The organism is Actinomadura mexicana, assembly GCF_900188105.1.
GTDB lineage: Bacteria > Actinomycetota > Actinomycetes > Streptosporangiales > Streptosporangiaceae > Spirillospora > Spirillospora mexicana.
This window is the reverse complement of record NZ_FZNP01000007.1, coordinates 54951-110627: the sequence shown is the minus strand read 5'-3', so window position 1 is coordinate 110627 and position 55677 is coordinate 54951. Positions and strand designations below refer to the sequence as shown.

Annotated in this window: 57 protein-coding genes (2 of these 57 running past the window's edge); 35 read left to right on the top strand and 22 right to left on the bottom strand. The window is 74.8% G+C overall.

Annotated features, from left to right (window positions below; translation table 11 throughout):
* From CHC11_RS19275 to CHC11_RS19240, 8 genes are all read left to right on the top strand, one after another.
* Positions 1–902: the 3' portion of an aminotransferase class V-fold PLP-dependent enzyme gene (locus CHC11_RS19275; RefSeq protein ID WP_089313150.1), read on the top strand. 157 nt of this gene lie to the left of the window's left edge; 902 of the gene's 1059 nt are visible here — the last part of the coding sequence; its start codon lies beyond the left edge, outside the window; it ends in the stop codon at positions 900–902.
* Between the two features lie 83 nt (positions 903–985).
* Positions 986–2038 carry an NAD-dependent epimerase/dehydratase family protein gene (locus CHC11_RS19270; protein ID WP_089313149.1) on the top strand — a complete coding sequence of 351 codons (1053 nt, stop codon included), beginning with the start codon at positions 986–988 and terminating at the stop codon, positions 2036–2038.
* 10 nt (positions 2039–2048) lie between these two features.
* A complete protein-coding gene (locus CHC11_RS19265; RefSeq protein WP_218826160.1) occupies positions 2049–2747 on the top strand; it encodes a glycosyltransferase family 2 protein in 699 nt (232 codons plus the stop codon).
* Positions 2744–3388 carry a TIGR04282 family arsenosugar biosynthesis glycosyltransferase gene (locus tag CHC11_RS19260; protein WP_089313148.1) on the top strand — a complete coding sequence of 215 codons (645 nt, stop codon included), beginning with the start codon at positions 2744–2746 and terminating at the stop codon, positions 3386–3388. The genes CHC11_RS19265 and CHC11_RS19260 overlap by 4 nt, the downstream gene beginning before the upstream one ends.
* Positions 3385–4017: a class I SAM-dependent methyltransferase gene (locus tag CHC11_RS19255; protein ID WP_089313147.1), complete on the top strand. Its 633-nt coding sequence runs from the start codon at positions 3385–3387 to the stop codon at positions 4015–4017. Before CHC11_RS19260 ends, CHC11_RS19255 begins: the two co-directional genes overlap by 4 nt.
* Positions 4014–5168 carry a molybdopterin-dependent oxidoreductase gene (locus tag CHC11_RS19250; protein ID WP_089313146.1) on the top strand — a complete coding sequence of 385 codons (1155 nt, stop codon included), beginning with the start codon at positions 4014–4016 and terminating at the stop codon, positions 5166–5168. Before CHC11_RS19255 ends, CHC11_RS19250 begins: the two co-directional genes overlap by 4 nt.
* Positions 5165–5644 (top strand): hypothetical protein, encoded by a 480-nt coding sequence (locus CHC11_RS19245; RefSeq protein ID WP_089313145.1) that lies wholly within the window; start codon positions 5165–5167, stop codon positions 5642–5644. The genes CHC11_RS19250 and CHC11_RS19245 overlap by 4 nt, the downstream gene beginning before the upstream one ends.
* Positions 5641–7044, top strand: a complete 1404-nt coding sequence (locus CHC11_RS19240; protein WP_089313144.1) for a hypothetical protein — start codon at positions 5641–5643, stop codon at positions 7042–7044. The genes CHC11_RS19245 and CHC11_RS19240 overlap by 4 nt, the downstream gene beginning before the upstream one ends.
* Positions 7045–7285: 241 nt before the next feature.
* On the opposite strand, the gene CHC11_RS19235 is transcribed toward CHC11_RS19240, so the two are convergent.
* The gene (locus CHC11_RS19235) at positions 7286–8338 is read right to left on the bottom strand and encodes a 3-oxoacyl-ACP synthase III family protein (RefSeq protein ID WP_089313143.1); all 1053 of its coding nucleotides are present in this window, start codon (positions 8336–8338) and stop codon (positions 7286–7288) included.
* A gap of 151 nt (positions 8339–8489) precedes the next feature.
* Between CHC11_RS19235 and CHC11_RS19230 the strand changes: the two genes are divergently transcribed.
* The 3 genes from CHC11_RS19230 (at position 8490) to CHC11_RS19220 (ending at position 12038) form a co-directional block, all read left to right on the top strand.
* Positions 8490–9521 (top strand): ACP S-malonyltransferase, encoded by a 1032-nt coding sequence (locus CHC11_RS19230; protein ID WP_089313142.1) that lies wholly within the window; start codon positions 8490–8492, stop codon positions 9519–9521.
* Positions 9518–11320 carry an acyl-CoA dehydrogenase family protein gene (locus CHC11_RS19225; RefSeq protein WP_089313141.1) on the top strand — a complete coding sequence of 601 codons (1803 nt, stop codon included), beginning with the start codon at positions 9518–9520 and terminating at the stop codon, positions 11318–11320. Before CHC11_RS19230 ends, CHC11_RS19225 begins: the two co-directional genes overlap by 4 nt.
* A gap of 142 nt (positions 11321–11462) precedes the next feature.
* Positions 11463–12038 (top strand): TerD family protein, encoded by a 576-nt coding sequence (locus tag CHC11_RS19220; RefSeq protein ID WP_089313140.1) that lies wholly within the window; start codon positions 11463–11465, stop codon positions 12036–12038.
* 77 nt (positions 12039–12115) lie between these two features.
* Here CHC11_RS19220 and CHC11_RS19215 read toward each other — a convergent pair whose 3' ends face one another.
* On the bottom strand, positions 12116–12538 hold the full coding sequence (locus tag CHC11_RS19215; protein ID WP_089313139.1) for a RidA family protein: 423 nt from the start codon (positions 12536–12538) through the stop codon (positions 12116–12118).
* 4 nt (positions 12539–12542) lie between these two features.
* Entirely contained in the window at positions 12543–14303 is a 1761-nt protein-coding gene (locus CHC11_RS19210) for a class I adenylate-forming enzyme family protein (protein ID WP_245919444.1), read from the bottom strand.
* A 187-nt stretch (positions 14304–14490) separates the two neighbouring features.
* Between CHC11_RS19210 and CHC11_RS19205 the strand changes: the two genes are divergently transcribed.
* A complete protein-coding gene (locus CHC11_RS19205) occupies positions 14491–15270 on the top strand; it encodes an HAD-IIA family hydrolase (protein ID WP_089313137.1) in 780 nt (259 codons plus the stop codon).
* Between the two features lie 36 nt (positions 15271–15306).
* Entirely contained in the window at positions 15307–15930 is a 624-nt protein-coding gene (locus tag CHC11_RS19200) for an IMPACT family protein (RefSeq protein WP_089313136.1), read from the top strand.
* A 22-nt stretch (positions 15931–15952) separates the two neighbouring features.
* Here the strand turns inward: CHC11_RS19200 and CHC11_RS19195 are convergent, their stop codons facing one another.
* A complete protein-coding gene (locus CHC11_RS19195) occupies positions 15953–16744 on the bottom strand; it encodes an alpha/beta fold hydrolase (protein ID WP_089313135.1) in 792 nt (263 codons plus the stop codon).
* A gap of 358 nt (positions 16745–17102) precedes the next feature.
* Here CHC11_RS19195 and CHC11_RS19190 point away from each other — a divergent pair, with 358 nt between their 5' ends.
* Positions 17103–17888, top strand: a complete 786-nt coding sequence (locus tag CHC11_RS19190; protein WP_218826159.1) for a sulfite exporter TauE/SafE family protein — start codon at positions 17103–17105, stop codon at positions 17886–17888.
* 58 nt (positions 17889–17946) lie between these two features.
* Here the strand turns inward: CHC11_RS19190 and CHC11_RS19185 are convergent, their stop codons facing one another.
* Entirely contained in the window at positions 17947–18918 is a 972-nt protein-coding gene (locus CHC11_RS19185; RefSeq protein WP_089313134.1) for a GlxA family transcriptional regulator, read from the bottom strand.
* A 7-nt stretch (positions 18919–18925) separates the two neighbouring features.
* Positions 18926–19519 carry a cysteine hydrolase family protein gene (locus tag CHC11_RS19180; RefSeq protein ID WP_089313133.1) on the bottom strand — a complete coding sequence of 198 codons (594 nt, stop codon included), beginning with the start codon at positions 19517–19519 and terminating at the stop codon, positions 18926–18928.
* A gap of 181 nt (positions 19520–19700) precedes the next feature.
* Here CHC11_RS19180 and CHC11_RS19175 point away from each other — a divergent pair, with 181 nt between their 5' ends.
* The 4 genes from CHC11_RS19175 (at position 19701) to CHC11_RS43900 (ending at position 23241) form a co-directional block, all read left to right on the top strand.
* The gene (locus tag CHC11_RS19175) at positions 19701–20999 is read left to right on the top strand and encodes a carboxylate-amine ligase (RefSeq protein ID WP_089313132.1); all 1299 of its coding nucleotides are present in this window, start codon (positions 19701–19703) and stop codon (positions 20997–20999) included.
* 13 nt (positions 21000–21012) lie between these two features.
* Complete coding sequence (locus tag CHC11_RS19170; protein ID WP_089313131.1) at positions 21013–22269, top strand: iron-containing redox enzyme family protein; 1257 nt, start codon at positions 21013–21015, stop codon at positions 22267–22269.
* 17 nt (positions 22270–22286) lie between these two features.
* The gene (locus CHC11_RS19165; RefSeq protein ID WP_089313130.1) at positions 22287–22988 is read left to right on the top strand and encodes a HemK2/MTQ2 family protein methyltransferase; all 702 of its coding nucleotides are present in this window, start codon (positions 22287–22289) and stop codon (positions 22986–22988) included.
* Between the two features lie 88 nt (positions 22989–23076).
* Positions 23077–23241 carry a CDGSH iron-sulfur domain-containing protein gene (locus CHC11_RS43900; protein ID WP_221493748.1) on the top strand — a complete coding sequence of 55 codons (165 nt, stop codon included), beginning with the start codon at positions 23077–23079 and terminating at the stop codon, positions 23239–23241.
* A 53-nt stretch (positions 23242–23294) separates the two neighbouring features.
* Here the strand turns inward: CHC11_RS43900 and CHC11_RS19155 are convergent, their stop codons facing one another.
* From CHC11_RS19155 to CHC11_RS19130, 6 genes are all read right to left on the bottom strand, one after another.
* Complete coding sequence (locus tag CHC11_RS19155; RefSeq protein WP_089313128.1) at positions 23295–23543, bottom strand: hypothetical protein; 249 nt, start codon at positions 23541–23543, stop codon at positions 23295–23297.
* Between the two features lie 97 nt (positions 23544–23640).
* Entirely contained in the window at positions 23641–24912 is a 1272-nt protein-coding gene (locus tag CHC11_RS19150) for an NAD-dependent epimerase/dehydratase family protein (RefSeq protein WP_245919442.1), read from the bottom strand.
* Positions 24873–25652 (bottom strand): methylated-DNA--[protein]-cysteine S-methyltransferase, encoded by a 780-nt coding sequence (locus CHC11_RS19145; RefSeq protein ID WP_089313126.1) that lies wholly within the window; start codon positions 25650–25652, stop codon positions 24873–24875. Before CHC11_RS19145 ends, CHC11_RS19150 begins: the two co-directional genes overlap by 40 nt.
* Complete coding sequence (locus CHC11_RS19140) at positions 25649–26323, bottom strand: RNA polymerase sigma factor (protein WP_089313125.1); 675 nt, start codon at positions 26321–26323, stop codon at positions 25649–25651. Before CHC11_RS19140 ends, CHC11_RS19145 begins: the two co-directional genes overlap by 4 nt.
* Before the next feature lie 76 nt (positions 26324–26399).
* A complete protein-coding gene (locus CHC11_RS19135) occupies positions 26400–27065 on the bottom strand; it encodes a response regulator (protein WP_089313124.1) in 666 nt (221 codons plus the stop codon).
* Positions 27062–28528 (bottom strand): sensor histidine kinase, encoded by a 1467-nt coding sequence (locus tag CHC11_RS19130; RefSeq protein ID WP_245919440.1) that lies wholly within the window; start codon positions 28526–28528, stop codon positions 27062–27064. The genes CHC11_RS19135 and CHC11_RS19130 overlap by 4 nt, the downstream gene beginning before the upstream one ends.
* A gap of 129 nt (positions 28529–28657) precedes the next feature.
* On the opposite strand from CHC11_RS19130, the gene CHC11_RS19125 reads away from it, so the two are divergent.
* Both CHC11_RS19125 and CHC11_RS19120 read left to right on the top strand, forming a co-directional pair.
* The gene (locus tag CHC11_RS19125; RefSeq protein WP_089313123.1) at positions 28658–30424 is read left to right on the top strand and encodes a sensor histidine kinase; all 1767 of its coding nucleotides are present in this window, start codon (positions 28658–28660) and stop codon (positions 30422–30424) included.
* A complete protein-coding gene (locus CHC11_RS19120; RefSeq protein ID WP_089313122.1) occupies positions 30421–31089 on the top strand; it encodes a response regulator in 669 nt (222 codons plus the stop codon). Before CHC11_RS19125 ends, CHC11_RS19120 begins: the two co-directional genes overlap by 4 nt.
* Positions 31090–31109: 20 nt before the next feature.
* Here the strand turns inward: CHC11_RS19120 and CHC11_RS19115 are convergent, their stop codons facing one another.
* The 4 genes from CHC11_RS19115 to CHC11_RS19100 all read right to left on the bottom strand — a co-directional run bounded on the left by CHC11_RS19115 (position 31110) and on the right by CHC11_RS19100 (position 34624).
* Entirely contained in the window at positions 31110–31943 is an 834-nt protein-coding gene (locus tag CHC11_RS19115) for a hypothetical protein (RefSeq protein WP_089313121.1), read from the bottom strand.
* 3 nt (positions 31944–31946) lie between these two features.
* Positions 31947–32864 (bottom strand): ATP-binding cassette domain-containing protein, encoded by a 918-nt coding sequence (locus CHC11_RS19110; RefSeq protein ID WP_089313436.1) that lies wholly within the window; start codon positions 32862–32864, stop codon positions 31947–31949.
* A 209-nt stretch (positions 32865–33073) separates the two neighbouring features.
* Positions 33074–33835: a phosphatase PAP2 family protein gene (locus tag CHC11_RS43465; protein ID WP_089313120.1), complete on the bottom strand. Its 762-nt coding sequence runs from the start codon at positions 33833–33835 to the stop codon at positions 33074–33076.
* A 111-nt stretch (positions 33836–33946) separates the two neighbouring features.
* Positions 33947–34624 (bottom strand): DedA family protein, encoded by a 678-nt coding sequence (locus CHC11_RS19100; RefSeq protein WP_245919439.1) that lies wholly within the window; start codon positions 34622–34624, stop codon positions 33947–33949.
* 234 nt (positions 34625–34858) lie between these two features.
* Between CHC11_RS19100 and CHC11_RS19095 the strand changes: the two genes are divergently transcribed.
* The 3 genes from CHC11_RS19095 to CHC11_RS19085 all read left to right on the top strand — a co-directional run bounded on the left by CHC11_RS19095 (position 34859) and on the right by CHC11_RS19085 (position 38537).
* A complete protein-coding gene (locus tag CHC11_RS19095; protein ID WP_089313119.1) occupies positions 34859–35497 on the top strand; it encodes an HAD family hydrolase in 639 nt (212 codons plus the stop codon).
* Positions 35498–35589: 92 nt separating this feature from the next.
* On the top strand, positions 35590–36066 hold the full coding sequence (locus CHC11_RS19090; RefSeq protein WP_089313118.1) for a helix-turn-helix transcriptional regulator: 477 nt from the start codon (positions 35590–35592) through the stop codon (positions 36064–36066).
* A gap of 80 nt (positions 36067–36146) precedes the next feature.
* Positions 36147–38537, top strand: coding sequence for an ATP-binding cassette domain-containing protein (locus CHC11_RS19085; RefSeq protein WP_089313117.1), 2391 nt, complete (start codon positions 36147–36149; stop codon positions 38535–38537).
* Between the two features lie 73 nt (positions 38538–38610).
* Here the strand turns inward: CHC11_RS19085 and CHC11_RS19080 are convergent, their stop codons facing one another.
* Positions 38611–39651, bottom strand: a complete 1041-nt coding sequence (locus tag CHC11_RS19080; RefSeq protein WP_245919437.1) for a tyrosine-type recombinase/integrase — start codon at positions 39649–39651, stop codon at positions 38611–38613.
* Between the two features lie 81 nt (positions 39652–39732).
* Here CHC11_RS19080 and CHC11_RS19075 point away from each other — a divergent pair, with 81 nt between their 5' ends.
* Complete coding sequence (locus tag CHC11_RS19075) at positions 39733–40191, top strand: hypothetical protein (protein ID WP_089313115.1); 459 nt, start codon at positions 39733–39735, stop codon at positions 40189–40191.
* 36 nt (positions 40192–40227) lie between these two features.
* A complete protein-coding gene (locus CHC11_RS19070; RefSeq protein ID WP_089313114.1) occupies positions 40228–40932 on the top strand; it encodes a DUF72 domain-containing protein in 705 nt (234 codons plus the stop codon).
* Here the strand turns inward: CHC11_RS19070 and CHC11_RS19065 are convergent.
* The 3 genes from CHC11_RS19065 to CHC11_RS19055 form a co-directional block, all read right to left on the bottom strand.
* On the bottom strand, positions 40922–42025 hold the full coding sequence (locus CHC11_RS19065; protein WP_245919435.1) for a serine hydrolase domain-containing protein: 1104 nt from the start codon (positions 42023–42025) through the stop codon (positions 40922–40924). The genes CHC11_RS19070 and CHC11_RS19065 overlap by 11 nt on opposite strands.
* Entirely contained in the window at positions 42010–42531 is a 522-nt protein-coding gene (locus tag CHC11_RS19060) for a pyridoxamine 5'-phosphate oxidase family protein (protein WP_089313113.1), read from the bottom strand. Before CHC11_RS19060 ends, CHC11_RS19065 begins: the two co-directional genes overlap by 16 nt.
* Before the next feature lie 190 nt (positions 42532–42721).
* Positions 42722–43645: a phytanoyl-CoA dioxygenase family protein gene (locus tag CHC11_RS19055; protein ID WP_089313112.1), complete on the bottom strand. Its 924-nt coding sequence runs from the start codon at positions 43643–43645 to the stop codon at positions 42722–42724.
* Positions 43646–43871: 226 nt separating this feature from the next.
* Here CHC11_RS19055 and CHC11_RS19050 point away from each other — a divergent pair, with 226 nt between their 5' ends.
* From CHC11_RS19050 to cydC, 7 genes are all read left to right on the top strand, one after another.
* Positions 43872–44309 (top strand): nuclear transport factor 2 family protein, encoded by a 438-nt coding sequence (locus CHC11_RS19050; RefSeq protein WP_089313111.1) that lies wholly within the window; start codon positions 43872–43874, stop codon positions 44307–44309.
* A 50-nt stretch (positions 44310–44359) separates the two neighbouring features.
* A complete protein-coding gene (locus tag CHC11_RS19045) occupies positions 44360–44884 on the top strand; it encodes a GNAT family N-acetyltransferase (RefSeq protein WP_089313110.1) in 525 nt (174 codons plus the stop codon).
* Positions 44885–45388: 504 nt separating this feature from the next.
* Positions 45389–46525 (top strand): MFS transporter, encoded by a 1137-nt coding sequence (locus tag CHC11_RS19040; RefSeq protein ID WP_342749998.1) that lies wholly within the window; start codon positions 45389–45391, stop codon positions 46523–46525.
* Between the two features lie 116 nt (positions 46526–46641).
* Positions 46642–47898 (top strand): cytochrome ubiquinol oxidase subunit I, encoded by a 1257-nt coding sequence (locus CHC11_RS19035; protein WP_342749997.1) that lies wholly within the window; start codon positions 46642–46644, stop codon positions 47896–47898.
* Positions 47899–47911: 13 nt separating this feature from the next.
* Complete coding sequence (locus CHC11_RS19030) at positions 47912–48655, top strand: cytochrome d ubiquinol oxidase subunit II (protein WP_089313108.1); 744 nt, start codon at positions 47912–47914, stop codon at positions 48653–48655.
* 57 nt (positions 48656–48712) lie between these two features.
* Positions 48713–50290: a thiol reductant ABC exporter subunit CydD gene (gene cydD / locus CHC11_RS19025; protein WP_089313431.1), complete on the top strand. Its 1578-nt coding sequence runs from the start codon at positions 48713–48715 to the stop codon at positions 50288–50290.
* Positions 50287–52008: a thiol reductant ABC exporter subunit CydC gene (gene cydC / locus CHC11_RS19020; RefSeq protein ID WP_245919431.1), complete on the top strand. Its 1722-nt coding sequence runs from the start codon at positions 50287–50289 to the stop codon at positions 52006–52008. The genes cydD and cydC overlap by 4 nt, the downstream gene beginning before the upstream one ends.
* Here the strand turns inward: cydC and pdxR are convergent.
* Positions 51954–53540 (bottom strand): MocR-like pyridoxine biosynthesis transcription factor PdxR, encoded by a 1587-nt coding sequence (gene pdxR / locus CHC11_RS19015; RefSeq protein ID WP_245919429.1) that lies wholly within the window; start codon positions 53538–53540, stop codon positions 51954–51956. The genes cydC and pdxR overlap by 55 nt on opposite strands.
* A gap of 28 nt (positions 53541–53568) precedes the next feature.
* On the opposite strand from pdxR, the gene CHC11_RS19010 reads away from it, so the two are divergent.
* Complete coding sequence (locus CHC11_RS19010) at positions 53569–53949, top strand: SAM-dependent methyltransferase (protein ID WP_218826158.1); 381 nt, start codon at positions 53569–53571, stop codon at positions 53947–53949.
* A 3-nt stretch (positions 53950–53952) separates the two neighbouring features.
* Here CHC11_RS19010 and CHC11_RS19005 read toward each other — a convergent pair whose 3' ends face one another.
* A complete protein-coding gene (locus tag CHC11_RS19005; protein ID WP_245919427.1) occupies positions 53953–54366 on the bottom strand; it encodes a recombinase family protein in 414 nt (137 codons plus the stop codon).
* Here CHC11_RS19005 and CHC11_RS42120 point away from each other — a divergent pair.
* Positions 54344–54595: a hypothetical protein gene (locus CHC11_RS42120; protein ID WP_218826157.1), complete on the top strand. Its 252-nt coding sequence runs from the start codon at positions 54344–54346 to the stop codon at positions 54593–54595. The genes CHC11_RS19005 and CHC11_RS42120 overlap by 23 nt on opposite strands.
* Before the next feature lie 334 nt (positions 54596–54929).
* Positions 54930–55677 carry the 5' portion of an FAD-binding oxidoreductase gene (locus tag CHC11_RS19000; RefSeq protein WP_089313106.1) on the top strand. 596 nt of this gene lie beyond the right edge of the window, so only the first 748 of its 1344 coding nucleotides appear in the window; the start codon lies at positions 54930–54932; its stop codon lies off the right edge, out of view.

Below are 55677 nucleotides of genomic sequence, written 5' to 3'. Positions count from 1 at the left end.
ACGCGGCGGTCACCCGGTCCCGGGAGGCGTTCGCGCGGCTGCTCGGCGTCACGGCGGGTCGGGTCGCGTGCGGCCCGCAGGTGTCCTACTTCACCGGGCTGGTCGCGGCGTCCCTGCCCGCCGGTACCGAGGTGCTCGTCGCCGACGGCGACTTCACCTCGCTGCTGTTCCCGTTCGCCGCCCGCCCGGACCTGAGCGTCCGGTCGGTCCCGCTGGAGCGGCTCGCCGAGCACGTCGGCGCGGGCACCGGGCTGGTCGCGGTGTCGGCGGTGCAGTCCGCCGACGGCCGCATCGCCCCCATGGACGAGCTCATCGAGGCCGCCCGAGCGCACGGCGCCCGCGTCCTGCTGGACGCCACCCAGGCCGCCGGATGGCTTGCGCTGCCCGCCGACCGCGTCGACTGGCTGGTCGCCGGCGGCTACAAGTGGCTGCTCGGCCCGCGCGGGACCTGCTTCCTGACCGGCACCCGCGAGGCCCTGGACGCCCTGCCCGCCATCGGCGCCGGCTGGTACGCCGGCGCCGACATCTGGGACTCCATCTACGGGCTGCCGCTGCGCCTGGCCGACGGCGCCCGCCGCCTGGACCTGTCCCCGGCGTGGCAGTGCTGGGTCGCCCAGGCCCCCGCACTGGAGCTGCTGGAACAGGTCGGGATCCCCGCGATCCACGACCACGACGTCGCGCTGGCGCGCCGGTTCGCCGCCGGGCTCGGCCTCCCGCCGGGCGACTCGGCGATCGTGTCGGTGCCCGTGCCGGACGGCGCCGCCGACCTGCTGCGCCGCAACGGCGTCATCGCCACCGTGCGCGCCGGGCGGCTGCGCTGCGCGTTCCACCTCAGCACCACCGAGGCCGACGTCGACAAGGCCGTCGGCCTGCTCGCCCCGCTCGTCCCCGCCGCCGGGTGAAGTTCTTACAAGGTTCGAACAAGGTGCCTTGACCGGCCCGTCCAGGCGGTTGCGGCCGCGCCCCGCGCCCTACGTTCGTGCGCATGAACGTACTGCTCACCGGGTCGGCCGGGTTCATCGGCTCGCACATCGCCGAGGCCCTCACCGCCGCCGGCCACCACGTCCGCGGGCTCGACACGCGCACGGGCGGGCTCGGCGACCCGCCCGCCGACGTCCGCGACGCCGCCGCGGTCGCGCGGCGGCTGGAGGGCGTCGACGCCGTCTGCCACCAGGCCGCCAAGGTCGGCCTCGGCGTGGACGTGTCCGACCTGCCCGACTACGCCTCCGTCAACGTGCAGGGCACCGCCGTGCTGCTGGCCGAGATGGCGCGCGCCGGCGTCGGCGTCCTGGTCCTGGCCTCCTCCATGGTCGTCTACGGGGAGGGCGCCTACACCTGCGACGTGCACGGCCTCGTCCGCCCCGGGCCCCGCCCGGAGGGCGCGCTGCGCGCCGGGCGGTTCGAACCGCCGTGCCCGGCGTGCGGGGAGCCGCTCGCCCCCGGCGCCGTCGGCGAGGAGGCCCCGCCCGGCCCCCGCAACGCCTACGCCGACACCAAGCTCGCCCAGGAGCACCTGGCCGCGTCCTGGGCGCGCGCGACCGGCGGGTCCGTCGCCGCGCTTCGCTACCACAACGTCTACGGGCCGCGGATGCCGCGCGACACACCCTACGCCGGAGTCGCGGCGATCTTCCGGTCCCGGCTGATGGACGGGCGGGCGCCGCTGGTGTTCGAGGACGGCGCGCAGCGCCGCGACTTCGTCCACGTCCGCGACGTCGCCCGCGCCAACGTGCTGGCGCTGGAGCGGGCCGCGGACGGGCCGCCCGAGCCCGGCGGCGTGCGCGCCTACAACATCGCCAGCGGCGACCCCCGCACCATCGGCGGCATGGCCGGCGCGCTCGCCGACGCGTTCGGCGGCCCCCGGCCCCGCGTCACCGGGGAGTACCGGCTCGGGGACGTCCGCCACATCGTCGCCCGGCCCGACCGCGCCCGCCGCGAACTCGGCTTCCGCCCGGCGGTGCCGTTCGCCGAGGGCATGGCCGAGTTCGCCCGGCCGCACGTCACCAGTTCGCAAGGGTCGCCGCCCCGTCACCGAAAGTAGCGTCCGAGCTGTGATCGATGTGGTTCTTCCCTGCCTGAACGAGGCCGAGGCGTTGCCCTGGGTGCTGGACCGGATGCCCGAGGGGTTCCGCGCCCTGGTGGTCGACAACGCCTCCACCGACGGCTCCGCGCGCGTGGCCGCCGACCACGGCGCCCGCGTCGTCGCGGCGCCGCAGCGCGGCTTCGGCGCCGCCTGCCACGCCGGGCTGCGGGCCGCCCGGACCGAGGTGGTGTGCGTGATGGACGCCGACGCCTCGCTTGACCCCGCCGACCTGCCCCGCCTGGTCGCCGCCCTCGGCGACCTGGAATCCGGCGGCGGCCGCGCCCCGGCGCCGCCGGGCCTGTCGCCGCCGGGCCTGGTGCTGGGGCGGCGGCGGCCGACCGGGCCGGGCGCGTGGCCGCCGCACGCCCGCCTGGGCAACGCCGTGCTGGCCCGGTCGCTGAACCGGCGCGCCGGGACCCGGCTGCGCGACCTCGGGCCGATGCGCGCCGCCCGCCGCGACGCCCTGCTCGGCCTCGGCCTGCGGGACCGCCGGTTCGGCTACCCCCTGGAGATGGTGCTGCACGCCGCCCGCGCCGGGTGGCGGATCGGAGAGATCGACGTGCCCTACCGGCCCCGCACCGGCGCCTCGAAGGTGACCGGGACGCTCGGCGGGACGGTCCGCGCCGTCCGCGACATGCGCCGCGTCCTGGCGGAGGTCGCCCGATGACCGCCGACGCCGACCTCCTCGTCATCGCCAAGCAGCCCGTCCCCGGCCGGGTCAAGACCCGCCTGACGCCCGCCTACACCCCCGCCGAGGCCGCCGCGCTCGCCGAGGCGTCCCTGCGCGACACCCTCGCCGCCGTCGCCGCCGCACCGGCCGGCCGCCGGATCATCGCGCTCGCCGGCGCTCCCGGGCCGTGGCTGCCGGACGGCTTCACCGTCATCGCCCAGCGCGGCGGCGGCCTGGACGAACGCCTCGCGCACGCCTTCGCCGACGCCTACGCGGGCCGCCCGCTGGTCCTGATCGGCATGGACACCCCGCAGGTCACCCCCGCGCTGCTCGACCGCGCCCGGCGCGCGCTCGGCCGCCGCGACGCGGTGTTCGGGCCCGCCCGCGACGGCGGGTTCTGGCTGCTCGGGCTGCGCCGCCCCGCCGCGGCGCTGCTGCGCGGCGTCCCGATGTCGCGCCCCGACACCGGCGCGGTCCAGCTCGCGCGGCTGCGCGCCGCCGGGCTGCGGATCGCGACGCTGCCCGAGCTCACCGACGTCGACACCCCCACCGACGCCGCGGCCGTCGCCGCGGCCGCGCCGGGCGGTCTGTTCGCCGCCGCCGTGCGGGCCCTCGGCCACCGGACCGTCCCGGCATGATCGGCGAACTGTACGAGGAGGCGCTGCGGGGCCGCGCCCCGGTGGAGATCGAGCACGCCGACGGGCGCCGCCGGCCGCTGCCGGTGCACGACTGGCTGGCGGTGCGGCCCGGCGACGGCGGGCTGCTGGCCCGCTGCGAGGGCGCCACCCTGGACGTCGGCTCGGGACCGGGCCGGCTGACGGTGGCGCTGGCCCGCCGCGGCCTGCCGGTGCTGGGCATCGACCTGGCCCCCTCCGCGGTCGCGCTGACCGTCGCGGCGGGCGGCCCGGCCCTGTGCCGCGACGTTTTCGGCCGCGTGCCCGGCGCCGGGCGGTGGCGCACCGTGCTGCTCGCCGACGGCAACATCGGCATCGGCGGCGACCCCGCCGTGCTGCTGCGCCGCGTCCTGGCGCTGCTGGCGCCCGGCGGGCGGGTGCTGGCGGAGGTCGGGCCGCCCGGCTCGGCCTCCCGGGTCGAGCCGCTGCGGCTGCGCTCGGACCGGTCGGTCGGCGAATGGTTCCCCTGGGCGCACGTGTCCGCCGACGCCGTCGCCGGGCTGGCCGCCACGTGCGCCGCGACCGTCGCCGAGTCCTGGGAGGACGCGGACCGGTGGTTCGTCGCCCTGCGCTCCGGGGACGTGCGCCCATGAGACCCGCACCCGGACGGTACAGGCCGCCCGCGCCCGCCGCCGTGCTGCGCGGGATCCCGGGGCGGTTCACCAGCCGCCTGCACGACGAGCGGGTCGCCGCCTGGCTCGGCATCGCCCTGGGCGTCAGCGTCCTGGTCTCCTTCGGGACCGGGCTGGTCAGCCACTTCATGCAGCAGCCCGCCGGGTGGATGCTGTGGCCGTCGCGGCCGGTGAACCTGTACCGGGTCACCCAGGGCGTGCACGTCATCGGCGGGCTGGCGACCGTCCCGCTGCTGCTGGCCAAGCTGTGGACGGTCTACCCGCGGCTGTGGCAGTGGCCCCCCGTCCGCTCGCTCGTCCACGGCGCGCAGCGGCTGCTGGTGTTCGTCCTGGTCGGCGCGGCGCTGTTCCAGTTCGTCACCGGGGTGCTGAACATCGCCTACTGGTACGCGTTCCGGTTCTACTTCACCACCGCGCACTACTGGACGGCCTACATCCTGGTCGGTGCGCTGGTCATCCACATCGCCGACCAGTGGGCCAAGGCGCGCCGGACCGTGATGACCCGCCCCCAGGACGGTGTCGGGCGCCGCGGCTTCCTGCTCACCGTCGCCGGCGCGAGCGGCGTCGTCGCGCTCACCACGGTGGGGGAGGCGGTCACGCCGCTGGCGCGGCTGGCGGTGCTGGCGCCCCGCCGCCCCGGCACCGGGCCGCAGGACGTCCCGGTCAACAAGTCGGCCGCCGCGACGGGCGTCACCGCTGAGGCCCGGGACCCCCGCTGGCGCCTCACCGTCACCGGCGAGGTCGCGCGGGAGGTCACCCTGTCCCTGGCCGACCTGCGCGCGCTGCCGCAGCACACCGCGCGGCTGCCCATCGCCTGCGTGGAGGGCTGGAGCATGGAGGCGGTCTGGCGGGGCGTGCGGCTGCGCGACGTCCTTCGCCTGGCCGGCGTCGCCGACGACGCGCAGGTGCGGGTCGAGTCGCTGGAACGCCAGGGCCTCTACCGCACCTCGCAGGTCGCCCCGCCGCACTGGCACGACCCGCTGACGCTGCTGGCCCTCGGCATGAACGGGGCGCCTCTCGCCCTCGACCACGGCTACCCCTGCCGCCTCATCGCCCCGAACCGGCCCGGGGTCATGCAGACCAAATGGATCCAGCGGCTGGTGGTGTCGTGAACGCGGGGACCGTTTCGAAGGCGGCGGCGTACGCGGCGGGCCTGGCGCTCATCGCCGTCGGGCTGCGCGGGATCGTGGACGAGGTCCCCCTCGCCCAGTGGGCGAAGTGGTTCGCCGGGGCGGCCGTCCTGCACGACGCCGTCCTGGTCCCGGCGGTGCTCGCCGCGGGGGCGCTCACCGGCCTCGTGCCCGCCGGCGGGCGGCGCGTCGTGCGCGCCGCGCTGGTCATCGGCGCCTGCGTGACCGTGGTGTCCATCCCCGTCGTGCTGGCCTACGGGCGCCGCGCCGACGAACCGTCCCGCCTTCCGCTGCCCTACGGCCGCAACCTGGGGATCGTGCTGGGCGCCATAGCCGCCGCGGCGGCCTGCGCCCTCGTCGTCCGCGCGGTCACCGCCCGCCGCAGGGCCGGGCGCGCATCCGGGCATGGCGGAGCGACGCGCGCCCCGCGGCCCTCCCGGAAGGAGTCGCGGCGGTGACGCTCACCGAGGCGCGCGGCCGGGCGGAAGCGGCCGGGAAGTCGGCGGGACGCCGATGGCCGGGATGGGTCGCCGTCGCGGTGTGGGCGGCCGGGATCGCGGCGGCATTCGCCGTGGGCTGGCACCTGCGGCGCGCGGGCCTGGCCACCGAGGACCCGCTGCCCCCGCTGCACGCGCGGGCGCGGGAATCGCCGCCGACCTGGCGGCTCCTGCCCGCGGCCGCCGCGGCGGCCCTGGCCGTGGCGGCGCTGCCCGCGCTCGCGGTCCGGCTGCCGTGGCGGGCGCTGCCGCCGGTCGCGTGGGCGGCCGCCGCCGCGTGGACGGTGGCCCTGGCCGCCTCCGACGGGTGGGACGCGCTCGCCCGGCCGCTGGACGCCCCGACCGAGTACCCGGCGGGCCTGGCGCAGCTGCGCCCCGACCCGCTGGCCTGGCTGGACACCTTCACCGAGCGGCTCGGCGGCTACACCACCCACGTGCGGGGGCATCCGCCGCTGCCGATGCTGGTGCTGTGGGCGCTGGAGAAGGCCGGTCTGGGCGGCACCGGATGGGCGGCGGCGTTCCTCATCGCGGCCGGGACGTCGGCGGCGGCGGCGATCGCGGTGACGGTGCGGTGCCTGGCGGGGGAGCGGGCGGCGCGGGCCGCGGTGCCGTTCCTGGCGCTGGCGCCGCTGGCGGTGTGGATCGCGACGGCGATGGACGCGTTCTTCCTTGCCGTCGCGGCCTGGGGGACGGCGCTGCTCGCGCTCGCCGCCCGCGGCGCGGGCAACCGTGCGCTCGCCTCGGCCGCGGCGGGCGGGCTGCTGCTGGGGTGCCTGCCGTATCTGAGCTACGGGCTGCTTCCCCTGTTCGCGGTGCCGCTCGCGGTCGTGGTGCTGGGCCGTCCCCGGGCGCGGGTGCTCGCGGCCGCCGGCGCCGCGCTGGTAGTGGTTCCGGCCGCGTTCACCCTGCTGGGGTTCTGGTGGCCCGACGGCGTCCGCGCCACCCTGGACACCTACCTGGTCAGCCGCGGATCGGCGCAGCGCTCCTACGCCTACTTCGTGTTGGCGAACCTGGCGGTCCTGGGCCTCCTGACGGGCCCGGCGGTGGCGCACGCGCTGCCGCGCACGCTGGCCGAGCTGGGCCGCGGCGCCCTGTGGCGGGCTGTGCTGGGACGCGGGCCGCGGTCCCCTACGGTCGCGCCCGCGGCGGCGGTGGCGGTGCTGGCGGGTGCGGCACTGCTCGCCGTGCTGGTCCTGGACGCGTCCGGCGTCACGCGCGGCGAGGTCGAGCGGATCTGGGTGCCGTTCGCCGCGTGGCTGACGGCCGCCGCCGCCGTCGACCGCTCCCGGGCGCGGGCGTGGCTGGCGGCGCAGGCGGTGACGGCGCTGGCCGTCCAGGCGGTCGTGCTGTCCCCCTGGTGAACGCCGTGCGCTCCACTTCGCCGCCGTCGCCTGGGACCGCCGCGCCGAGTCCCGCCAGGTGCTGCGCCTGCTGAAGCGCTGACCGGACGCCTGCGCGCGGCGGACGGCCCGCGAGCCCTCCGGCTCGCGGGCCGTCCGCCGTCTGAGGGGTCCCGGCGGCGCCCCGCCTGCGGCCGGGACCGCTCGGAAGGTCAGGCAGTTGAAAGGACGGGGCGGTTGAAAGGACAGGGCGGTTGAAAGGTCAGGGCCAGGTGATGAGGGTGTGCCCCCAGGTCAGGCCCGCGCCGAAACCGGCGAGCAGCACCAGGTCGCCGGGGCCGATCCGCTTCGTCCGCACGGCGCGGTCGAGGGCGTAGGGGATGCTGGCGGCGCCGATGTTGCCGACGTCGTACCCGACGATCGCCAGCTGCCCCGGGTCGAGCCCGGCGTCCCCGGCCAGCGCGGCGACCAGCTGCGGGTTGGGCTGGTGCGGGACGACCAGGGCCAGGTCGGCGGGCTTGATCCCGGCGGCCTCGGTCGCCTCGGCCACCAGCCGCGGGAAGATCGCGGTGATGAAGTCGCGGACGGCGCGGCCGTCCATGTGGATGGTGTGGCCGAGGCCGGCGAGGGTCTCGGCGCTGGCGGGCAGCCGGCTGCCGCCCGCGGGGATGAGGACGTCGTCGGCGCCCGAGCCGTCCGATCCGAGGGTGATCGGGCCGATGCCGTGCCCGGGCGGGGCGGGCCCGACGACCGCGGCGGCGGCGCCGTCGCCGAACAGGGCGGCGGTGGCGCGGTCGGCGGGGTCGAGGAACCGCGAGTAGACCTCGACGCCGATGACCAGCGCATGGCAGGGCGCGCCGCGCTGGGTGGCCAGCCAGCCGATGGCGGCCTGCAACCCGAACACGAACCCGCTGCAGGCGGCGGAGATGTCGAACGCGGCGGCGCGGCGGGCGCCGAGCATCGCCTGCACGCGGCAGGCGGTGGACGGGGCGATCACGTCGGGCGTGGAGGTGCCGAGCACGATCAGGCCGAGGTCGGCGGCGTCCAGCCCGGCGGCGCGCAGCGCCCGGCCGGCGGCGGCCGCGGCCAGGTCGGAGGCGGCCTCGCCGGGCGCGACGACGTGCCGCCGCCTGATCCCGGTGCGGCGCTCGATCCAGTCCGGTTCCAGGCCCAGCGAGCGGGACAGGTCGGCGCTGTGCGCGACGCCGCGGGGCAGGTGGGCGCCGGTTCCGCGGATGGCCCACCCCCGCCCGCCGTCCCGCGCCGCTCCGCTGTCGTCCGCCCGGTCCGGCCGGTGCGTGTCGGGCACGGTCATGCGGGTCCTCCCCCCATCACCGGACTGGCGGTTGTCAGTCCCATCCCATAAGTGAATAATCCCATTTCAGGGTTTTGGTCCATAACTGAGAGCTAAGCGGCCGTTGTCTTAAAGGAAAAGGCAGCCTTCCTTCCAGGTAAGGAGACCCCGCGTGCGCGCACCCCGATTCCGCCCGGCCGAAGAGCTCGAACCCGACGACATCTGCGCCTTCCTGTTCCCCGGCACCGGCTCCGCGGGGGTCCCCGACCTGCCCGCCCTCGCCCGCACCGGGCCCGGCGCCGCCCGCGCCGTCGCCGACGTCCTGGACGCCGTGCAGGAGGGCCTGCCCCGCAACGGCTGGCCGCGCCTGCGCTCGATCCTCATGGACGATCCGGGCGGCTACCGGGAGGCCGCACGCACCCCCGGCGTCGCCCAGCTCGCCGGCTACGCCGCGTCCGTCGCCGTCGACCGCGCCCTGCGCGCGCACGGCGTCCATCCCCGCTTCGCGGTCGGGCAGAGCTTCGGGGAGATCGCCGCGCTGGTGTGCGCGGGGGCGTTCTCCATCGCCGACGGCGCCCGCATGGGCGTGGCCGCCGTCGGCGTCCTGGCCCGGCACGGCGGGGGCGGCGGCATGGGGCTGCTGGAGGCCGGGGAGGACCGCACCCTCGCCTGCATCGACGCCGCCGGCGAACCGGAGGTGGTCGTCGCGTGCCTGAACGCCCCGCAGGTCACGGTCGTGTCCGGGCCTGACGGGCCCCTGGACGCCGTCCTGGACGCCGCGCGCGGCGAGGGGGTGAACGCCGTGCGGCTCGCGGTGCCCTACCTGTCCCACCATCCCGTGATGGCCGGCGCCGACGAGGAGTGGTACGCCATGATCCGCGGCTTCCCGCAGCGGCCTCTGGAACTGACGGTCCACTCGCCGGTCCGCGGCCGCGCCTACCGCGACGACGACGACCTGCACCGCGCCATGGCCGACTGCATCGTCAGACCCGTCCGGCTGCCGGAGGCGCTGCGCGCCGTGCAGGCTGCGGGCGCGACGGTGTTCACCGAGGCCGGCGCGGGCAACGCGCTGTGCCAGTGCGCGCGGCTGACCCTGCCGGACGCGCGGACGATGGCGCCGCTGCGCGACCGCCCCCGCCACGGGCTGACCGGCAAGGCCGCCCCAGGCGTCACCCCCTCCGGCGAACGAAAGGACCCCTCGTGACCACCGACGCCGACGGTCTGCGGCAGTTCGTGCGCGGCTCCTCCCTCGACGCCAAGACCCGCGCGCGGCTGGAGGAGGCCGTCCCCGAGGAGTTCTTCACCGTCCCCGGCGGGCTCACCGCGCCCGGCCGGCACGCGCTCACCTACGAGCGGCTGCGCCGCGCCGGGCTGGCCGCGCCGCCCGCCGGCGAACTGCTGGCCGACCCGCCGGCGCTGTGCGCGCTGCTGGAGCGCGCCGCGATCGCCGACCCGCCGCTGTTCCACATGATGCTGCTGCACTACACCCTCGCGCTCGGCCCGATCCTGCGGTTCGGCGACGGGCAGCGGGAGACGCGGCCGCTGCGCGAGTCCCTGGAGTCGATGGCCTCGTTCGGCACGCTGCTGATGACCGAGGTGGGACGCAGCAACAGCCACCTGTCGCCCCGCACCGTCGCCCGCCACGACCCGGCCACGGGCGGGTTCGTGCTCAGCACCCCGGACGTGCAGGCCGCCAAGTTCCCCACCAACACCGCCCACCCGGACCTGCCCAAGACCGCCGCCGTCTACGCCACCCTCGTCCACGGCGGCCAGGAGCGCGGCGTGTTCGTGTTCGCGGTGCCGCTGCGCGGGCCCGGCGGCGCCGTCCCGCCCGGCGTGCGGATCGTCCCGGCCCCCGAGACCACCGGACTGCAGATCGACTACGCCGCCGTCCTGCTGGAGGACGTCCGCGTCCCCTACGAGGCGTGGCTGCGCGACGGCGCCGGCATCGGCGCCGACGGGGCCTTCCACGACCCGCACGGACCCGCGGCGGCGCGGCTGACCCGCTCGATGGGCATCGCCCCGCCGGTGTGGCGGGCGGTCGTGTCGGCCTCCGCCGCGATCACCCGGGCGTCCGCCGGGATGCTGCTGTCCCACTCGGCGGGCCGCTCCACCCTCGGCCGGCTGGCGCCGCGCCGCCCGCTGACCGACTACCGCAACCAGCAGGAGGCGGTGCTGGGCGCGCTGGCGTCCGCCTACGCCCTCACCGCCGTCGCCGCTCACGTCACCACACCGCGCCCCCCGGGCGAGGCGGCGGGCGAGGCCGCGGACGCGGCGGGCGGGCCGGCGACCGCGTGGGCGCCGTGGTCGGCGGTCGACCGGGACCTGGCGCTGCTGAAGGCCGCCGCGACCGTCCAGGCGCAGGAGACGGTGTCGGCGTGCCGGGTGCACAGCGGCGCCCCCGGGTTCGCCGCCGTCGAGCGCCTCAACGCCTACCGGGGCCTGACGCACGCCTACCAGAACGCCGGCGGCGACAACGAGCTCATCCTCTACGACACCGCGCGCGCGATGGCCGACCGCGACCGCTACGTCCCGCCCGAGCCGGAGCTCGGGCCGCCCGACGACGGCGACCTGGACTCCCCGCGCGTGTGGCTGTTCCTGGCCCGCGACGCCGAGCGCCGGACGCGCGACCGGCTCGCCGGACGGGTCGAGGCCGCCCTGCGCGACGGGCAGGACGCCTTCACCGCCTGGAACGGCAACCTGGCGCTGGCCGAGCGGACGGCCACCGCCTGCGCCGACCGGATCATCCTGGAGATCCTCGCCGCGGCCGCCGGCGCCGGGCCGCGGGCGCTCGGGCCCGTCCTGCGCCTGCACGCGCTGGACCGGCTGGAGCGCCGCGCCGCCGTCCTGCTCAACGAGGGGGTCGTCCCGCCGGGGATCCTGGACGAGATGTGGGCCGCGCGGCGCCGCACGTGCGACGAGCTGGCGCCCCGAGCGGACGAGCTGGCCGCCGCCTTCGACCTGCCCGCCCCCGTCACCGCGCCCGCCGCCTTCCTGGCCTGAGGGCGCACGCACGGGAAGAAACGGCACGCCACGCCGCGAATTCGCCAAGAAGGCGGGGGAACCAGCGCAAGGTGACTACCGTTCTCGTTAGACAGACCGCACGCGGGTGATGGCGCCCGCAGCCGATACGGAGGTAGACACAGTGGGAGTCAGTCTGAGCAAGGGCGGCAACGTCTCGCTGACCAAGGAGGCCCCCGGACTGACCGCCGTCGTGGTTGGTCTGGGATGGGACGTGCGGACCACGACCGGAACCGACTTCGACCTGGACGCCAGCGCCCTGCTGTGCTCGGCGGAGAACAAGGTCCTGTCGGATCAGCACTTCGTGTTCTTCAACAACCTCAAGAGCCCCGACGGCTCGGTCGAGCACACCGGCGACAACCTCACCGGTGAGGGCGAGGGCGACGACGAGGCGATCAAGGTGAACCTGAGCGGCGTCCCCGCCGAGATCGCCAAGATCGTGTTCCCGGTGTCGATCTACGACGCCGACAACCGCCAGCAGAGCTTCGGGCAGGTCCGCAACGCCTTCATCCGCGTGGTGAACCAGGCCGACAACAGCGAGATCGCGCGCTACGACCTGTCGGAGGACGCCTCGACCGAGACCGCGATGGTGTTCGGCGAGCTGTACCGCAACGGCGCCGAGTGGAAGTTCCGCGCGGTGGGCCAGGGCTACGCCTCGGGCCTGTCGGGCATCGCCTCCGACTTCGGGGTGAACGTCTGACCCTCTCCGCACGTGGACGGGGCGCCCCCGCGGTGGGGGCGCCCCGTCGCGCGTCCGGCCCGGGATCCGGGCGTCCCTCAGCCGGCGGGGACGACGGCGAGGGCCTCGATCTCCACCAGCAGGTCGTCGCGGACCAGGCGCGACACCTCGACCAGCGACGCGGCCGGCGCCACGCTCCCGGGGACGAACTCGGCGCGTACGGCGCGCACGACCGGGGCGCCGCCGGCGTCCCGCAGGAAGTATCCGAGCCGCACGACGTGCTCCCAGCGGGCGCCCGCGGCGGTGAGCGCGGTCTCCAGGTTGGCGAACACCTGCCGGGTCTGGGCCTCCAGGTCGCCGGGGCCGACCAGGTTCCCGGCCGGGTCCAGCGGGATCTGGCCGCTGATCACCACCAGCCGGCCGGGCACGTCGACGGAGACGGCGTGGCTGTACCCGGTGCCGGGCGCCAGGCCCGGCGCGTCGATCTGGCGGTGCGCGGGGCGCGGCTCGTCGCTCGTCACAAGATCACGATACCGGTGGGCGGTCGAGCAGCTCCTCCCGCAGCCGGGTCTTGAGGATCTTGCCGCCGGGGTTGCGGGGCAGGCCCTGCTCGCGGAACCACACGTGCGCGGGCACCTTGAACGCGGCGATCCGCCCGGTCAGGAACTCGCGGAGCTCGCGCCCGGAAACCGCGGCGCCGGGCCGCGGCACGACCACCGCGCCGACCTCCTCGCCCAGCGCCTGGTGGGGGACGCCGATCACGGCGCAGTCGGCGACGGCGGGATGCTCGTAGAGGGCGGCCTCGACCTCGGCGCAGTAGATGTTCTCGCCGCCGCGGATCAGCATGTCCTTGGCGCGGTCGACGATGTAGACGAACCCGTCGGCGTCCAGGCGGGCCAGGTCGCCGCTGTGGAACCAGCCGTCCACGAACGCCGCGGCGGTCGCCTCGGGCTTGTTCCAGTAGCCCTTGATGACGTTGGGCCCCTTGATGAGCAGCTCGCCGACCTCGCCGGTCGGCAGCTCCTCCCCGGCGGGCCCCACCACCCTGACGTCGCAGACCGCGACGGGCGGGCCGACGCTCTCGGGCCGCTCCAGGTAGTTCAAACCGCCGTTGTAGGTGGTGACCGAGGAGGTCTCGGTGAGGCCGTAGCCGTTGCCGGGCATCCGCTCGGGCAGCCGCTCCCTGATCTCGTCGACGAGGGCGGGCGCGGCCGGCGCCCCGCCGTAGCTGACGCCGGTGAGGCTGGAGGTGTCGAACTCGCCGAAGTCGGGGGAGGTGAGGACCTGCCAGGCCATCGTCGGCACGCCGCCGAACCCGGTGACCCTCTCCCGCTCGATCAGCTCCAGCGCCTTGCGGACGTCCCACTTGTACATCAGCACCACGGTGCCGCCCTGCAGGGCGCTGGACACCAGCACCGAGTGGCATCCGGTGGCGTGGAAGAACGGGACGCTCAGCAGCGTCACGCGCGGCTGCGGCGCCGCGAGCTCCTCGACCGTGCGGCCGGCGCGCACCCCCGCCGACATGATCCCGTAGGCGAGGCTCACGGGGTTGCCGGCGATGTTGCGGTGCGTGCCGAGGGCGCCCTTGGGCCGTCCGGTGGTGCCGGAGGTGTAGAAGATCGTGGCCTCGTCCTCGGGGTCGAGCGGCACGTCGGGCAGCGGCACGTCGGGCGGGGACACCTCGGAGGGGGACGCGGCGGCCGGGTCGCCGGCGGCGTCCTCGAACGCCTCCATGCCCGCGGGCACGGCGCCGCCCGCCCGCGCGACCAGGCACGCCACGCCCAGGTCCGGCAGCACCGCGGCGAGCCGCTCGGCGCGCTCGACGTCGGCGACCAGGACCTTGGCGCCGCAGTCGGCCAGCCCGTACTCCAGTTCCCCGGCGCTCCACCAGGCGTTCAACGGGACCACGACGGCTCCGGCGACGGCGGCGCCGAAGAACGCCACCGACCACTCGGGGTAGTTGCGCATGGCGATCGCGACCCGGTCGCCCTTGGCGATCCCGTACCGGTCGACGAGCCGCCGCGCGAACGCGGCCGCCCGCGCGTGGTGCTCGGCGAAGGTGAGCCGGTCGTCCCCGTAGACCAGGAAGTCCTTGTCGCCGTGGAGGCGGGAGGTCTCCAGGACGTCGCGCAGGGTGGGCGGGGCGTTCTTCCACACGCGGGTCCGCACGCCGCGGATCCGCGCCTCGGCCATCTCGAACGGCTGCCCCGGCGCCGTCATCGCCGCCCTGACCTCGGCGATGCTCGCCGGCCGCCGCCCGGAGCCCTGCACGTCCCGGTCCTGCACGTCGCGCCTCCCGCGGGTCGGGGCGCACCGCCGAGCGGCCCGTCCGCCGAACATGATTCGGTGCGCCGTGCCCGAAAATGTATGGTCCGCGTCACACACAGGTCAACGCCCCGGCGCCGCGGGGCCCCGAGAGGACCGGTCCGGGCGGACGGTCCCAGGGAAGATCCCTGCCTGCGACAATGGGGGCATGACCGAGCGCAAGCCGATCGAGTACTGGCTGTCGGACATGGACGGCGTCCTGGTGCACGAGGGCCGTCCCGTCCCCGGCGCCGAGGAGTTCGTCCGCCGCCTGGCGGCGTCCGGAAAGCCGTTCCTCATCCTGACCAACAACTCGATCTACACCCGGCGGGACCTGTCGGCCCGCCTGGCGGCGGCCGGCCTGGCCGTCCCGGCCGAGTCGATCTGGACCTCGGCGCTGGCCACCGCCCGCTTCCTGGCCGACCAGCGGCCCGAGGGGTCGGCCTACGTCATCGGGGAGGCGGGCCTGACCACGGCGCTGCACGAGGCGGACTTCGTCCTCACCGACATCGACCCCGACTACGTGGTGCTCGGCGAGACCCGCACCTACAGCTTCTCCCAGATCACCCGCGCGATCCGGCTGATCGAGGGCGGCGCCCGGTTCGTGGCGACCAACCCCGACCCGATCGGCCCGTCCCCGGAGGGCTCGCTGCCGGCGTGCGGCGCCGTCGCCGCGATGATCACCCGGGCGACGGGCGTGGAGCCCTACTTCGTCGGCAAGCCGAACCCGCTGATGATGCGCACGGCGCTCAACGTGGTCGGCGGGCACAGCGAGAGCACCGCTATGATCGGCGACCGCATGGACACCGACATCGTCGCCGGCGTCGAGGCCGGGCTGGAGACGATCCTGGTGCTGACCGGCGTCACCCGCAAGGACGAGATCGCCCGGTTCCCGTTCCGCCCGCACCGCGTGGTGGCGTCCATCGCCGACCTCATCGAGCTGGTCTGACCGGCGCCCGGGCCGGGCCGTAGACGCGCGGACGCCATGCGCACCATCGGACAGGGCGGCTCGGTGGAGCTGGAGGTCCGCAGGTCCCGGTTCGTCTGCACGCTCGCCCGCGCCGCCGACGAGGCCGAGGCGGCGGCGTTCATCGCCGGGCACCGGCGGGAGCACCGCGACGCCACCCACAACTGCACCGCCTACGTCGTCGGCGAGCACGGCGAGATCACCAAGAGCAGCGACGACGGCGAGCCGGCCGGGACGGCGGGGATCCCGATGCTGGAGGTGCTGGTGCGGCGCGGGCTGACCGGCACCGCCGCGGTCGTCACCCGCTACTTCGGCGGGGTGAAGCTCGGCGCGGGCGGCCTGGTGCGCGCCTACGGGCAGGCGGTCTCCGGCGCCCTCGACGCCGTCGGGGTGGTGGAGCTGCGCCCGGTGGTGACGGTAACCGTCGGCGTCGACCACGCGCTGGCGGGCCGGTTCCTGGGCGACCTGCACGCCAGCGGGCACCAGCCCGGCCACGTCCGCTACGGGACGGGCGTGGAGGCCGACGTGGCGGTGCCCGTCCCGGAGCTGGAGGCGTTCGAGGCGTGGGCTGCGCAGGCCACCGCCGGGCGCGCCTGGACGCGGCGCGGCGCGCCCGGCCACATCGAGGTGCCCGTCCGCTGACCGGGCCCGCCGTCCGGACGGCTCAGCCGCTGAGGAACCCGGCAAGGACGGGGGCCAGCGCGGCGGGGTCGACGTCGTGGGTCTGGCCGTCCAGGGTGCGGTGCGTCCCGGCGGGCAGGAGCGCGGCGGTGCGGCGCGCGATGTCGCGCATCCAGGCGGGGCTGTCGCCGCCGTCCAGCACCAGGGCCGGGACGGTGACCCCTGCGAGCAGCTCCTCCGGCAGTTCGGCGCCCGTGGCGGCGTCGTCCATGACCGCCGAGTCGTAGGCGAGGGTGGGCGCGAGCGCCTCCAGCGCGGGCCACATCGGCGCGCCCCGCATCTGGCGGACCATCTCCTCCGGCATCCCGACGGCGGTCATGAACAGGGCGAGGGCGTCCCCGCGGCGGCCGTCGGCCAGCATGCCGGTCAGCTCGGTGCTGTAGGCGCGGGCGCGGGTGAGGCGGTCGTCGTGGGCGGGGTTGAAGGGCGGCTCGAACAGCGCGAGCCGGGTGATGGGCAGGCCGTGCGCGGCGGCGCGCAGCGCCAGGACGGCGCCGGACGACATCCCGTACACCGCGGCGGACCCGCCGGCGGCCTCGATGACGGCGGCCAGGTCCTCGATCTCGCGCTCGACGGCGTAGGGCGGGGTGTCGCCGCTGTCGCCGCGTCCCCGGCGGTCGTAGGTGAGGACGGTGCGGTGCGGGGCCAGCAGCCCGGCGAGCGCGGCGCCGGAGCCGCGGTCGTTGAGGGCGCCTCCGACATGGATCAGGGCGGGTCCCTCGCCGGCCCGGTCGATGGCGATGCGGGTGCCGTCCTTAGAGTGCGTGGTGTCCATGAAGGGTTCCTTCCCAGGTGGCCGGTTTTGTGCCGCCGTTCGTCCCGCCGACCAAAAGCGCCGCGCCGCGCCCGGCGCCTCCGGGCGAACGTCTTCCAGCCGATCCCGTACGGGGTGATCTCGGGGAGGCGGCCGCCTCGGCGTCGCGGCCCATGCGGCGGCGGGGTTCCCTGCGGGGACGACCGTGCAGGGCCATCGGCGATCGGTGTGCCGTGGATCGATACGCGGGCGGCTGGGGACTCCGGCCGTTTCGGTGATCCGTTGACCGGCGAGCGGGAGCCCGCACAATATCGAGAATGGGTAGTCCACTCCGGCTCAGGGCGTTTCGCGGAACGCCGCCGCCGCGGGGCGAGGGGCCGTGCGGCGGGCGGCCGGGCCGGTGACGGGGCTGGAGCCGGGCGTGGCGGCGGGGCTGGTGCTGCTGGCCGTCGCGGCGGGCATCGGGATAACGGCGGTCGGGCCGGGCGGGGTGCTGGTCACCGCCGGGCTGTTCGCGCTGACGCCGCTGTCCCCGGCGCAGGTGGCGGGCACGGCGCTGGTCACCAACGTCGCGACGGGCGTGCTGGGCACGGCGGTGTACACGCGGTCGGGGCAGCTGCGCGAGCCGCCGACGCGGCGGACGGCGGTGCTGCTGTGCGGGGGCGCGGCCGCCGGGACGCCGGCGGGGGTGCTGCTGAACGGGCTGGTGACGGGCCGGGTGTTCGGTGTGCTGCTGGGGGCCCTGGTCGCGGGGACGGCGATCCTGGTGCTCGCCCGGCGCCCGGGCGGGCGGGGACCGGTGGTGGACGGTCCGGGGTGGCCGGTGACCGCGGCGGTGGGTGCGGGGGTGGCGGCGGCGGGCGCGATGTTCGGGGTCGGGGGGCCGATGCTGTGCGTGCCGCTGCTGGTGGCGCTGGGGGTGCCGGTGCTTTCGGCGCTGGCGGCGGCGCAGGCCCAGTCGGTGGTGATCGCCGGTGCCGGGACGGTCGGGTACGTCGCGGCGGGCGCGGTCGACTGGCCGCTGGCGGCGCTGGTGGGGGTCCCGGAGCTGGCGGGGGTCCTGGCGGGGTGGGTGATCGCCCGGGCGGTGCCGGCTGCGGCGCTGAAGGGGGCGCTGGTCGTGAGCCTGCTGGCGCTGGCCCCCTACGTGGCGCTGCGCGGCTGAACCGCGGGCCGGTCGGCGCGGGCGGCCCGGATGGGGTGGCGGGTGGGGGCGGTGCCGGTCAGGTGCGGGCGCGCAGGCGGCGCAGCATGCGGGCGTCGGTGAATCCGACGGCGCGGGCGGCGGTGTCGGTGGTGGCGCCCTGCCCGATGAGGTGCTCGGCGCGTTCCAGCCGGAGTTCCTGCTGGTAGCGCAGCGGGGTCAGGCCGGTGGCGTCGGTGAAGCGGCGGGTGAGGGTGCGTTCGCTGACGCCGGCCTCGGCGGCCAGGACGTGCAGGGGCAGGCGGCGGGCGTAGCGGGCGTCGATGAGGTCCTGGGCGCGGTGGACGGCGTCGCTGACGTGGGCGCGGTGCCGCAGCAGGGCGCTGGCCTGGGGCTCGTCGCCGTTGCGGCGCGCGTACACGACCATGGCGCGGGCGGTGCGGGCGGCGGTGCCGGGTCCGTGCCGGGAGGCGACCAGGTGCAGGGCGAGGTCGATGCCCGAGGCGATGCCGGCGGAGGTGATGACGCGGCCGTCGGTGACGTACAGGACGTCGCGCACGACGGTGGCGCGGGGGTGGCGGCGGGCGAGGGCGTCCTGGAGTTCGTGGTGGGTGGTGCAGCGGCGTCCGTCCAGGAGTCCGGCGTGGGCGAGGGCGAACGCTCCGGCGCAGACGCTGGCGACGGTGCCGCCCGCGGCGTGGTGGCCGGCCAGGCGGCGGGCGGCGTGGGCGGAGACGGGCGGGGCGTGGGGTTCGCCGTTGCCCCAGCGCCATCCGGGGACCAGGACGACGTCGCCCGCGGTGAGGGTGGGCCAGGCGGTGGGCGCCTGGAGGGGGACGCCCTGCGCGGTGGGCACGGTCGTGGGCACGGTCGCGGCCGCGGGCGGGCCGGGGGGCGCGGTCTCCTGCGGGTCCCCGGGTTCGGGGCGGTCTGCGACGTAGGCGAGCCGGTAGGGCAGGCCGGCGTCGGCGGCGGTGCCGAACACCTGGGCTGGCCCGGCCAGGTCGAGCAGGTGCAGGCCGGGGACGAGCAGGAAGACGACGCGGATCACGATCCGGTCAGCCTACCGGGACGGGCGCGAGGTCGTCGAGTGAGGCGATTTCGGCGAACCGTCCGGCCAGGGCGTACTCGGTGCGGGCGATGATCTGGTCGGTGGGCAGGGTGGCGGGGTCGGCGAGGATCTCGGCCAGGGCGCGGCCGGGCGGGGCGTCGCGGTGCTCGATGGGGAAGGTGGCGGTGGCGTCGGTGACGAAGGTGACGCGGTAGCCGAGGTCGGCGGCCAGGCGGGCGGTGGTCTCGCAGCACTGCTCGGTCTGGATGCCGCAGACGGCGACCTCGCCCACACCGCGTTCGGTGAGCAGCTGCTGCAGGCCGGTGGTGGTGAAGGCGTTGCGGGAGGTCTTGGTCATGACGGGCTCGCCGGCCGCGGGGGTCAGGCCGTCCATGAGGCGCACGTGGCCGAGGGCGGGGTCGAAGACGCCCCCGGAGCCCGGTTCGGCGTGCAGGATCCACACGACCAGGTCGCCGGCGGCGCGGGCGGCGGCGGCCAGGCGCGCGGCGCGGGCGGCGATGTCGGGCGCCGAGACCGCCTCCCAGACGGGGCGGCGGCGGAAGGACTCTTGGACGTCGATGACGAGAAGCGCTCGGTTCATGGGGTCGATCCTCGCCGGGCGCGGCCGCGGCCGACAGACATCATCGCGGCGGCACGCGGAACGATCCGGTCACGCCCGCGGGCGGGGGCGGCGTAAAGGATCTCGGGCGGGGGAGGGAGGGGACGTTCTGGACGGGAATCCCCCGAGGTGAGGGGGTCTGTACGAGCGAGGGGGACTCGGCATGGGCGGAGGCGTTGGGGGGCACGCGCCGGGCGTCAGTCTCGGGGTGGAGGAGGAGTTCCTGCTGGTGGACGCGGCGTCGGGGGAGTGCGTCGCGCACGCCGAGGACGTCCTGGAAAGGGCCGGGCCGCACCGGTGGCGGACGTCGGGTGGATCGTTCCACACCGAGTTGCTGGGGTCGCAGGTGGAGGCGGTGACCGGGGTGTGCCACGACCTGGCGGGCCTGCGCGCCCAGCTGCGGTACGGGCGGGCGCGGCTGGCGGAGGCGGCGCGGGAGGGCGGCGCGCTGCTGGTGGCGTCGGGGACGCCGGTACTGGGCGGGAGCCCGCCGCCGGCGGCGCGGGGCGAGCGGTTCGCCGCGATCGTGTCCGCCTACGGCGACGTGGTCGAGGACTACCAGGCGTGCGGCTGCCACGTGCACGTCGGCGTCCCGGACCGGGAGTCGGCGGTGGCGGTGGTGAACCACCTGCGGCCGTGGCTGCCGGTGCTGGTGGCGCTGGCGGCCAACTCGCCGTTCGACCGCGGGCGCCCCACCCGCTACGCGGCGCGCCGGATGATGGAGATGGCGCGGTTCCCGGGGGCGGGCGTGCCGCCGTGGTCGGCGTCGGCGGCCGACTACGACGCGCGGGTCGCGGCGCTGGTGGAGTCGGGCGCGCTGGTGGACGGGGCGATGACGTTCTGGCTGGCGCGGCCGTCGCCGCGGTGGCCGACGGTGGAGGTGCGGGCCGGGGACGCGGCGGCGACCGCGGACGAGGCGGTGCTGCAGGCCGCGCTGGTGCGGGGCCTGGTCGGCGCCGCGCTGGCGGAGCTGGCGGCGGGCCGGGAGGCGCCGCGGGCGGACGGGCAGGTGTGCGCGGCGGCGCTGTGGAACGCGGCCCGGCACGGCCTGGACGGCGCGATGGTGGACCCGGTGTCGCGGCGGGCCGTCCCGGCGTGGCGGCTGGTGGACGGCATGGTCGCCCGCGCCGCACCGGCCCTGGAGGAGACCGGTGACCTGGACGCCGTGTTCGCGCTGGTGGAGGGCGTGCGCCGCGCGGGGACGGGCGCGGACCGGCAGCGCAGCGCGGCACGGCGGGGCGGCCCGCGCGCGGTGGTGGACATGCTGATCCGGCAGACCGAGTCCGGCGGCCTGGCCGCGGGCACGGGACCCGACGACGGGACCGACGCCGGGCCGGGCAGGGCGCGCGGGCCGCTGGGCGGCCCCGCCGGGAGGCCGGGGGAGCCGCCCGGCGGGACCCCAGGGGAAAAAACGGGCGTATGGGACGCGGGTGAGCGGGTACCGGAGCCGGACGCCACTTGACGACGGAGGAGACATGACCGTTCACCAGGACCGACCGCCCTCTCGCGGTCCCGAGCCGGGCCCGGGGACCGGACGCCGGGCAGACCCCGCGCCGGGCCCCGCGTCCGGCCACGGATACGGGTCGGCGCTCGGTCCCGTGCGGGCGCGCGCGGACCGGGCCCCGGTGCTGCCGGCACCGCGCGGGCCGCTGTCGCGGGCCGTTTCGGCCGTCCTGACCTCGGGCCCGCGCCCGGGCCCCCTCCACGATGACCCGCCGGGGATCCCCGGAATCGCCGGTCTGGTCGCCGAGGCGCGGTCCTGCGACCCCTACGGGGAGGATCTGCAGCTGGCGCTGCACACCTGCTACGAGCTGCACTACCAGGGGTTCGCGGGCGTGGACCCGGACTGGGAGTGGGATCCGGGGCTGCTGCGGCTGCGCGGGGCGATGGAGGCGGTGTTCCTGGCGGCGCTGCGCCGCGACGTGTGGCGGGCGGGCGGCCCGGAGGCGGCCCGGGACGTGCAGGGCGCGCTCGAAGAGCTGCTGGTCGAGCCGGTGGACGCGCGCGGCGTCTCCCACCATCTGCGCGACGAGGGCACCTGGGGGCAGATGCGCGAGTACGCGGCGCTGAGGTCGGTGTACCACCTGAAGGAGGCCGACCCGCACGCGTGGGTGATCCCGCGGCTGCGGGGACGGGCCAAGGCGGCGCTGGTGGCGGTGGAGAACGACGAGTTCGGCGGCGGCCGTGCGGAGATGACGCACCAGGGCCTGTACGCCGATCTGCTGGACGACCTGGGGCTGGACCCGTCCTACGGCGCGTACGTGGACGCGGCGCCTGCGGTGATGCTGGCGACGGTGAACATGATGTCGCTGTTCGGGTTGCACCGGTCGCTGCGGGCCGCGCTGGTGGGGCACTTCGCGGCGGCGGAGATCACCACGGCGCCGTCGGCGCGGCGGATGGCGGGGGCGCTGGAGAGGCTGGGCGCCGGCCCGCGCGCCCTGCTGTTCCACACCGAGCACATCGAGGCCGACGCCGTCCACGAGCAGGTACTGCGCCACGAGGTGATCGGCGGGCTGCTGGAGGCCGAGCCGGGCCTGGCCGGGGACGTGGTGCTGGGCGTGCGCGCGACGGGCCTGCTGGAGGACCGGCTGGCCGACCACCTGCTGGGGTGCTGGCGGGCGGGCCGCTCGGCGCTGCTGCGCCCGCCCGCCGAGGCGATGAGCGACGCGGCGACCGGCCCGGCGACCGACGCGATGGGCGACGCTCCGGCGGCCGCACCGGTGGCCGGATGAAGGGGGAGGGGCGGGCGATGCTGCTGTTCAGGCCGCCGGGCGTGTACCGGCCGCAGACCGACACCTCGCTGCTGACGCGGGCGCTGCTGACGTCGCTGGCGCGGGCGGAGGCGCCGCCGGGGGCGCGGGTCCTGGAGCTCGGCACCGGGACGGGCGCGGTGGCGCTGGCCGCGGCGCGGGCCGGCTGCGAGGTCGTCGCGGTGGACGCCTCGGCGCAGGCGGTGCTGGCTGCGCGGGTGAACGCGCGGATGCGGGGGCTGCCGGTGCGGGTGCTGCGCGGGGACATGTTCGCGCCCGTCGCCGGGCAGGAGTTCGACGTGATCGTCGCCAATCCCCCGTACGTGGTCGGGGAGGTCGACCCGGCGTCGGTGCGGGGCCGGGCGCGGGCGTGGGAGGCGGGCCCGGACGGCCGGGTGCTGCTGGACCGGATCTGCGCGCAGGCCCCCCGGCACCTGTCGCCGTCGGGGACGCTGCTGGTGGTGCATTCGGCGCTGAACGGGGTGGCGGCCACGCTGGTGGGGCTGCGCCGCGCGGGGATGCGGGCGTCGGTGGTGGCGCGGCACCGCGAGCCGTTCGGGCCGGTGATGCGGCGCCGCGCGGACGGGCTGCGGGCGCGTGGCCTGCTGGTGGACGGGCAGCGGCACGAGGACCTGGTGGTGGTGCGCGCCGACCGGATCGGGGAGGAGGCGAGCGATGAGCGCGACCGGTGGGCGGCCTGAAACCGAGTCCGGCCCGTCCGGGCCCGTGGACCGGCCGGCCGGCGCGGACGGGGGCGGGCCGGGCGGCCGGGAGCGGCGGCGGGTCCGGATGGTGCCGGGCGGGCCGGTGCTGGTGGAGGGCCCGGTGGAGGTGGTGATGGAGGACGGGTCGACGGCGGTGTCGGACCGGTGGCTGGTCGCGCTGTGCGCGTGCCGCCGCAGCCGCGCGTACCCGTTCTGCGACACCAGCCACCGCCGGCGACGCCGCGACTGACCCTGCCGCGACCGACCCCGGGACGGCCCCGCCGCGCGCCGTTCTGCGGCAGGTCAGCCGCCGAGGCTGTCCAGGGCGGTGTCCAGCCGCTGGGCGAGGGCCTCGATCTGCTCCTCGTTGGCGCCGGTGTCGAGTTCGGCGATGACGGCGTCCCGCGTGGTGATCACCATGGCGTCCTCGGGGTCCTCGCCGCGGCTCGGGTCGGCCGGGACGACGGCGGCGCGGCCCTCGACGACGACGAGCGCGGCGCCGCGGTCGGAGGCCAGCAGGGTGTGCAGGTGCTCGGCTGTGATCGTCGGCATCGGGTGACCTCCGGGTCGGTTGGTCGGCGGATCGGTGCCCGGCCGTCGTGCCGGACCGTGCCGCCGGTCCTGGTGCGTGCGGGCGTTTCGGGAGCGGTCAGGGTCTGCGGCCGACGCCGGTGGCGAACTCGTGGCCGCGCAGCCGCCCGCCGGCGTCGGGGGACAGCGGCGGGGTGCCGCGGCCGGCGCCGGTGCGCAGCCCCTCCAGGAACTCGGTGATCGCTTCGCGGCCGGTGTGCCGGGGCGTCCAGCCGAGCTCGCGGCGGGCCCGGGCGGTGTCCATGAGCGGAACCTGCAGGGCCAGGTCGAGCAGGGCGGGGGAGGCGGGCACCAGGTGCAGGCTCCAGGCGGCGGCGAGCGCGGCCCGCACGCCCCGCGCGGGCAGCCGCACGGTCCGGGCGCCGAGCAGGTCGGCGAGTTCGGCGGCGTCCAGGGCGGGTTCGGCGGCGAGGTTGAACGCGCCGCGGGCCTGGCCGGTGGCGGCGAGCCGGAACGCCTGCCCGGCGTCGGCGGAGTGCAGGACCTGCAGCCGCAGGCCGGGCAGGTCCGGCACGACCGGGATGAGGTCGGCGCGGGCGAGGCGTCCGGGCAGCAGCGGCCCGGCGAACAGGCGGCGCTGCTCGCTGGCGCTCTGCCGTTCGAAGACGAACCCGGGCCGCAGCCGCACCACGCGGCAGGTGGGATTGGCGGACTCGAAGGCGTCCAGGAGCCGTTCGACGTAGGCCTTCTCGCGGCTGTAGGCGGCCTCGGGCCACCCGTGGGTGGGCCAGGACTCGTCGACCGCGCGGTCCTTGGGGCCGGGGGAGTAGGCCCCGACGGAGGAGGAGTACACCAGCGCGGGCACGCCCGCGCGGGCCGCGGCGTCGAACACCCGGGCGCTGCCGACGGCGTTGGAGTCCCAGGTCACCGCGGGCCGGTGGGTGGGCTGGAACAGCCACGCCAGGTGGATGACGACGTCGGCGCCGCGCATCAGCGGGACCAGGTCGGTGTCGGTGACGTCGGCCTCGGCCCAGCGCAGCTTGCCGGTCCCGCCGGGGTCGGCCTCGCGGGCGGCCCCGGGGCCGGGCTCGCGGCGGGCCAGGCCGGTGATCTCGGTGACGGCCGGGTCCTCGGCGAGCGCGCGGACGGTGCTGGTCCCGATGTTGCCCGTGGCGCCGGTGATGACGACGCGCATGGCGATCTCCCCCTCGTCGGCGGTTCGCCCGCGGGATCGTCCCCGCAGGTGGACGGCCCATTCCCGTCCCGCGCCGATGTATGCCCGCCGCCGCGCCGCCCGCCGCCCGCGCCCCGCCCCGCCGGGCAGCGGGGTGAGGGGCAGGCGGGACGGGGTCAGGCGGGCAGGGTGTCGCCGGGGCGGCAGTGCAGGCACGGCCGGTACCCGGCGGCCCGCGCGGCGGCCAGGTCCCGGAACCCGTGCCGGTGCCCGGGGGTGATCCGGCGCGCGTCCGCGCAGGTCGGGTAGCACACGATCCCGGTGGTGTCGGAGCCCACCAGCCGCACTCCGCGCCGCGCCAGGTCGGTCACCTCCTCGACGTCGACGTCCTCGGCGCGCAGCAGCCGTTCCTTGGCGCCGGCGCCGAACACGTAGTCGCCCAGGGAGCCGTCCGAGCGGGTCACGCGGTGGCAGGGGATCAGCAGCGGGACGGGGTTGCGGCCCAGCGCCGACCCGACGGCGCGGACGGCCCTGGGCCGTCCGGCGTGCCGGGCCACCCACGCGTAGGGGCGGGTCTGCCCGCGCGGGATCTGCGCGGCGGCGCGCAGCACGGCGGCCTCGAAGTCGCTGAGGCCGCGCAGGTCCAGGCGCAGCGGGCCGAGCCGGCCGGTGCGCAGGGCGGGCAGCAGCCCGGCCGGGGGGCGGTCGGCGGGCAGCAGCGGCCGCGCGAAGCGGGCGCGGAACGCCGCGGCGAACTCCCGGTCGTCCATCCCGGCGCGCAGGTAGGCGACGCCGTGGTCGGTGAAGGCGACCTGCAGGCCCTCCAGGGGGCCGGGGACGTGGACGCGGCGGGCGGCGATGCGGTCCAGCAGGGCCGGGGGCGCGTCGGCGGCCAGGTCCGCCAGTTCTCCGGCCAGCGGGTCGGGTGTGCCGCCGACGGGGCCGGTGCGGTTCATCGGTTGCCCCCTTTCTGCTCGGGGTCGGGTGCGGAGCGGTCGGGCCCGGGGGTGCCGGGTGCGGTGCGCAGGGCGCGCAGGCGGGCCAGGCCGCGGGAGATGTGGGACTTGACGGTGCCTTCGGGCAGGTCCAGGACGGCGGCGATCTCGGCGACGGGCAGGTCGGTGACGTGCCGCAGCACGACCGCGGCCCGCTGCTGGTGGGGGAGCCGGGCCAGCAGGCCGGCCAGTTCGCGGCCGGTCTCGTGGCGGGCGGCGGCGTCCTCGACTCCCTCGCCCGGGTCGGGCGGGTCGGGGGCGTCCTCGATGGGGCCCGGCGGCGGGCGCCGGGCGGCCGAGCGCAGGCTGTTGCGCCACACGTTGGTCAGGATCGTCAGCAGCCAGGCCCGCGGCCGCAGCTCGGCGATGCGCCCCGCCTCGTAGCCGGTCAGCGCGCGGTAGGCGCGCAGGAACGCCTCCGCGGACAGGTCCTCGGCCTCGGCCCACCGCCCGCACAGCCGCAGCGCGGTGGAGAACACCGCGCCCCGGTAGGCCTCGTACAGGGCGGCGAAGCCCTCGTCGAGGTCGCGGGCGAGGGCGGCGGCGACCCGCGCCCCGGCGGTGTCGCCGCCCGTGCCGCCCCTGCCGTCGCCCGCGGGGGCGTGGGTGAGAGCTTCGTCCGTAACCGTCACATCCGTTCAAACACCGCCGTGACCGGCCCGGTTGCGCCCCCGTGGTCGGCCGTGGCGGGACGGGCCGTGCGGTCGATCAGCCGAGCCAGCCGGGGCGGATCATTCCCGTCTCGTAGGCCAGCACCACCAGCTGCGCCCGGTCGCGGGCGCCGAGTTTGGCCAGGATACGGCTGACGTGGGTCTTGGCGGTGGCGGGCGACAGCACCAGGCGCCCGGCGATCTCCTCGTTGGACAGGCCCGCCGCGACCAGCCGCAGCACCTCGCGTTCCCGGTCGGTCAGCGCGTTGAGCTCGGCGGCGGGCGGCGGCGCGGTGATCCGGGAGGCGAACTCGGCGATGAGCCGCCGCGTCACCGTGGGCGCCAGCAGCGCGTCGCCGCGCGCCACCACCCGCACCCCGTGGATCAGCTCGGTCGGCTCGGTGTCCTTGACCAGGAACCCGCTGGCCCCGGCCTTGATCGCGCCGTAGACGTAGTCGTCCAGGTCGAACGTCGTCAAGATCACCACACGGACGTCGGCCAGCCGGGGGTCGGCGATGATCCGCCGGGTGGCCTCCAGCCCGTCCAGGACGGGCATGCGGATGTCCATCAGCACCACCTCGGGCCGCAGCTCGCGGGCCCGCACGACGGCCTGCTCCCCGTCCCCGGCCTCGGCGACGATCTCGATGTCGTCCTCGCCCTCCAGGATCGACCGGAACCCCGCCCGGACCAGTGTCTGGTCGTCGGCCAGCATCACCCGGATCACGCCTTCTCCTCCCTCTCGCCCAGTCCGCCCATCTCGCCTCTCTCGCCCTTCTCGCCCAGAAAGCGTGGTTCGGCGGAGTCCAGCGGCAGCCGCGCCCACACCCGGAACCCGCCCGCCGGGCCAGGCCCGGCGGTCAGCTCCCCGCCGACCGACGCCGCCCGCTCGCGCATGCCCCGCAGCCCGCTGCCGCCCTCCGCGCCGACGGCGTGCCCGGTGTCTGCGGTGCGCCCGGCGTCCTCGGGGGACGCGGGGTGGGGCGGGTGCGTGGCGGGGCCGGCGCCGTCGTCGTCCACCCGCACGATCACCTCGCCGGGGAACACCCGCACCTCGACCGTGACCGCGGCGGCCCCCGAGTGCCGGACGGCGTTGGTCAGCGCCTCCTGCACGATCCGGTACCCGGCCAGCCCGACCGGGGCCGGCAGGTCGCTCAGCGCCGCCGTCCCCGGCGAGCCGGGCTCGGGCAGGTCACCGGCGCGGCGGACCACCGGCCCGGCCGCGGCGGTCTGGTCCAGCAGCTCACCGACCCGCGCCAGCGACGGGGGCGGCGCCACCGGCCCCTCCGCCGCCCCGGGCCCGTCGGGCTCCTCGGCGTCGACCTGCCGCAGCACGCCCAGGATCCCGCGCAGCTCCCGCAGGGTCTCCTTGCTCGCCGCCTTGATCGCCTCCAGTGCCGCGTAGGCGCGGCCGGGGTCGTCGCGGCGGTGCAGCGCCGCCCCCGCCTGCACGTTGATCAGCGAGATCTGGTGGGCGAGCACGTCGTGCAGCTCGCGGGCGATGCGCAGCCGCTCGGCGACCGCGCGGCGCCGCGCCTCGGCCTCGCGGTCGCGTTCGGCCGCGGCGGCGCGCCGCTCGGCGGCCTCGGCGAGGGCGCGGCGGCCGCGCACGTACTGCCCGATCGCCACCGTGATCAGCAGCCCCAGCGACAGCGACGCCACGCTGCGGGCGTCGGTGACCGCATCGGGGTCCTCGCCCTTGCCGCGCGCCGACGCCGCCGCCAGGAATCCGGCGTTGACGACGATGACCGCGCCCAGCGACACCGCCAGCCGGCACTCCACGGCCGCGTTGAACAGCGCCAGCCACAGCACGATCGCGACGGGCCCGTCGGGGTACCCCAGCGGGTAGTACAGCGGCGGCACCACCACGGCGACCACCAGCACCGCCACCGGGTGGCGGCGCCGCCACGCCAGCGCCACCGCCGCCACGACGATCAGCGCCAGGCCGCCCGGCCACAGGTGGCGGTCCCCGGGTTTGACCGCCGCCTCGCTCATCGTGACCGTCGCCACCAGCACCGCCGCCGCCAGCAGGGCGTCGGCCGCCCGCCCGCGCGGCGCCCTGCCCGCGACCCTGCCCGCGATACCGGCCACCGCCCCGGCCCGGCGCGCGGCCCCGGCCGGGCCCTGGCCGGGCTCGTCCCGACCGGGCGCGCCGGGCCGGCGCCGGGGGCGGGGCGGGGTCGCTGTCACGCGCCAACCGTAGTTCAGCCCCGCCCGGCCCCGCGCCCCATCGGAGATCATCCCGGTGCGGGCGCGCCCGCCCGCGCCCCTGACTTTCGTCAGTAACGGCCCAGTTCACCGGCCAGTAGCGTGGAGCCCGTGAACGACTCCGCGGCCCCCGGTCTCCCGCCCCCCGCCCCGCCCCTCCCGTCCCGGCCGCGGGCTCTGCCGCGCCGGCCGTCCCGCACCGCGCTGGTCAAGGACGTCCTGCTGTACGGGGTCCTGGCCTTCCCGATCGTGGCGGGCATGCTCTCCCCGCCGCAGCCCGCGCGGACCTCGTGGTGGCTGCAGGCGGCCGGGCTCGGCGCCCTGGGCGCCGCGATCGCGGCGGGGCGCGCCTGGCCCGCCCCGGCGCTGCTCACCGTGATCGCGCTGACCCTCGTCCACGGCAACTTCGTGTTCGCCATGCCCGTCCTGTCCTACCTGGCGGGCCTGCGCAGCACCCGCGCGCAGCCGCTGCTGTGGGGCTTCACCGGGGTGTTCGTCGGCGGGGCGCTGCTGTCGGCGGTCCGCGGCACGGAGGTCACCGCCTGGTTCCCCTCCACCGTCTGGCTCGTCCTGCTCGGCGTCCTGCCCTGGCTGGTGGGCCGCTACTGGCGGCAGTACCAGGAGCTGCTGCGCGCCGGCTGGGAACGCGCCGAACGCCTGGAGCACCAGCAGCGCATCGTCGCCGAACGCGAACGGCTCCGCGAGCGCGCCCGCATCGCCCAGGACATGCACGACTCCCTGGGCCACGAGCTGGCCTTGATCGCCGTGCGCGCCGGCGCGCTGGAGGTCGCGCCGGGACTGCAGGACCGGCACCGCGCCGCGGCCGCCGAGCTGCGCACCGGCGCCGCCGACGCCACCGACCACCTCCGCGAGATCATCGGCCTCCTGAACGACGACGACGCCGTGGACCCCGCCGGCCCGGCCGGGGGACGGGCCCCGGCGCCGCCGCCGGCGCGGCCCGCCCGCGAGAGCATCCCCGACCTGGTCGACCGCGCCCGCGCCTCCGGCGTCCCCGTCCGCCTCACCGGCGACCGCCAGGCCCACGCCGGGCTCGCGCCGATGGCCGCGCTCACCGCGCACCGCGTCGTGCAGGAGGCCATCACCAACGCCGCCAAGCACGCCCCGGGCGCCGCCGTCACCGTCGCCATCGCCCCGACCGCCGGCGGGACCACCGTCACCGTCGCCAACGACCCGCCGCCGGACGGCCCGCCGCTGCTGCCCTCCGGCGGCCGCGGCCTGACCGGCCTCACCGACCGCGTCCGCGTGCTGGGCGGGACCCTGCACGCCGGGCCCACCCCCGACGGCGGCTTCCGCGTCTCCGCCGACCTGCCCGCCGGCCCACCCGCCCGCGACCCGGCCGCCGACTCGGCCGCCGACCGGGCCCAGGCCCGGCCGACCGCGCGGGACGCGCTGCGCACCGCCCTCGGCCTCACCCCCGCCGCGGGGGAGTGGCCCTCCGAATCGGCGCGGCACCTGGCCCGCGAGCGCCGCCAGGTCCGCCGCGGCCTCATCACCGCGATCGCCGCCCCCACCGCCCTCATGGCGGCCCTCGGCGCGATCATGGCCGGCTATTACGTCTTCGTCACCCTCAACTCCGTCCTGCACCCCGCCGACTACGGGGCACTGGCCGTCGGCGACCCCCAGCACCGCGTCGAGCGGGCCCTGCCGCCCATGCAGACCCCCGACACCGGCACCGTCCGCGCCGCCGTCCCCGAACCCGCCGGCGCCGACTGCCGCTACTACCGGCCCGACGCCAACGTGCTCGGCGTCGGCCGCATCTACCGGCTGTGCTTCGCCGCAGGCCGCCTCATCGCCAAGAACGCCTACGACACCCAACAGCTGAGCGCCCAGCGCACCCACGACCAGGAGGACCAGTGATCCGGGCCCTGCTCGCCGACGACGAGGCGATGATCCGCGCGGGCGTGCGCGCCATCCTGACCGCCGACCCCGGCATCGAGGTCGTCGCCGAGGCCGGCGACGGGCACGAGGCCGTCGACCTGACGCTGCGGCACCGCCCCGCGGTCGCCCTCCTGGACATCCGCATGCCGCGCCTGGACGGCCTGGCCGCCGCCGCCGAACTGCGCCGCCTCGCCCCCGCCACCGGCGTCGTCATGCTCACCACCTTCGGCGAGGACGAGTACATCGCCCGCGCGCTGGCCTGCGGCGCCAGCGGCTTCCTGCTCAAGTCCGGCGACCCCCGCGAGCTGATCGCCGGGGTCCGCGCCGTCGCCGGCGGCGCCGCCTACCTGTCCCCGAAGGTCGCCCACCGCGTCATCACCCAGATCGGCGGCGGACGCCTGGACGGCCGCGCCCGCGCCCGCCGCCGCATCGCCGCCCTCACCCCCCGCGAGCAGGAGGTCCTGGCGCTGCTCGGCGCCGGCCTGCCCAACGCCGAGATCGCCGGGCGCCTGCACGTCGTCGAGGGCACCGTGAAGGCCTACGTCAGCGCGATCCTGACCCGCCTGGACGTCCGCAACCGCGTCCAGGCCGCGGTCCTGGCCTACCAGGCCGGCATCGTCGACGGCATCGAGGACCCCGGCTGACCCCGCCGAACTCCGGCGCCTCAGGCGTCGCGGCGGCGCAGCACCACCACGCCGCCGCACAGAACCGCCGCCGTCCACGCCACCAGGATCGCCAGCCCCACCGCCTGCGGATAGGGGCCGTCCCCGGTCATGAAGTACCGGCCGGCGCTGCTGGGCATCGAGTCCGACACCCGCCGCGCCACCCCCGACTCGTCCCCGCCGCCCAGCAGCATCGGCACCACCATCAGGGACAGGAACGCCGTCGTCAGCGACGCCGCCGTGCTCCGCAGCATCGCCCCGACCCCCAGCACCAGCACGCTCACCAGCGCCAGGTACGCCCCGGACTGCAGCGCGTCGGCCGCGAACTCCCCGGCCCGCAGCCGCCCCCACCGCCCGAGAGCCGGACCGGCGACCACGGTCCCGGCCACGTTCAGCGCGACACCCAGCGGGAACGCCACCGCTGCGACCACCACCGCCTTGGCCCCCAGCATCCGCCCCCGCGGCGGCACCCACTGCAGCGTCGCCCGGATGCTGCCCGTCGCGTACTCCCCGGTGACCACCAGGATCGCCAGGGCCAGCACCACGAACTGGACCATGTCCAGGGCGCCGACCGCCACGCCGCTCACCGGCACCACCCCCGCGTCGTCGCCGGGCAGCGCGTTGGTGTTGTTGGACACCGTCGAGGTCGCCAGCGTGAACGCCATCACCGCCATCAGCGCCACCGCCGACGCCAGCCCCCACCAGGTGGACCGCAGCGACCACAGCTTCGTCCACTCCGCGGCGACCGCCCCACGCCACCCGCCGCCCGTGCCCCCGGCGCCGCGAGCCGCCGGGGCGCCGCGTCCCGCGCCCGTCCGCAATCCCGTGACCGCCATCGCTCAGACCCCCGTCCCCGTCGTGGCGCCGTACTCCACGCTCGCGCCCGTCAACTCCATGTACGCCTCCTCCAAGGACGCGTACACCGCGCCCAACTCCAGCACCGGCACCCCCGCCTCGAACGCGATCAGCCCGACGCGTTCCACGGCCAGCCCCGCCACCCGCAACTCCTCCTCGCCGGAGTGCCGCACCTGCCCGCCCGCGTCCGCCAGCCGCTCCGCCAGCACCCCCGCGCGGGGGCTGCGGACCCGCACCGCGTTCCCCGACCCCGCCGCGATCACCTCGGCCGCCGGCGCGTCCGCCAGCAGCCTGCCCCTGCCGATCACCACCAGGCGGTCCGCCGTCAGCTGCATCTCGCTCATCAGGTGCGACGACACCAGCACCGTCCGGCCCTGCGCCGCCAGCGACCGCATCAGCCGCCGCACCCACAGGACCCCGTCCGGATCCAGCCCGTTGACCGGCTCGTCGAACATCAGCACCCCCGGATCGCCCAGCAGCGCGCCCGCGATCCCCAGCCGCTGCCGCATCCCCAGCGAGAAAGTCCCCGCCCGCCGCCCCCCGGCCGCCTCCAGCCCCACCATCGCCAGGACCTCCTCCACCCGGCCCCGCGCGATGCCGTTGCTGCGCGCCATCGCCAGCAGATGCGCCCGCGCCGACCGCCCCGGATGCACCGCGCCCGCGTCCAGCAGCGCCCCCACCTCCCGCAACGGCCACCGCATCTCCCCGTACCGGCGGCCCCCGACCAGCGCCTCGCCCGCGCTCGGACGGTCCAGGCCCACCACCATCCGCATCGTGGTGGACTTCCCTGCGCCGTTGGGGCCCAGGAACCCCGTCACCCTCCCCGCCGCCACCTCCAGCGACAGCCCGTCCACCGCCGTCCTGTCCCCGAACCGCTTCGTCAAGCCCCGCAACGTGATCAACAAAGTCCTCCCGTCCAGCCGTCTGAAGCGACGCTAGACAGCGGGGGAGGACCCGCACACCGAGCCGACGCCACCCTCCACCCCCGACTTTCGTCAAGAACCCGGCACCCGCCGGACGCCGCGTCGGCGCACGCGAACGGGCCGCCCCGGGCGGCGCCGAAGCACCACCCGAAACGGCCCGTGAAAACCCTGCCCCGGCCGACGACCGGCTAGCGGAGGGGACCCCGGCGCGGCATCACGCCGCCCATCACGTCCGGCATCGTCACCGACGCGTCATCCACCGGCGCGGCCGCACCCGCCATCGGCGCCGCCGCGGCCCGCGGCCGCGGCGTCCCCAGCGGCACCCCCAGACCCGGGCCCCCCGGCGCCGGCGGGCCCGCCCCCAGCAGCACCGCACCCGCCGTCACGCCCCGCAGCGCCTCCACCAGCGGCCGCACCGCCAGCACCAGCACCAGCGCCGCCGCCGGCGCCACCACCACGCCCACCAGGAACCCCGCCGCCACATCATGCGGGTAGTGCACGCCCACGAACACCCGCGAGAACGCCATCAGCGCCGCCAGCGGCAGCACCAGCGGCGCCAGCGCCCGCCACGCCACCACGATCGCCGCCGCCGACGCCGCCGCGATCGTCGCGTGGTTGCTCGGGAACGACCAGTCGCCCTGCGCCGGGCACGCCGCGATGTGCACCGCACCCGCCACCGCCCGGCACGGCCGCTCCTCCTGGATGAAGCTCTTGGACACCTCGCTCACCAGATACGCCGACACCACCGCGAACGGCGCCGCCAGCGCCAGCCCCATCGCCCGCGCCTCCAGGCCCCGGGCCCGCCACCAGCCCACCACGAACAGCACCGCGAACAGCAGCAGCCCCGCGTCGGTGCCCACGTCCGCCGCCTCATGCACCCACGAGGGCGTGCCCTGCGCGAACTCGGTGATCTCCCGGTACAGATCGGCGCTGAAATCCGGCGCTCCCATGCTCTCCCTCACGCTCGCAGCGGCCCCGTGCCCGTCAACTGTCAGACACCGAAACACCCGCTGATGTTCACCTTCCGGCCATAGGAGGACAACCCTTTCACCTCAAGGGGATCACTCGCCGGGCATTGGCCCCACTCGTACCACCGGGCTCCGCTCGCCCGGCCCCCGCTCCGAACGCTCCGGCCCGGCGTCCACCGCCCCGCGCCGCCGCACGAACCGCACGACCTCCACCACCCCCGTCACCCCCAAGGCCAACCCGAGCCCGACCACCACCCCCTTCAGCGGATCGTCCTCGAACGCCCTCCCGCCCACATACCCCAGCAACGCCCCGTACAGGGCCCACGACACCGCCGCCACCGCCGCGAACAGCGAGAACGACCGCAACCGGTACTTGACCGCACCCATCGTCAACGTCACCGCCGTCCGCCCGCCCGGCACATACCGCGCCACCACCAGGATCATCCCGCCCCGCTCGGCCATCGCCCCCCGCGCCCACCCGAGCACCGCATGCCGCCGCGTCCCCGGCCGCGCCCCCCGCACCAGCCGCCCACCCGCCCGGCGCCCCACCAGGTACGACACATGGTCACCCAGGAACGCGCCCGCCGCCGCCAGCACCACCACCGGCACCAGCTCCGGCTGCCCCGACGCCGCGTACACCCCCGCAGTGATCACCATGCTCTCGCTCGGCACCACCGGGAAGAACCCGTCGACCGCCGCCACCGCGAACAGCACCAGATAGAACCACGGCGACGTCACCGCCGTATCCACCACGCCCATGAGTCCGTCCATGGGCACGACGCTAAGGAAACGCCACCACCCGGCGGATCCCGCGTAAGACCCCCTTCACCCCCGACTTTCGGCAGGGGAGCAGCCCGCCCCCACAAGAGCCAAGAACGGCCCCGCCCTCACCCCCGAAGAACGACCCCACACCACCCGACCTCCCACCCGACCGCGCCCGCGAAACGACCGCGCCCGGGAAAACGATTCGCGTCCCCGCCCCGCCTCCACCACAATCCACACCCTGTGGGACACCTGCACATCTTCGACATGGACGGCACCCTGCTGACCGGCACCACCGCCAACCTCGAAATCGCCCGCCACCTCGGCACCCTCCCCGAACTCCACGACCTCGAAGCCCGCTTCGCCGCCGGCACCCTCGACACCCGCGGCTTCTCCACCGAGATCCACCGCCTGTGGCGCCACCTCACCCCCGCCCTCGTCGCCACCGCCTACCGCGCCGCCACCTGGCTCACCCGCATCACCGACGTCTGCGCCGACATCCGCGCCCGCGGCGAACACTCCGCCGTCATCACCATGTCGCCCGACTTCTTCGCCCACCACCTCCTCGACCACGGCTTCGACGACGTCATCGCCTCCCGCTTCCCCCCGATGCCCTTCACCGGCACCCTCGACCCCACCGGCATCCTCACCCCCGCCGACAAGGTCCGCATCGCCGACGACCTCCTCGCCCGCCACCGCCTCACCACCGACCAATGCACCGCCTACGGCGACTCCATGTCCGACGCCCCCCTCTTCCGCCACCTCACCAACACCGTCGCCGTCAACGCCGACCACCACCTCGCCGGCATCGCCGCCCTCGACTACCGCGGCACCGACCTCCACACCGCCTACACCCTCGCCCGCACCCTCCACCCCGCCTGACCACCCCACAACGCCGCTGACCTGGGAGAGCAAGGCCACCACACCGCCCCCGGCACACCCCCCACCCCGCCCCACATGGCACGATCGCCCACGTGACCAGCACACCCGCCGACCCGCACCACCTGCGCGACCTCGCACTCCTGCGCCGCGTCCGCGACCGCATCGACCGCGAGTACGCCCAGCCCCTGGACGTCGAGGCACTGGCACGCGGCGCGAACATCTCGGCCGGCCACCTCAGCCGCCAGTTCCGCCAGGCCTACGGGGAATCGCCCTACTCCTACCTGATGACACGCCGCATCGAACGAGCGATGGCCCTGCTACGCCGCGGCGACCTCAGCGTCACCGACGTGTGCTTCGCCGTCGGCTGCTCCTCCCTGGGCACCTTCAGCACCCGATTCACCGAACTCGTCGGCATGCCCCCCAGCACCTACCGCCGCCAAGCAGCCGACGCCACAGCCGGCCCCACCTCCTCCGGCACCGCCGCCGGCGTACCGTCCTGCCTGGAAAAACAGGTCACCAGACCGATCAGGAATCGAGAAGCCCCCACCCGGACCCCGCCCCTAACCTGACACCCACCAGCACCACGCCCGCACCACCGATCGGGTAGACAGGTGCCACCGCCACGCCCCATACAGGGAGACACGACACGATGAGCATGGCCACGAGCACGGACGCACACCCGCCCGCGCCCCACGCCGCCGACAGCCACGACCTGATCCGCGTGCACGGCGCACGCGTGAACAACCTCAAGGACGTCGACGTCACGCTCCCCAAACGCCGCCTCACCGTGTTCACCGGCGTCTCCGGCTCCGGCAAGAGTTCCCTGGTCTTCGGCACCATCGCCGCCGAATCCCAACGCATGATCAACGAGACCTACAGCGCCTTCATCCAGGGCTTCATGCCCACCCTCGCCCGCCCCGACGTCGACGTCCTCGAAGGCCTCACCACCGCCATCATCGTCGACCAGCAGCGCATGGGCGGCGACACCCGCTCCACCGTCGGCACCGCCACCGACGCCAACGCCATGCTCCGCATCCTGTTCAGCCGCCTCGGCGAACCCCGCATCGGCTCACCCCAGGCCTTCTCCTTCAACGTCGCCTCCATCAGCGGCTCCGGCGCCGTCGCCTTCGAACGCGCCGGCAAGACCGTCAAAGAACGCCGCAGCTTCAGCGTCACCGGCGGCATGTGCCCCCACTGCGAAGGCACCGGCTCCACCAACGACTTCGACCTGACCGCCCTCTACGACGACACCCTCTCCCTCAACCAAGGCGCCCTCACCGTCCCCGGCCACAGCATGGACGGCTGGTACGGCCGCATCTTCCGCGGCTGCGGCTACTTCGACCCCGACAAGCCCATCCGCGACTACACCCCCACCGAACTCCACGACCTCCTCCACAAGGAACCCACCAAGGTCAAGGTCGAAGGCGTCAACGTCACCTACGAAGGCCTCATCCCCAAAATCCAGAAATCCGTCCTCACCAAAGACCGCGCCGCGATGCAACCCCACATCCGCGCCTTCGTCGACCGCGCCGTCACCTCCGCCCCCTGCCCCGACTGCGGCGGCACCCGCCTCAGCGACACCGCCCGCTCATCGAAGATCAACGGCATCAGCATCGCCGACGCCTGCGCCATGCAGATCAGCGACCTGGCCACCTGGGTCCGCGCCCTCGACCAACCCTCCGTCGCCCCACTCCTCAAAGCACTCGGCGACACCCTCGACTCCTTCGTCGAGATCGGCCTCGGCTACCTCTCCCTCGACCGCCCCACCGGCACCCTGTCCGGCGGCGAGGCACAACGCACCAAGATGATCCGCCACCTCGGCTCCTCCCTCACCGACGTCACCTACGTCTTCGACGAACCCACCATGGGCCTGCACCCCCACGACGTCCAGCGCATGAACGACCTCCTCCTGCGCCTGCGCGACAAGGGCAACACCGTCCTGGTCGTCGAACACGAACCCGAGACCATCGCCATCGCCGACCACATCGTCGACCTCGGCCCCGCCGCCGGCACCGCGGGCGGCACCATCTGCTTCGAAGGCACCGTCGACGGCCTGCGCACCAGCGGCACCATCACCGGCCGCCACTACGACGACCGCACCCCCCTCAAGACCCACCTCCGGACCCCCACCGGCACCCTGCAGATCCGCGGCGCCAACACCCACAACCTCCACGACGTCGACGTCGACATCCCCCTCGGAGTCCTCGTCGCCGTCACCGGCGTCGCCGGCTCCGGCAAAAGCTCCCTCATCCACAGCTCCATCCCCAGAGGCGCCGGCGTCGTCTCCATCGACCAAAGCCCCATCCGCGGATCACGACGCAGCAACCCCGCCACCTACACCGGACTCCTCGACCCCATCCGCAAGGCCTTCGCCAAAGCCAACGGCGTCAAACCCGGACTGTTCAGCGCCAACTCCGAAGGCGCATGCCCCAACTGCAACGGTGCAGGCGTCATCTACACCGACCTCGCCATGATGGCCGGCGTCGCCACCACCTGCGAGGAATGCGAAGGCAGACGCTTCCAAGCCGACGTCCTCGACTACACCCTCGGCGGCAAGAACATCAGCGACGTCCTCACCATGCCCGTCGACCAGGCCGAACAGTTCTTCGCCACCGGCGACGCCCGCACCCCCGCCGCCCACCGCATCCTGCGCCGCCTCGCCGACGTCGGCCTCGGCTACCTCACCCTCGGCCAACCCCTCACCACCCTGTCCGGCGGCGAACGCCAACGCCTCAAACTCGCCACCCACATGGCCGAGGACGGCGGCGTCTACGTCCTCGACGAACCCACCGCCGGCCTCCACCTCGCCGACGTCGAACACCTCCTCGGCCTCCTCGACCGCCTCGTCGACTCCGGCAAGTCCGTCATCGTCATCGAACACCACCAGGCCGTCATGGCCCACGCCGACTGGATCATCGACCTCGGCCCCGGCGCCGGCCACGACGGAGGCCGCATCGTCTTCGAAGGAACGCCCGCCGACCTCGCCGCCGCCCGCTCCACCCTCACCGGCGAACACCTCGCCGCCTACATCCAGACCTGACCCCCACACACCACGGCCGCGCAGGAACACCACCCCTGCGCGGCCGTCTCACGCACCACCCCCGCCGGCCGCATCAACCGCCCCGCCGACCCTCCACCGGACCCAGCAGCGGATGCACCCGCATCGCCGCCTCCAACTCACCCGGAAGCTCATCGCGATACCGGCCCAGCGTCGACAGATCCGCATGCCCAAGCACCCGCCGCACCGCGTCCATGTCCGTCGCCGCCGCCAACAGATGCGTCGCCGTCGTATGCCGCAACCCATGCGGCGTCACACTCCGCCGCCGCCCCGCATCCACCCGCTCCAACACCCGATCGATCACCCCCTGCACATCACCCCGGGCCAACCGCCGCCCCCGCCACGACAACAACAGCGCCTTCGGCTCCCGCCCCCGATCCAGCAGCCCCCGCCCCTCCGCCAGATACGCGTCCAACACCTCCGCCACCGGACGGGGGAGCGGCACATCCCGCGTCCGCCCGCCCTTACCGAAGATCCGCCAATACCGCGTCCCCCCGTTGACGAAGAAATCCTCCACATTCGCCGACGTCAACTCCGACACCCGCGACCCCACCGCCGCCAGCAACAACACGATCAATCCGTCCCGCAACTCCGTCCGCTGATCCGGACGCCGCCGCACCACCCCCGCCCCCGCATCCGGCGCATCCACCAGACCACGCGCCGCCCCCAGCAACCCCTCCGCCTGCTCCACCGTCAACGCACGCCGCTCCGCCCGCAACCCACCCCGCTGCTTCGGCCGCACCGTCACCGCCTGCATCGGATTCAACTGCACCCACCCCGCCACCACCGCATGCCGGAAGAACGCCGACACCGAACGCCGGAACCGCGCCTGCGACGCCGCACTCTGCGACGGCGCACCCCCCACCCCCACAGGCCGCGCCCCCCGGCGCCGCCGCTCATCAGGCTTGCGCGCGAACCTGAGCAGAACCTCATCGACGTCCTCGCCCGTCAGATCGTCCAGCACCCGGTCCTCACCCGCCAGCACCCCGAACGTCACCACGTCCCGCACGTACACCTCAGCCGAAGCGGGCGCCAGCGCACCCGTCGACGCCTTCGCACGCACCACCTCCGCATAGCGATCCACACACTCGGCCACGGACACACGCTGGACATCGGCAGGACGCACCCGCCGGACGCTACCCCCCGCCACCGACAGAACCCCCGTAAGATCGACAACATGGGGGAGCGGGCACTGTTCGACCAGATCGGCGAGATCATCCGCGGATCCACCCCACCCCGCATCGGCCAACCCCACATCCACGTCCGCCACAACGGCGTCAAAGCCTGGTTCGGCGACCCAGCACCCCAGCGCGAGCACTACGAAGCCCAGATCATCCCCGCCGCACTCGCCCCCGGCGCCCACCACCACGCCATCGAGATCGGCTTCCACACCGAACACCCCGCCGAACCCGACAACGAGGCCACCCTCACCCACCTGCTCACCACCGAACCCACATGGCGCGCCGACCTCGGCGACGACCCCCGCGCCGGCGCCTTCCTCGGCCGCGGCACCTGGCGCCGCATCTCCGAAACCTGGCCCGACGCCGACCTCACCGGCCCCGACATCCCCTTCGAGATCGGCGTCCGCCTCGTCGAATACATCCGCGCCCTGGAACCGCACCGCAAACGGGTATGACCACCCGCACGCGTCCACCGGACAGGGGAGGGGCCCGTGCTCATCGGCACATCGGGATGGCAGTACGCCGACTGGCGCGACGTCCTGTACCCGCCCGGCCTCGCCCAACGCCGCTGGCTGCGGCACTACGCCGACACCTTCACCACCGTCGAGAACAACAACGCCTTCTACCGCCTCCCCTCCCACGAGACGTTCGAGCTGTGGCGCGACAACACCCCGCCCGGCTTCGTCATGGCGGTCAAGGCCAGCCGCTACCTCACCCACATGAAACGCCTCAAGGACCCGGCAGAGCCGGTCGCGCGACTCATGAGCGCCGCCCGCGGCCTGGGGAACAGGCTCGGCCCCGTCCTGCTCCAACTCCCGCCCACCCTGCAGGCCGACACCGACCGCCTCACCGAGTGCCTGCACCGGTTCCCGGACGGAGTCCGCATCGCCGTCGAACCCCGCCACCCGTCCTGGTGGACGGACGACACCCGCCGCATCCTGGAACACCACGGCGCGGCCCTGTGCTGGGCCGACCGACTCGGCGAGGCGCAGACACCGCTCTGGCGCACGGCCGACTGGCTCTACCTGCGCCTCCACGAGGGGCCCGCCCAACCCTGGCCGAACTACGACGACGAGACCCTTCAACGCTGGGCCGACGAACTCGGTGGGGCAGAAGACGCCTACGTCTACTTCAACAACGACCCCGGCGGCGCCGCCGTCCGCAACGCCCTGCGCTTCACCGACCTCACCGGTTGACCCCGGCCGCGGTCAGGTCCGCAAGTCGTTGTGCCGTGCTGAAGTCGGGGGTGAGACGGGTCTTGGTCATGGCGAACGAGGTGCCCGTGGCGACATCGGCATAGGCGTAACTGCCGCCACCACCGACCCAGCCGAACGTAGTAGGCGTCTCGTCCGGCCGAGTACCGATGCGGCCGAGCGGATACCCCAACCCCAGCCGCACATGGTTACCGAAGACCCGGTCAATGCCCTCGAAGGCCACCGCCGTCAACTCCTCCAGCAGACGCGAATCGATGAGCCGACCGTCGAGGACCGCGGCGTTCACGGCAGCGATTCCCCGCGCGGTGAAGGTGCCGACCGACGGGATGTCCGCCTGCAGGAAATCCTCGCTGTTGCCCATGGCCGCGGTCGGCTGTAGCTCCCAGGGCGCAAGAGGCGCATCATCCACAGCTGGGGCGGCCGGGGGAGGGGCGGCGTCTTCGAGCCGTGCCAGCCGGGCCAGGTCGGAACAAGGCACACCGAAGTACAGCTCACCGTCGATGCCCAGGGGCCCGGTGACCCACTCATGCAAGAGCCGCCGCATCGTCTTGCCCGTAGCGCGGCGCGCGACCTCGCCGACGAGGAATCCATAGGTGAACGAGTGGTACCCCGTCTCGGTCCCGGGGCGCCATCGCGGTTCGGCACCGGCGATCGCGGCGCAGACCCGCGACCAGTCGGCCAGGTCGGCAGGGCCGATGCCGCAAGGCATGGCCGGGACGCCGACCGAGTGGGTCAGCACGTGCCGAAGAGTCGCACTCGCCTTGCCATGGGTACCGAACTCCGGCCACAGGTCGACCACCGGCGTTTCGTACCCGACAGCACCCGTCCCGACGAGCAGGTGAGCGATCAGCGACGTCATGACCTTGCCGGCGGAAAAGCTGAAGAACGGAATATCCGAGGTCGTCCTGCGCCCGGTCCGGGCATCGGCCACGCCGGCGACGGCGTCGACGACAAGAGCTCCGCGGTGGTAGACGGCCACCTGCAACCCGGTCTCGGCTCCGCTACCGACGAGCTCGTCAAGGACGCCTTGGACCTTCTGCTGCAGTGAGGGCATCATCGTCACCGGCTCGGCCACGTGTAGCGGGTCTGGCTGAACGCCGGCAGCTTGCCGAAAGCGAATCCGACGGTCGGCGCGACTCGATACAGCCCCACGTCGCCGGCGATGACGGCCTCGCCCAACCGGTACCAGGTGCCCTCGGGGCTGGTCAGATGCGCGCCGTACTTGCGCTCGAAGTCCGCGACGGCCTGTTCACGCTCCGAACGCTCGACCACCACGGATGCGAGACCCTCGATGACGACGTCCACACCGGTCAGAGCATTCGTGCCGGTCGTCAGCACACACCGGGGGTCGTGCTCGAGATTCCGCGCCTTGCGCTCCTGGGCACCCGTGGTGAAGCACATGCCACCCAGGCTCCAGGCCGCCAGCAGCGGCGTCACGTGCGGTCGCCCGTCAGGCCGCACCGTGGAAAGCCAGAACACCTCCGCGTCACCGAGGACCGCCGACGCCGACGCCCACGGCGTCGCCTGCGCCTCGGGAGACGAGAACGGCCCCAGCTCGGCGTCCGGTTCACGGTCGAACATGTCACGTCCTTTGGTCAACAGGGCGTCCTCAGCCGCCCGACGCCCGTGAAGCAGCAGCGGCAAGCCGGCCCGGCACGCCCTCCGGTCAGGTGTTACGCAGCTTCCAGGTGATGACCTGAACGCGCCGGGGAACTCATCGGTCCGCGCGGCCGCGACGTGGTCCGGCCGCAGCGCGCCTGGGCGGATTCCGCTACGCAGCGGAGTCCGCCGGGGACCACGGCGCAAGGTCGAGCTCGGGATAACGACGCGCCATGCCCGCCAGCGTCTCGGGTGTCCAGTAAGGATGCCCGGGAGGTGGGAACCCGAAGGCTTGGAGCTGTCGTGGCGTGGCACGGTGGACGAAGTCGGTCCAGCTCTGCTCGAAGCTCCGCGCTGCCCACCCCGTCCGTTGCCCCCAGTGAAAGTTCGAGAGCCGGAACCCCAGGTGCATGCTGTAGCGGGCGCCGCGGGGCGCGGTCAGCCGGGTGCCCCGATGGAAGGTCCCGGCCTCGAAGGCGATGACCGTCCCAGCCGGCCCGGCACCAGACACTTCAGCCGCATACAACCCCGGGCTTCCGCTGTCGTCGACGAACCGCCCAGCGCCTTCTCTCTCCGGTCGCAGGAACCAGTTGGGCACGGCAGGCAGACCGTCGGTGAGCTTGCGGGGGACCATGTGCGGCGGACCGAGTTCCTCGGGCACGTCGTTGAGGAAGACGAACATCTCGACCTGGCGGAAGGCCGGTGCCGTGCTCGGAACCAGGAGGGTGTGGTTGAGGTAGTCGCGATGCAGGTCCTGGTCGTAGTCGCACGCGCCGGTGTACTTCGCCCAGGCCTCCGCTGAATAGAGGTGGACGTCGCCGTCGTTCAGGAGCAGCTCGGCCAGGTCCAGGATCCGCTGATGGACCGCCAGCAGGTTGATCGCGGTGCTGGCGAAGGGGAAGGTGTCGATTCCGGCGAACTCATCGCCGATGAACCGCCCCGCGCGGGGGTCGGTGCCGTCATGGAAGCCCGCAGCCGATGGGAACAGCAGGTCCAGCTCGTCCACCGCAGCGCTCAGCTCGTCAGCCGGGAGAAACGCCGGAAGGATGACGAAACCCTCGGTCTGCCAGACCGGCGCCATGTCCTTGAGCTCCATGGGCCCAGCATCAGCGAGGCACGAGAACTCAGGCAAACCGTTTTCACACGGTCGATACCCGACAGAAGCTGGATTCTGTCTGGTTTAAGGACAAGAAGGGCGGTACATCACGCGGAGGAGGGCGAGCGTCCCCATCGTGATCATTACGTGGGAGGTCATCGACGTGGCACGGAAAGCGCTGGCAAGGTTGCCCGCCGAGCCAACCGCGCATCCATGGAGGTCGATCATGTCCGGTGCTGCCACGCCGACGAGCACACGCGCCGTTGTGGAGGAGTTGCTGCGCCGGATCGGCGAGGGCGACCCCGAACGGATCGCCGCCATGTACGCCGAGCACAGCGACTGGAAGCTGGACTGGCCCGAGGCGGAGCACGGCCGCGCCGCCACGCCATGGATCCGGCACCGGTCCGGCCGCGCCGATGCCGCCGCGCACTACCGGCAGATCGCCGAGCACCACGTGCCCGAGAAGGTGGACACGCAGGTGGAGCGCATCCTGGTGGACGGCGATGACGCGGTGGTGCTGGGCGAGATCCGGCAGACGGCCCGGTCCACCGGGCGCGCCTATCGCGCCCGGTTCGCCCTGCACCTCACGGTGGAGAACGGCCTGGTCGTCCGGCACCACGTCTACGAGGACAGCCTCGCCGTGGCCCAAGCCTTCACGCCCTGACCGGAATCGATCCGGTCCCGTCGACGGCGACGCTGAGTCAGACTGGCCCGGTGGATGATCTCGCCCAGCCGCCGCGTCTGGTACCGCCCACGACGGCGGTGCGCGAGTCGTTCCTGGCCGGGGAGTGGGCCGACCACCTGTCGACCGGCGACCCGACGGACTGGCTGGACGAGGCCCGCCGCGACTTCGAGGCGTTCGTGGCGCGCCGGCGCGGCGTCCAGGAGCGTTGGGGCGTCCCGTCCACGACGTTCTGGTACGTCTCGGGCGAGCACTACATCGGAACTCTCATCGTGCGGCATCGCCTGACGCCGGAGCTCGCCGAGGTCGGCGGGCACATCGGGTATCACGTCGTGCTCCCGTGGCGACGGCGGGGCCATGCCACGCGGATGCTCGCGGCGGGACTGGCCGAAGGTCGCCGGCTCGGCTTGGAACGCGTTCTGCTGACGTGTGCCGCCGGCAACGAGCCGTCCCGGCGGGTCATCCTCGCCAACGGCGGCGTCCACGACGGCCGCGCCCGGGGCGAGGACCGTTTCTGGATCGACCCTGCCGCCGAGCGTGCGGCGCGCACCGCGTGAACAGGCCGCGTAGTGCGCCGATCGCCCCGCTTTCTCCGGATCTGATCGTTGGTCGATAATGAGCATTATGTTAAGTAAAGGTGATGGGATGGTGCCGGGCGTCCGCTGCCTGAGGACGATCCGGACTGGCGCGAGGTCGCCGGCGCGGACCCGGTGGCGTCCTGGCGGCAGGTGCGGGCGCGGGTGACGGCGGGGTTGACGCCCGAGGCGCTGCCTGGCGATTGCTCGGCGGATGGCGCCTGGTGGTCGCGAGGCGGGCATGCTTGGCCCGGAGGTCGCCGTGCCTGATGACGCCGACGACCAGGCGCGCCTTCTGGCGCTCTTCGGCCGCTCCCCTGCGGGTGCGTGAAACGGGTAAGATTGGTTACGGAGAGTGACGATCTGGCCTGTTGATGGGGCCTCTCCCCCGTCGATTTCCTGGTGCGCGGGCGGGCCCGTGGCGGTTAGGGTGCGAGCATGCGCCGACGACATTGATCTTCACCTGAGGCGGGGCTCGCGCGGAGGCTGTACGGCTACGCATTCCTTGAGGATTTCGTCCTTCTGTACCCGGTGTACGCGGTGCTGTTCGCCGAGACCGGGCTCTCCCCCGCCGCCGTCTCGTCCTTGTTCGTGATCTGGTCGGTCACGACGTTCGCGCTGGAGCTGCCGTCCGGTTTGTGGGCGGATGTGTTCTCCCGGCGTTTGCTGCTGGTGGCCGCTCCCCTGCTGGCTGGTGCGGGTTTCGGGCTGTGGGCCTTCTTTCCTTCGTATCCGGCGTTCGCCGCCGGGTTCGTGTTGTGGGGCGCGGGGTCGGCGCTGCGTTCGGGGACGATGCAGGCGCTGGTGTACGAGGAGCTGGAGCGGGTTGGGGCGCCGGGCGCCTACGCGCGGTTGATCGGGCGTTCTGAGGCGGTGTCGCTGCTGGCGGTGGTGGCGGCGTCGGCGGTGGCGTCGCCGGTGCTGGCGGCGTGGGGGTACCGGGGGCTGGGCGCGGCGAGTGTGGCGGCTTGCGTGGGGTGCGCGGTGGCGGGGTGGTTTCTGCCGGAGTCCGGGGTCGGTGGTGAGGGCGCGGAGGCGCCGTCGTTCGGGTCGGTGGTGCGTCAGGGGTGGGCGCAGGTGCGGGGTGAGCCGAGGGTGCGGCGGGCGCTGGTCCTGGTGATGGTGCTGGAGGGGGTGACCGCTCTGGATGAGTATGTGCCGCTGCTCGTGCGATCGACGGGTGTGGCGGCGTCGGCGGTGCCGTTGCTGGTGCTGCTGGTGACGGTGGGCGATGCGGTGGGCGGTTGGTCGGCGGGGCGGGGTGTGCGGTGGCTGGCGCCGGTGCTGGGGGTGGGTGCGGTGTGTCTGGCGGTGGGGTCGCTGGGTGGCCGGCCGGGTGGGCTGGTGCTGGTGGCGGTGGCGTTCGGGGTGTTCCCGTGGGCGATGGCGTCGGCGGACGCGCGGTTGCAGGAGCGGGTGGGTGACGGGGCGCGGGCGACGGTGACGTCGGTGGCGGGGTTCGGGGCTGAGGTGGTGGCGGTGCTGGTGTATGCGGGGTATGCGCTGGGGTCGCGGTGGGCGGGTGCGGGTGTGTTGGTGGGGGTGGCGGCGGTGCCGTACGTGGTGGTGGCCGTCGTGCTGGGGTTGGTGGCGTGGCGTGGCCGTGTACATCCGGAGGCGTAGGCGGCGGGTGGGCGGTACGCCAAAGGCGCATTGCGGTTGAACGCTCTCGCCGGATTCGTGGGCGGTGGGTGCGGGCCGAGGATCGTGGGGTCGTTGCGGATCGATTCTTGGAGCGTGTGCTGATGGGTGCGGATCCGCTGGATCTGGCGCGGGTGCAGTTCGCGTTGACGGCCGGCACGCATTTTCTGTTCGTGGCGTTGACGCTGGGGTTGGCGACGCTGGTGGCGTTGACGCAGACGCGGGCGACGGTGTCGGGCAGTGCGGTGCATGCGCGGATGGTGCGGTTCTGGGGGCAGTTGTATGTCATCAACTATGCGGTGGGGATCGTCACCGGGTTGGTGATGGAGTTCCAGTTCGGTCTGAACTGGTCGGGGCTGTCGCGGGTGACGGGGAACGTGTTCGGTGCGCCGCTGGCGCTGGAGACGATCGTGGCGTTCTTCGTGGAGTCGACGTTCCTGGGGTTGTGGATCTTCGGGTGGGATCGGCTGAACCGGTGGGTTCATCTGGCGCTGATCTGGGTGGTGACGTTGACGGCGTATCTGTCGGCGTACTTCGTGCTGGTGGCGAACGGGTGGCTGCAGCGTCCGGTGGGGTTCGTGATGGTGGACGGTGTGGCGCGGCTGGACGATGCGGGGGCTCTGCTGGCGAATCCGACGGCGTTGCTGGCGTTCTTCCATGTGCTGTTCGGGGGGTTGCTGACGGCGGGGTTCTTCATGGCGGGGGTGAGTGGTTTTCATCTGCTGCGGCGGACGGCGGAGGTGGAGTTCTTCCGGCGGTCGATGCGGATCGGGTTGCTGACGGTGATGGTGTCGGTGATGCCGGTGGTGGTGTTCGGCGGGATGCAGTTCCAGTACGTGCAGCCGACGAAGACGGGTGGGGGCAAGGCGGCGGCCGCGGTGGCGGATTTCACGGCGCGGTTCGGAGCGGACGATTACCGGGCGCCGGTGCTGGCGGGGGTCGGTGAGGCGCTGATGATGACGATGTGGATGCTGATGCTGCTGGTGGCGGCGGTGGCGTTGGTGAAGTTCCCGTTCGGGCGGTGGCTGGTGCGGGGGCGGGTGTTCCACGTGCTGATGATCGCTGCGGTGCCGCTGCCGTATGTGGCGATGGTGGCGGGGTGGGTGTTCCGTGAGGTGGGGCGGCAGCCGTGGATGGTGTACGGGGTGCTGAAGACGCGGGACGCGCTGTCGCCGGGGGTGGGGGCGGGGACGATCACGGTGTCGTTCGTGGCGTTCTCGGTGCTGTTCGCGTTGCTGTTCGGGGTGAACGCGTGGCTGCTGGCGCGGTTCGCGCGGCGGGGTCCGGAGGGGGCGGGGCTGGGTGCCTCTCCCCCGGTGGAGCCGGCCGCGCCGGTGATGAGCCCGACGTTCTGACAGGAGCCTGGTGATGGATTCTCTCGCGGTGGTGTTGCTGGCGGTGTTCTCGGCCGGGTATCTGGTGCTGGCGGGTGCCGATGTCGGGGTGGGGATGCTGCTGCCGTGGCTGGGGCGGGACCAGCGGGAGCGGCGGTTGGTGATCGCGTCGTTCGCGCCGTTCTTCCTGGGCAACGAGGTGTGGCTGGTGGCGGCGGCGGGTCTGGTGGCGGGTGCGTTCCCGGGGCTGGAGCACGGGTTGCTGGAGGAGTTGTATCCGCTGTTCGTGGTGCTGCTGTTCGGTTGGGTCGTGCGGGACATGGGGTTGTGGCTGCGGGGGCGGGTGGACGCGGCGGTGTGGCGTGGTGTGTGGGACGCGGCGATCGTGGCGGGGAGTTGGGCGCTGGCGTTGGCGTGGGGGGCGGTGCTGGGTTCGGTGCTGGCCGGTGGCGGGCTGGGTGTGGGGAGCGTTGCGGGGTTGCCGTTGGCGGTGCTGTTCGCCTGGCATGGTGTGGGGTTCGTTCGGTGGCGGTTGCCGGTGGGGTTGGCGGAGCGTGTGGGGCGGGTTCCGTCCCGGTACGGGTTGTCGGCGCTGGTGATGGCGGGTGCGCCGGTGGTGGCCGGGGTGCAGGTGGAGTGGTCGGAGGTCGTGGCCGAGGGTGCGGGTCTGACGATGACGGCGGTGGTGACGGTGGTGGTGCTGCCGTTGCTGTTGGCGTCGCAGGCGCTGGTGTGGTGGACGTTCCGGGGGCGTGTGGAGTCGCCCTCGTACTTGTAGGCGGCCGGGGTGAAGGGCGTTGAGCGGCGTCTGCTGCGGTGGGTTCCTGGCCGGGTGATGGTGCTGCTGGGGGTGCTGGCGGCAGGTCAGGGTGTTCTGCTGGTGGTGCAGGCGGAGCTGCTGGTGCGGGCGGTGGCGGGCCTGGATGCGGGGCCGTTGCCGTGGGTGGCGGTGGTGGTGGCCGGGCGTGCGTTGCTGGCGTGGGTGGTGGCGCTGGTGGCGGGCCGGGCGGCGGCGCGGGTGAAGCGGGGGCTGCGGGGTGCGCTGCTGGAGAGGGCGGCGGGTGATGCGGGGGCGCGGGTGACGTTGCTGACGCGGGGGTTGGACGCGGTCGATCCGTTCTTCACTGGTTATGTGCCGCAGGTGGTGGCGGCGTGTGCGGTGCCGGTGGTGGTGCTGGTGCGGCTGGTGGCGGCGGATTGGGTGTCGGCGCTGGTGGTGGCGGTGACGGTTCCGCTGGTGCCGGTGTTCGGTGCGCTGGTGGGGATGCGGACGGCGGCGTTGACGGGTCGGCAGTGGGGGCTGCTGCACCGGTTGGGCGGGCATTTCCGGGACGTGGTGGCGGGGTTGGGGACGTTGCGGGCGTTCGGGCGGACCGGTCATCAGTCGGTGGTGGTGCGGGAGTTGGCGGGTGAGCATCGGCGGGCGAGTGTGCGGGCGCTGCGCGTGGCGTTCCTGTCGTCGCTGGTGCTGGAGTCGGTGTGCGCGTTGTCGGTGGCGTTGGTTGCGGTTCCGGTGGGGTTGCGGTTGTTGGGTGGGGAGATGGTGCTGTCGACGGGTTTGCTGGTGCTGGTGTTGACGCCGGAGGTGTATCTGCCGTTGCGGGCGCTGGGGCAGCGTTTCCATGCGAGTGCGGAGGGGGTGGCGGCGGCGCGGGAGGTGTTCGGGGTGTTGGACGCGCCGGCGGTTTCGGGGTCCGGGGGGCGGGTCGTGGTGGGCGCGGGGGCGCCGGAGATCGTGCTGGAGGAGGTGACGGTCCGGTACCGGGGGGCGGCGGAGGCGGCGTTGGATCGGGTGTCGCTGCGGGTGGGGCCGGGTGAGCGGGTGGCGGTGACGGGGCCGTCGGGGGCGGGCAAGTCGACGCTGCTTCTGGTGCTGGCGGGGCTGGTGTCCCCTGATTCGGGGCGGGTGCTGGTGGACGGGGTGGATCTGGCGGAGTTGGAGGTGGAGGCGTGGCGGGCGCGTGTGGGGTGGGTGCCGCAGCGGCCGCACCTGTTCGCGGCGTCGGTGGCCGACAACATCCGGCTGGGTGATCCGGGGGCCGGGGCGGAGCGGGTGGCGGAGGCGGCGCGGGCGGCCGCGGCGGATTTCGTCGGGGAGTTGCCTGAGGGTTTGGCGACGGTGCTGGGTGAGGGCGGTGCGGGGTCGTCGGCGGGGCAGCGGCAGCGGTTGGCGATCGCGCGGGCGTTCCTGTCGGGGGGTCCGGTGATGCTGCTGGACGAGCCGACGGCGCGGCTGGATCTGCACAGTGAGCGGGTGCTGGTGGATGCGGCGGTGCGGTTGCTGGCGGGGCGGACGGCGGTGCTGGTGGCGCATCGTCCGGCGTTGCTGCGGGCGGCGGACCGGGTGGTGCGGTTGGAGGGCGGCCGGGTGTGCGCGGGGGCCGGTGGGCGGGGCGGCGAGGAGGCGGCGTGAGGGGCGCGCCGGGGGTGTGGGGTGCGGTGCGGCCGCACGCGGTGCGGCTGGTGGCGGCGGGTGCGGCGGGTGCGGCGGCGGAGTTGTGCGGGCTGGGGTTGGTCGCGGCGGCGGCGTGGCTGATCGCGCGGGCGTCGCAGCGTCCGGAGTTGGGGGCGCTGTCGGTGGCGGTCGTGGCGGTGCGGGGGTTCGCGCTGGCGAAGGGGTCGCTGCGGTATGTGGAGCGGCTGGCGGGGCACGATGCGGCGTTGCGGGCGCTGGCGGAGTTGCGGGGCCGGGTGTTCGACGCGTTGGCGGCGGCGCGTCCTGGGGCGCGGCGGGTGCGGGACGGTGATGCGCTGACGCGGATGGTGTCGGATGTGGAGGCCGTCCAGGATCTGCTGCTGCGGTGTGTGCTGCCGGTGGCGGCGGCGGTGGTGTGCGGGGCCGCGGGGGTGGCGGTGTGTGCGCTGGTGGAGGCGTCGGCGGCGGTGGTGCTGGGGGTGGGGCTGCTGGTGGCGGGGGTGGTGCTGCCGGTGGTGGCGGCGGTGGCCGGCGGGCGTGCGGCGGCGCGGATGGCGGACGGGCGTGAGGTGCTGGCGGTGCGGGCGCTGGACGTGCTGGAGGGTGCGCGGGATCTGGCGATGTTCGGTGCGTCGGGCCGGTATGCGGAGCGTGCGCGGGATGCGGTGCGGCGGCTGGAGGGGGCGGAGCGGTCGGCGGGGCGGGTGTCGGCGGTGGTGGCGGCGGCCGGTTTGGTGGTGCAGGGCGTGACGGTCGCTGCGGTGGCGTGGGTGGGGTTGCGTGCGGGCGTGGAGGAGGTGGGTGCTTCGGTGCTGGCGTTGACGGCGCTGGCTGCGGTGGAGTCGGTGCTGCCGGTGGCGGGTGCGGCGCAGCGGTTGCGGGAGGTGGTGCCGGCGGTGCGGCGGGTCGGGGCGGTGCTGGCCGCTCCCCCGGCGCCGGGTCCGGCGCGTGCGGCGGTGGTGCCGGGGGAGCCGCTGGAGGTGGAGCTGCTGGGGGTGCGTGTCGCCTACGGGGACGGGGTGGCGCTGGACGGGGTGGATCTGCGGGTGGGGCCGGGCCGGCGGGTCGCGGTGGTGGGGGCGAGCGGGGCGGGCAAGAGCACCCTTTTGGCGGCGGTGTCCGGGGACGTGCCGGTGGCGTCGGGTGCGGTGCTGCTGGGTGGGCGGGACGTCGGCGGGTATGCGCCCGGGGATGTGCGGGCGGCGGTGCGGGGGTTGGCGCAGGACGCGCATGTGTTCGCTGCGTCGGTGCGGGCGAATCTGCTGCTGGCGCGTCCGGGCGCGGGTGAGGCGCAGTTGTGGGCGGCGGCGGAGCGGGCGCGGTTCGCCGAGGTGGTGCGGGCCTTGCCGGACGGGTGGGAGACCGTGGTGGGGGCGGGTGGGCGCGGCCTGTCGGGCGGGCAGCGGCAGCGGCTGCTGCTGGCGCGGGCGCTGCTGGCCGATCCGCCGGTGCTGGTGCTGGACGAGCCGACGGAGGGGCTGGATACGGCGGCGGCTGACGCGGTGACGCGGGAGCTGCTGGAGGCGCCGGGTGGCGGGACGCTGCTGCTGGTCACGCATCGGCTGGCGGCGCTGGGGGCGGCCGACGAGGTGGTGGTGCTGGATCGGGGGCGGGTGGTGCAGCGGGGCCGGCATGAGGAGTTGCTGGCGGTGGCGGGCGCCTACCGGGACCTGTGGGAGGCCGAGCTTCTGGCCTCCCGGGCGGTGGCGTGCTGACTTCGGGTGTGGTGGAGGGCGCGGGCGAGGGCGGCGATGGCGTCGGGGATGGCCGAGGTGGGGACGGCCGCGTATCCGAGGACCAGCCCGGGCGGGTGGGGGCGTTGCGCGTGCCATGACAGGGGGTGGGTTTTGACGCCGTGTTGCAGTGCCGCCGCGGCGAGGCCGGCGTCGTTGAGGCTGTCCGGGGGGTGGCCGGGGAAGGTGATGGTGAGGTGCAGTCCGGCGGCGGCGCCGTGCACGGCCGCGGTGGGCAGGTGCGCGGCGATGGCCGCGATCATCGTGTCGCGGCGGCGGCGGTGGCGGCGGCGCAGCAGTCGCAGGGTGCGCTCCATCTCGCCGGAGTTCATGAGTTCGGCGAGGACGAGTTGCGGGAGGGCGGCGTTGCCGAGGTCGGCGAAGCGTTTCTCGGCGATGACGGCGTCCAGGTGCGCGGGCGGCGGCAGGATCCATCCGATCCGCAGTGCGGGGGCCAGGAGTTTGGAGACGCTGCCGGTGTAGAAGGCGCGGTCGGGGAGCATGGAGCGCAGTGCGGGGACCGGGGGCCGGTCGTAGCGGTGCTCGGCGTCGTAGTCGTCCTCGATGACCAGGCCGCCTGCGGCGGCCCAGCGGGTGAGGTCGCGGCGGCGGTCGCCGCCGAGTACGACGCCGGTGGGGAACTGGTGGGCGGGGGTGAGCAGGACGGCGGGGGCGGCGGTGGCGCGCAGGTGGTCGACGCGGATTCCGGCGGCGTCGACGGGGACGGGCGGGGTGCCCATCCCCCAGTGCGCCAGGTGCTGGCGGACGCCGAGGGAGCCGGGGTCCTCCACGGCGATCCGGTCGATGCCGGCCCGGGCCAGGACGCGGGCGATGAGGCCGAGGGCTTGGGCGGTGCCGGCGACGACGACGATGCCGGCGGGGTCGGCGCGGATGCCGCGGTAGCGGGCGAGCCAGTCGGCGACGGCGGTGCGCAGGGCGGGGGTGCCGCGCGGGTCGCCGTAGCCGAGTCCGGCGGCGGGCAGGTCGCGCAGGACGGTGCGTTCGGCGCGCTGCCAGGCAGCGCGCGGGAACGCGGCGAGGTCGGGCAGGCCGGGTGACAGGTCGATGCGGGCGGGCAGGTCGCGCAGGACGTCGAACACGTCCGGGCCCGGCTCTCCCGGGAACTGCTCCCCCGGGAACGGTGCGGGGGCGGCGGGGTCCGGTGGTGAGGTGGAGGCCGCACGGGCCGGGCCGGTGGTGGGTGGGGCCGGGGTGAGGGGTGCGGCGACGACGATGGTGCCGGCCCGGCCGCGTCCGGCGAGGTGGCCTTCGTCGGTCAGGCGCTGGTAGGCCTCGGTGACCGCGCCGCGGGAGACGCGCAGTTCGGCGGCCAGGACGCGGGTGGCGGGCAGGCGGGCTCCGATGGGCAGGCGGCCGTCGGCGATGGCGTGGCGGAGCCGTCCGGCGAGCCAGTCGGCGAGCCCGCCGGGCGGGGCGTCGGCGGGGTCGAGTTGCAGGAAGTCCGATCCCCGGGTTACGGACCTGTCGTGTTCGCCGTCATTGGACCTGTTCACCAGGCCATTGTGCGGCCACGGTGAAGGCATGGAAACCACGATGGCGAGCGGCCCCGGCGGGTATGTGCACGGGTATTCGGGGCGGGAGGCGCGGCGGCTCGGCGACCAGGCCGATGTCCTGGCCGCGTTGCTGCACGACGGGACCGCCTACCCGGCGGGCAGCCGGGTGCTGGAGGCCGGCTGCGGGGTCGGGGCGCAGACGGTGCATCTGGTGTCGCGCTCCCCCGGCATGCGCCTGACCGCGGTGGACCTCTCGCGCGCGTCCCTGGACCAGGCCCGCGCCCGCGTCGAGGCGTCCTTTCCCGCGGCGCGGGTGCGGTGGCGGTGCGGTCCTGCGGGACCGTTCCCCGACGGGGGGCGGCCGGAATACGCCGGAAAGGGATCACGGACCGGCGTTGTAGCTGGTTGATCGTCAGCGTGGCTCGGTCGGCGGGCCGTGGATGATGCGGTGGATGGTGGAGCGGCCGACGCTGTACTCGGTGGCCAGGTCGGCCAGCGACACCTCGCCTTCGGCGTGGCGGCGGCGGATGGACCGCCGCGCCGGCTCGGGGAGTTTGGGCTGCTTGCCTTTGAGCTTGCCGTTCCTGCGGGCCAGCGCCATGCCCTCGCGGGTGCGCAGGTGCCCGAGGTTGGCCTCGAACTCGGCGACCATCGCCAGGGTCTGCAGGAACAGCCGGCCGAACGGGTCGTTCCAGTCGTGGACCGATCCGCCGAGCCCGAACAGCACGCCTCGGTCGGACAGGTCGGTGAGGATCTGGTTGGCCTCGGCCATGTTGCGGGCGAACCGGTCGAACTTGGTGACGGTGAACACGCTGTCCGGCCACACCGCGGCCAGGGTCTGGTCCAGCCCGGCGCGGTTGCGGCGGGTGGTCCCGGAAGCCCTGGTCGATGTAGATCCGGTCGGCCGGGACGCCGAGCGCGAGCAGCTGCTCGGTCTGGACGACGACGTCCTGCTCGTCGGTGGAGCAGCGGGCGTAGCCGACCCGGACGGCGCCGGGAGCCGCGCCGGAGGGCGCTGCGTTCGCGGCGTTCACGCCCTCAAGTGTTCCGGATAGGGCCCCGTCACCGGGACAGTTCGCGGAACACTCTTACGGAACACCCGACCTGCGGCGCCGTCCCGAGCGGCGGGTGTTCCGGTGGGGGATCCCCTAACGGAACACCGGCCAATGACTGACAAACCGCGCCCCAGGCCCCGCGAAACGAAAGATCCAAGAGCAGCAGCGCAGCCCGAACGCGGCTGGGCTGTAGGAGCCGAGGAGACCGGCGAGGGCCGCGCGGGCAGGGTCGTTGGTTTCGGGCGGTGCGGATCGCGGGGCCGGTGACTTCGCCGGGCGCACGGTGTCCGATTCCTACAAGACCGCCGTCCCATGCGTGGATACGTTGACCTGCATGAACCTATCTCCAGACCAGATCTTTCGACCTGGTGAGCATGCGTATGACCAGGAGCGGGTGGGGCTCAACCGGGCTGTGGAATCGCGTCCGGCGTGCGTGGTCGGTGCCGCCGGTGAGCAGGACGTGGTCGCCGCCGTGCGGATGGCGGTGGCGCAGGGCCGGGCTGTCGGCGTGATGGCCACCGGCCACAGCCCTTCGGTGGCTGCGGACGGCGCCGTGCTGATCAACACCGGGCGGCTGAACGGTGTCGAGGTGAACCCGCAGGCCAGGTCCGCCTGGGTGGAGGCGGGGACGCGGTGGCGGCAGGTCGTGGAGCGGGCCGGACTGCACGGTCTGGCGCCGCTCAACGGCTCCAGCCCCAACGTGGGCGCGGTCGGGTACACGACCGGCGGTGGCGCGGGCCTGCTCGGCCGCCGCTTCGGCTTCGCCGCCGATCACGTACGGCGGCTGCGCGTGGTCACCGCCGACGGCCGTCTGCGCGAGGCCGGTCCTGGCAGCGACCCCGATCTGTTCTGGGCGGTGCGCGGCGGCAAGGACAACTTCGGCGTCGTCGTCGGCATGGAGATCGAGCTGTTCCCGGTGTCGCGGCTGTACGGCGGCGGCCTCTACTTCCCCGCCGATGCCACCGGCGACGTCCTGCACGCCTACGCCGAATGGACCCGTTCGCTACCGGAGCACATGGCCTCCTCAGTGCTGCTGGCACAGAACCCGGACCTGCCCGGCGTGCCGGCGCCGTTGCGCGGCA

What these genes read in the sequence shown, in the direction of transcription:
- CHC11_RS19195 (WP_089313135.1), bottom strand. Translation starts at nt 16,744, where the DNA reads ATGGACACCACGCACTCTAAGGACGGCACCCGCATCGCCATCGACCGG.
- CHC11_RS19060 (WP_089313113.1), bottom strand. Translation starts at nt 42,531, where the DNA reads ATGTTCGACCGTGAACCGGACGCCGAGCTGGGGCCGTTCTCGTCTCCC.
- CHC11_RS19030 (WP_089313108.1), top strand. Translation starts at nt 47,912, where the DNA reads ATGGATTCTCTCGCGGTGGTGTTGCTGGCGGTGTTCTCGGCCGGGTAT.
- CHC11_RS19260 (WP_089313148.1), top strand. Translation starts at nt 2,744, where the DNA reads ATGACCGCCGACGCCGACCTCCTCGTCATCGCCAAGCAGCCCGTCCCC.
- CHC11_RS19200 (WP_089313136.1), top strand. Translation starts at nt 15,307, where the DNA reads ATGCGCACCATCGGACAGGGCGGCTCGGTGGAGCTGGAGGTCCGCAGG.
- CHC11_RS19255 (WP_089313147.1), top strand. Translation starts at nt 3,385, where the DNA reads ATGATCGGCGAACTGTACGAGGAGGCGCTGCGGGGCCGCGCCCCGGTG.
- CHC11_RS19155 (WP_089313128.1), bottom strand. Translation starts at nt 23,543, where the DNA reads ATGCCGACGATCACAGCCGAGCACCTGCACACCCTGCTGGCCTCCGAC.
- CHC11_RS19180 (WP_089313133.1), bottom strand. Translation starts at nt 19,519, where the DNA reads ATGAACCGAGCGCTTCTCGTCATCGACGTCCAAGAGTCCTTCCGCCGC.
- CHC11_RS19115 (WP_089313121.1), bottom strand. Translation starts at nt 31,943, where the DNA reads ATGGCGGTCACGGGATTGCGGACGGGCGCGGGACGCGGCGCCCCGGCG.
- CHC11_RS19175 (WP_089313132.1), top strand. Translation starts at nt 19,701, where the DNA reads ATGGGCGGAGGCGTTGGGGGGCACGCGCCGGGCGTCAGTCTCGGGGTG.
- cydD (WP_089313431.1), top strand. Translation starts at nt 48,713, where the DNA reads ATGGTGCTGCTGGGGGTGCTGGCGGCAGGTCAGGGTGTTCTGCTGGTG.
- CHC11_RS19100 (WP_245919439.1), bottom strand. Translation starts at nt 34,624, where the DNA reads ATGGACGGACTCATGGGCGTGGTGGATACGGCGGTGACGTCGCCGTGG.
- CHC11_RS19055 (WP_089313112.1), bottom strand. Translation starts at nt 43,645, where the DNA reads ATGGAGCTCAAGGACATGGCGCCGGTCTGGCAGACCGAGGGTTTCGTC.
- CHC11_RS19170 (WP_089313131.1), top strand. Translation starts at nt 21,013, where the DNA reads ATGACCGTTCACCAGGACCGACCGCCCTCTCGCGGTCCCGAGCCGGGC.
- CHC11_RS43900 (WP_221493748.1), top strand. Translation starts at nt 23,077, where the DNA reads ATGGTGCCGGGCGGGCCGGTGCTGGTGGAGGGCCCGGTGGAGGTGGTG.
- CHC11_RS19270 (WP_089313149.1), top strand. Translation starts at nt 986, where the DNA reads ATGAACGTACTGCTCACCGGGTCGGCCGGGTTCATCGGCTCGCACATC.
- CHC11_RS19235 (WP_089313143.1), bottom strand. Translation starts at nt 8,338, where the DNA reads ATGACCGTGCCCGACACGCACCGGCCGGACCGGGCGGACGACAGCGGA.
- CHC11_RS43465 (WP_089313120.1), bottom strand. Translation starts at nt 33,835, where the DNA reads ATGGGAGCGCCGGATTTCAGCGCCGATCTGTACCGGGAGATCACCGAG.
- CHC11_RS19050 (WP_089313111.1), top strand. Translation starts at nt 43,872, where the DNA reads ATGTCCGGTGCTGCCACGCCGACGAGCACACGCGCCGTTGTGGAGGAG.
- CHC11_RS19075 (WP_089313115.1), top strand. Translation starts at nt 39,733, where the DNA reads ATGGGGGAGCGGGCACTGTTCGACCAGATCGGCGAGATCATCCGCGGA.
- CHC11_RS19205 (WP_089313137.1), top strand. Translation starts at nt 14,491, where the DNA reads ATGACCGAGCGCAAGCCGATCGAGTACTGGCTGTCGGACATGGACGGC.
- CHC11_RS19010 (WP_218826158.1), top strand. Translation starts at nt 53,569, where the DNA reads ATGGAAACCACGATGGCGAGCGGCCCCGGCGGGTATGTGCACGGGTAT.
- CHC11_RS19085 (WP_089313117.1), top strand. Translation starts at nt 36,147, where the DNA reads ATGAGCATGGCCACGAGCACGGACGCACACCCGCCCGCGCCCCACGCC.
- CHC11_RS19250 (WP_089313146.1), top strand. Translation starts at nt 4,014, where the DNA reads ATGAGACCCGCACCCGGACGGTACAGGCCGCCCGCGCCCGCCGCCGTG.
- CHC11_RS19165 (WP_089313130.1), top strand. Translation starts at nt 22,287, where the DNA reads ATGCTGCTGTTCAGGCCGCCGGGCGTGTACCGGCCGCAGACCGACACC.
- CHC11_RS19145 (WP_089313126.1), bottom strand. Translation starts at nt 25,652, where the DNA reads ATGAACCGCACCGGCCCCGTCGGCGGCACACCCGACCCGCTGGCCGGA.